Origin of the sequence: Amycolatopsis pigmentata, from assembly GCF_042684065.1 — a bacterium.
Lineage (GTDB): Bacteria > Actinomycetota > Actinomycetes > Mycobacteriales > Pseudonocardiaceae > Amycolatopsis_E > Amycolatopsis_E pigmentata.
The window spans coordinates 1-56,292 of sequence record NZ_JBHUKR010000026.1; the positions used below are offsets into that span (position 1 = coordinate 1).

The 56,292-nt window shown below is 67.6% G+C and carries 52 protein-coding genes and 3 tRNA genes (1 of these 55 only partly in view); 32 read left to right on the top strand and 23 right to left on the bottom strand.

The genetic code is table 11. The features are described 5' to 3' along the window. Positions 1-190: 190 nt before the first annotated feature. The 4 genes from ACFSXZ_RS38360 to ACFSXZ_RS38375 all read right to left on the bottom strand — a co-directional run bounded on the left by ACFSXZ_RS38360 (position 191) and on the right by ACFSXZ_RS38375 (position 5,249). Positions 191-502, bottom strand: a complete 312-nt coding sequence (locus ACFSXZ_RS38360; RefSeq protein WP_378271188.1) for a winged helix-turn-helix domain-containing protein — start codon at positions 500-502, stop codon at positions 191-193. 62 nt (positions 503-564) lie between these two features. Then, entirely contained in the window at positions 565-1,209 is a 645-nt protein-coding gene (locus ACFSXZ_RS38365) for a hypothetical protein (protein WP_378271190.1), read from the bottom strand. Between the two features lie 337 nt (positions 1,210-1,546). Next, positions 1,547-4,507, bottom strand: a complete 2,961-nt coding sequence (locus tag ACFSXZ_RS38370) for a tetratricopeptide repeat protein (protein ID WP_378271191.1) — start codon at positions 4,505-4,507, stop codon at positions 1,547-1,549. Positions 4,508-4,787: 280 nt separating this feature from the next. Then, a complete protein-coding gene (locus ACFSXZ_RS38375) occupies positions 4,788-5,249 on the bottom strand; it encodes a tyrosine-type recombinase/integrase (protein WP_378271193.1) in 462 nt (153 codons plus the stop codon). A gap of 597 nt (positions 5,250-5,846) precedes the next feature. On the opposite strand from ACFSXZ_RS38375, the gene ACFSXZ_RS38380 reads away from it, so the two are divergent. After that, entirely contained in the window at positions 5,847-6,422 is a 576-nt protein-coding gene (locus tag ACFSXZ_RS38380) for a TetR/AcrR family transcriptional regulator (RefSeq protein ID WP_378271194.1), read from the top strand. A gap of 13 nt (positions 6,423-6,435) precedes the next feature. On the opposite strand, the gene ACFSXZ_RS38385 is transcribed toward ACFSXZ_RS38380, so the two are convergent. Next, entirely contained in the window at positions 6,436-7,503 is a 1,068-nt protein-coding gene (locus ACFSXZ_RS38385) for an alpha/beta hydrolase (protein ID WP_378271195.1), read from the bottom strand. A 387-nt stretch (positions 7,504-7,890) separates the two neighbouring features. Next, a complete protein-coding gene (locus ACFSXZ_RS38390) occupies positions 7,891-9,354 on the bottom strand; it encodes an AMP-binding protein (RefSeq protein WP_378271196.1) in 1,464 nt (487 codons plus the stop codon). Between the two features lie 173 nt (positions 9,355-9,527). Here ACFSXZ_RS38390 and ACFSXZ_RS38395 point away from each other — a divergent pair, with 173 nt between their 5' ends. Genes ACFSXZ_RS38395 through ACFSXZ_RS38410 form a run of 4 tightly spaced genes read left to right on the top strand, consistent with a single transcriptional unit; the run spans position 9,528 to position 15,405 of the window. After that, positions 9,528-10,772 carry a lipase family protein gene (locus tag ACFSXZ_RS38395; RefSeq protein ID WP_378271197.1) on the top strand — a complete coding sequence of 415 codons (1,245 nt, stop codon included), beginning with the start codon at positions 9,528-9,530 and terminating at the stop codon, positions 10,770-10,772. 15 nt (positions 10,773-10,787) lie between these two features. Further along, positions 10,788-12,017: an ABC transporter substrate-binding protein gene (locus ACFSXZ_RS38400; RefSeq protein WP_378271198.1), complete on the top strand. Its 1,230-nt coding sequence runs from the start codon at positions 10,788-10,790 to the stop codon at positions 12,015-12,017. Between the two features lie 8 nt (positions 12,018-12,025). After that, positions 12,026-14,698 carry an ABC transporter permease subunit gene (locus ACFSXZ_RS38405; protein WP_378271200.1) on the top strand — a complete coding sequence of 891 codons (2,673 nt, stop codon included), beginning with the start codon at positions 12,026-12,028 and terminating at the stop codon, positions 14,696-14,698. After that, complete coding sequence (locus ACFSXZ_RS38410) at positions 14,695-15,405, top strand: ABC transporter ATP-binding protein (protein WP_378271201.1); 711 nt, start codon at positions 14,695-14,697, stop codon at positions 15,403-15,405. The genes ACFSXZ_RS38405 and ACFSXZ_RS38410 overlap by 4 nt, the downstream gene beginning before the upstream one ends. Here ACFSXZ_RS38410 and ACFSXZ_RS38415 read toward each other — a convergent pair. Both ACFSXZ_RS38415 and ACFSXZ_RS38420 read right to left on the bottom strand, forming a co-directional pair. Continuing rightward, complete coding sequence (locus tag ACFSXZ_RS38415; protein ID WP_378271203.1) at positions 15,393-16,196, bottom strand: enoyl-CoA hydratase/isomerase family protein; 804 nt, start codon at positions 16,194-16,196, stop codon at positions 15,393-15,395. The two genes, ACFSXZ_RS38410 and ACFSXZ_RS38415, sit on opposite strands and share 13 nt — an antisense overlap. Beyond that, positions 16,193-17,194: a TIGR03617 family F420-dependent LLM class oxidoreductase gene (locus ACFSXZ_RS38420; RefSeq protein WP_378271205.1), complete on the bottom strand. Its 1,002-nt coding sequence runs from the start codon at positions 17,192-17,194 to the stop codon at positions 16,193-16,195. The genes ACFSXZ_RS38415 and ACFSXZ_RS38420 overlap by 4 nt, the downstream gene beginning before the upstream one ends. A gap of 120 nt (positions 17,195-17,314) precedes the next feature. Between ACFSXZ_RS38420 and ACFSXZ_RS38425 the strand changes: the two genes are divergently transcribed. Beyond that, positions 17,315-17,929: a TetR/AcrR family transcriptional regulator gene (locus ACFSXZ_RS38425; RefSeq protein ID WP_378271207.1), complete on the top strand. Its 615-nt coding sequence runs from the start codon at positions 17,315-17,317 to the stop codon at positions 17,927-17,929. 17 nt (positions 17,930-17,946) lie between these two features. Here ACFSXZ_RS38425 and ACFSXZ_RS38430 read toward each other — a convergent pair whose 3' ends face one another. The 7 genes from ACFSXZ_RS38430 to ACFSXZ_RS38460 form a co-directional block, all read right to left on the bottom strand. Next, positions 17,947-18,771 (bottom strand): SDR family NAD(P)-dependent oxidoreductase, encoded by an 825-nt coding sequence (locus ACFSXZ_RS38430; protein ID WP_378271208.1) that lies wholly within the window; start codon positions 18,769-18,771, stop codon positions 17,947-17,949. Next, positions 18,768-19,007 (bottom strand): hypothetical protein, encoded by a 240-nt coding sequence (locus tag ACFSXZ_RS38435; RefSeq protein WP_378271210.1) that lies wholly within the window; start codon positions 19,005-19,007, stop codon positions 18,768-18,770. Before ACFSXZ_RS38435 ends, ACFSXZ_RS38430 begins: the two co-directional genes overlap by 4 nt. After that, on the bottom strand, positions 19,001-19,318 hold the full coding sequence (locus tag ACFSXZ_RS38440) for a hypothetical protein (RefSeq protein WP_378271211.1): 318 nt from the start codon (positions 19,316-19,318) through the stop codon (positions 19,001-19,003). Before ACFSXZ_RS38440 ends, ACFSXZ_RS38435 begins: the two co-directional genes overlap by 7 nt. A gap of 16 nt (positions 19,319-19,334) precedes the next feature. Continuing rightward, on the bottom strand, positions 19,335-20,519 hold the full coding sequence (locus ACFSXZ_RS38445) for a thiolase C-terminal domain-containing protein (protein ID WP_378271213.1): 1,185 nt from the start codon (positions 20,517-20,519) through the stop codon (positions 19,335-19,337). A gap of 78 nt (positions 20,520-20,597) precedes the next feature. After that, complete coding sequence (locus ACFSXZ_RS38450) at positions 20,598-21,368, bottom strand: enoyl-CoA hydratase/isomerase family protein (protein ID WP_378271215.1); 771 nt, start codon at positions 21,366-21,368, stop codon at positions 20,598-20,600. A 53-nt stretch (positions 21,369-21,421) separates the two neighbouring features. Next, positions 21,422-22,918: a carboxylesterase/lipase family protein gene (locus ACFSXZ_RS38455; RefSeq protein WP_378271216.1), complete on the bottom strand. Its 1,497-nt coding sequence runs from the start codon at positions 22,916-22,918 to the stop codon at positions 21,422-21,424. After that, on the bottom strand, positions 22,915-23,832 hold the full coding sequence (locus tag ACFSXZ_RS38460; RefSeq protein WP_378271217.1) for an oxidoreductase: 918 nt from the start codon (positions 23,830-23,832) through the stop codon (positions 22,915-22,917). The genes ACFSXZ_RS38455 and ACFSXZ_RS38460 overlap by 4 nt, the downstream gene beginning before the upstream one ends. A gap of 75 nt (positions 23,833-23,907) precedes the next feature. Between ACFSXZ_RS38460 and ACFSXZ_RS38465 the strand changes: the two genes are divergently transcribed. Then, positions 23,908-24,504: a TetR/AcrR family transcriptional regulator gene (locus ACFSXZ_RS38465; protein ID WP_378271365.1), complete on the top strand. Its 597-nt coding sequence runs from the start codon at positions 23,908-23,910 to the stop codon at positions 24,502-24,504. Between the two features lie 400 nt (positions 24,505-24,904). Here the strand turns inward: ACFSXZ_RS38465 and ACFSXZ_RS38470 are convergent, their stop codons facing one another. Beyond that, positions 24,905-25,474: a TIGR03086 family metal-binding protein gene (locus ACFSXZ_RS38470; RefSeq protein ID WP_378271218.1), complete on the bottom strand. Its 570-nt coding sequence runs from the start codon at positions 25,472-25,474 to the stop codon at positions 24,905-24,907. A 64-nt stretch (positions 25,475-25,538) separates the two neighbouring features. Between ACFSXZ_RS38470 and ACFSXZ_RS38475 the strand changes: the two genes are divergently transcribed. The 5 genes from ACFSXZ_RS38475 (at position 25,539) to ligD (ending at position 30,325) form a co-directional block, all read left to right on the top strand. Next, a complete protein-coding gene (locus tag ACFSXZ_RS38475; protein WP_378271219.1) occupies positions 25,539-26,282 on the top strand; it encodes a DUF6597 domain-containing transcriptional factor in 744 nt (247 codons plus the stop codon). A 321-nt stretch (positions 26,283-26,603) separates the two neighbouring features. Then, positions 26,604-27,494: a TIGR03619 family F420-dependent LLM class oxidoreductase gene (locus tag ACFSXZ_RS38480; protein ID WP_378271220.1), complete on the top strand. Its 891-nt coding sequence runs from the start codon at positions 26,604-26,606 to the stop codon at positions 27,492-27,494. A 42-nt stretch (positions 27,495-27,536) separates the two neighbouring features. Continuing rightward, positions 27,537-28,046 carry a MarR family winged helix-turn-helix transcriptional regulator gene (locus tag ACFSXZ_RS38485; RefSeq protein WP_378271222.1) on the top strand — a complete coding sequence of 170 codons (510 nt, stop codon included), beginning with the start codon at positions 27,537-27,539 and terminating at the stop codon, positions 28,044-28,046. A 157-nt stretch (positions 28,047-28,203) separates the two neighbouring features. Beyond that, complete coding sequence (locus tag ACFSXZ_RS38490; RefSeq protein ID WP_378271224.1) at positions 28,204-29,277, top strand: ATP-dependent DNA ligase; 1,074 nt, start codon at positions 28,204-28,206, stop codon at positions 29,275-29,277. 46 nt (positions 29,278-29,323) lie between these two features. After that, positions 29,324-30,325: a non-homologous end-joining DNA ligase gene (gene ligD, locus ACFSXZ_RS38495; RefSeq protein ID WP_378271226.1), complete on the top strand. Its 1,002-nt coding sequence runs from the start codon at positions 29,324-29,326 to the stop codon at positions 30,323-30,325. Between the two features lie 94 nt (positions 30,326-30,419). On the opposite strand, the gene lon is transcribed toward ligD, so the two are convergent. After that, on the bottom strand, positions 30,420-32,882 hold the full coding sequence (gene lon, locus ACFSXZ_RS38500; RefSeq protein ID WP_378271227.1) for an endopeptidase La: 2,463 nt from the start codon (positions 32,880-32,882) through the stop codon (positions 30,420-30,422). A 73-nt stretch (positions 32,883-32,955) separates the two neighbouring features. Beyond that, the gene (locus ACFSXZ_RS38505) at positions 32,956-33,906 is read right to left on the bottom strand and encodes a GNAT family N-acetyltransferase (RefSeq protein ID WP_378271229.1); all 951 of its coding nucleotides are present in this window, start codon (positions 33,904-33,906) and stop codon (positions 32,956-32,958) included. 278 nt (positions 33,907-34,184) lie between these two features. On the opposite strand from ACFSXZ_RS38505, the gene ACFSXZ_RS38510 reads away from it, so the two are divergent. The 4 genes from ACFSXZ_RS38510 to rpmG all read left to right on the top strand — a co-directional run bounded on the left by ACFSXZ_RS38510 (position 34,185) and on the right by rpmG (position 37,581). Next, positions 34,185-36,836 carry a putative bifunctional diguanylate cyclase/phosphodiesterase gene (locus tag ACFSXZ_RS38510; protein ID WP_378271230.1) on the top strand — a complete coding sequence of 884 codons (2,652 nt, stop codon included), beginning with the start codon at positions 34,185-34,187 and terminating at the stop codon, positions 36,834-36,836. 104 nt (positions 36,837-36,940) lie between these two features. After that, positions 36,941-37,013 (top strand) — tRNA-Thr (locus ACFSXZ_RS38515). 128 nt (positions 37,014-37,141) lie between these two features. After that, a tRNA-Met gene (locus ACFSXZ_RS38520) sits at positions 37,142-37,214 on the top strand. 202 nt (positions 37,215-37,416) lie between these two features. Beyond that, complete coding sequence (rpmG, locus tag ACFSXZ_RS38525; protein ID WP_092535388.1) at positions 37,417-37,581, top strand: 50S ribosomal protein L33; 165 nt, start codon at positions 37,417-37,419, stop codon at positions 37,579-37,581. Positions 37,582-37,684: 103 nt separating this feature from the next. On the opposite strand, the gene ACFSXZ_RS38530 is transcribed toward rpmG, so the two are convergent. The 4 genes from ACFSXZ_RS38530 to ACFSXZ_RS38545 all read right to left on the bottom strand — a co-directional run bounded on the left by ACFSXZ_RS38530 (position 37,685) and on the right by ACFSXZ_RS38545 (position 40,981). After that, on the bottom strand, positions 37,685-38,086 hold the full coding sequence (locus tag ACFSXZ_RS38530) for a MaoC family dehydratase (protein ID WP_378271231.1): 402 nt from the start codon (positions 38,084-38,086) through the stop codon (positions 37,685-37,687). Continuing rightward, positions 38,083-38,532 carry a MaoC family dehydratase N-terminal domain-containing protein gene (locus ACFSXZ_RS38535; RefSeq protein ID WP_378271233.1) on the bottom strand — a complete coding sequence of 150 codons (450 nt, stop codon included), beginning with the start codon at positions 38,530-38,532 and terminating at the stop codon, positions 38,083-38,085. Before ACFSXZ_RS38535 ends, ACFSXZ_RS38530 begins: the two co-directional genes overlap by 4 nt. Positions 38,533-38,663: 131 nt before the next feature. Further along, positions 38,664-39,566, bottom strand: a complete 903-nt coding sequence (locus ACFSXZ_RS38540; RefSeq protein WP_378271235.1) for an SGNH/GDSL hydrolase family protein — start codon at positions 39,564-39,566, stop codon at positions 38,664-38,666. Positions 39,567-39,754: 188 nt separating this feature from the next. Continuing rightward, the gene (locus ACFSXZ_RS38545) at positions 39,755-40,981 is read right to left on the bottom strand and encodes a pyridoxal phosphate-dependent aminotransferase (RefSeq protein WP_378271237.1); all 1,227 of its coding nucleotides are present in this window, start codon (positions 40,979-40,981) and stop codon (positions 39,755-39,757) included. A 225-nt stretch (positions 40,982-41,206) separates the two neighbouring features. On the opposite strand from ACFSXZ_RS38545, the gene ACFSXZ_RS38550 reads away from it, so the two are divergent. The 5 genes from ACFSXZ_RS38550 to rplA all read left to right on the top strand — a co-directional run bounded on the left by ACFSXZ_RS38550 (position 41,207) and on the right by rplA (position 43,971). Then, positions 41,207-41,279: transfer RNA gene (locus ACFSXZ_RS38550), tRNA-Trp, on the top strand. A 136-nt stretch (positions 41,280-41,415) separates the two neighbouring features. Further along, positions 41,416-41,847, top strand: coding sequence for a preprotein translocase subunit SecE (gene secE / locus ACFSXZ_RS38555; protein ID WP_378271239.1), 432 nt, complete (start codon positions 41,416-41,418; stop codon positions 41,845-41,847). Continuing rightward, positions 41,832-42,626 (top strand): transcription termination/antitermination protein NusG, encoded by a 795-nt coding sequence (gene nusG, locus ACFSXZ_RS38560; protein ID WP_378271366.1) that lies wholly within the window; start codon positions 41,832-41,834, stop codon positions 42,624-42,626. The genes secE and nusG overlap by 16 nt, the downstream gene beginning before the upstream one ends. A 74-nt stretch (positions 42,627-42,700) precedes the next feature. Next, the gene (rplK, locus tag ACFSXZ_RS38565) at positions 42,701-43,132 is read left to right on the top strand and encodes a 50S ribosomal protein L11 (protein ID WP_139095431.1); all 432 of its coding nucleotides are present in this window, start codon (positions 42,701-42,703) and stop codon (positions 43,130-43,132) included. A 119-nt stretch (positions 43,133-43,251) separates the two neighbouring features. Further along, complete coding sequence (gene rplA, locus ACFSXZ_RS38570; RefSeq protein WP_378271240.1) at positions 43,252-43,971, top strand: 50S ribosomal protein L1; 720 nt, start codon at positions 43,252-43,254, stop codon at positions 43,969-43,971. Positions 43,972-44,031: 60 nt separating this feature from the next. On the opposite strand, the gene ACFSXZ_RS38575 is transcribed toward rplA, so the two are convergent. Next, positions 44,032-44,871 (bottom strand): hypothetical protein, encoded by an 840-nt coding sequence (locus ACFSXZ_RS38575; protein ID WP_378271241.1) that lies wholly within the window; start codon positions 44,869-44,871, stop codon positions 44,032-44,034. 320 nt (positions 44,872-45,191) lie between these two features. On the opposite strand from ACFSXZ_RS38575, the gene rplJ reads away from it, so the two are divergent. The 11 genes from rplJ to ACFSXZ_RS38630 form a co-directional block, all read left to right on the top strand. Continuing rightward, a complete protein-coding gene (gene rplJ, locus ACFSXZ_RS38580; protein ID WP_378271243.1) occupies positions 45,192-45,740 on the top strand; it encodes a 50S ribosomal protein L10 in 549 nt (182 codons plus the stop codon). A 39-nt stretch (positions 45,741-45,779) separates the two neighbouring features. After that, positions 45,780-46,166 (top strand): 50S ribosomal protein L7/L12, encoded by a 387-nt coding sequence (gene rplL, locus ACFSXZ_RS38585; RefSeq protein WP_378271245.1) that lies wholly within the window; start codon positions 45,780-45,782, stop codon positions 46,164-46,166. A gap of 205 nt (positions 46,167-46,371) precedes the next feature. Then, positions 46,372-47,550 (top strand): ATP-binding cassette domain-containing protein, encoded by a 1,179-nt coding sequence (locus tag ACFSXZ_RS38590; RefSeq protein ID WP_378271246.1) that lies wholly within the window; start codon positions 46,372-46,374, stop codon positions 47,548-47,550. An 82-nt stretch (positions 47,551-47,632) separates the two neighbouring features. Next, complete coding sequence (locus tag ACFSXZ_RS38595) at positions 47,633-48,385, top strand: MlaE family ABC transporter permease (RefSeq protein ID WP_378271368.1); 753 nt, start codon at positions 47,633-47,635, stop codon at positions 48,383-48,385. A 79-nt stretch (positions 48,386-48,464) separates the two neighbouring features. Beyond that, positions 48,465-49,295 (top strand): MlaE family ABC transporter permease, encoded by an 831-nt coding sequence (locus ACFSXZ_RS38600; RefSeq protein WP_378271369.1) that lies wholly within the window; start codon positions 48,465-48,467, stop codon positions 49,293-49,295. A 43-nt stretch (positions 49,296-49,338) separates the two neighbouring features. Further along, a complete protein-coding gene (locus ACFSXZ_RS38605) occupies positions 49,339-50,691 on the top strand; it encodes an MCE family protein (RefSeq protein ID WP_378271247.1) in 1,353 nt (450 codons plus the stop codon). Further along, positions 50,688-51,719, top strand: coding sequence for an MCE family protein (locus ACFSXZ_RS38610; protein ID WP_378271248.1), 1,032 nt, complete (start codon positions 50,688-50,690; stop codon positions 51,717-51,719). The genes ACFSXZ_RS38605 and ACFSXZ_RS38610 overlap by 4 nt, the downstream gene beginning before the upstream one ends. Beyond that, entirely contained in the window at positions 51,716-52,702 is a 987-nt protein-coding gene (locus ACFSXZ_RS38615; RefSeq protein WP_378271249.1) for an MCE family protein, read from the top strand. Before ACFSXZ_RS38610 ends, ACFSXZ_RS38615 begins: the two co-directional genes overlap by 4 nt. After that, positions 52,699-53,883 carry an MCE family protein gene (locus tag ACFSXZ_RS38620; RefSeq protein ID WP_378271250.1) on the top strand — a complete coding sequence of 395 codons (1,185 nt, stop codon included), beginning with the start codon at positions 52,699-52,701 and terminating at the stop codon, positions 53,881-53,883. Before ACFSXZ_RS38615 ends, ACFSXZ_RS38620 begins: the two co-directional genes overlap by 4 nt. 29 nt (positions 53,884-53,912) lie before the next feature. Further along, positions 53,913-55,052, top strand: a complete 1,140-nt coding sequence (locus ACFSXZ_RS38625) for an MCE family protein (RefSeq protein WP_378271370.1) — start codon at positions 53,913-53,915, stop codon at positions 55,050-55,052. Continuing rightward, a protein-coding gene (locus ACFSXZ_RS38630) for an MlaD family protein (RefSeq protein ID WP_378271251.1) crosses the window boundary here: on the top strand, positions 55,052-56,292 show its 5' portion. Its footprint extends 19 nt past the window's final position; the window shows 1,241 of its 1,260 coding nt (coding positions 1-1,241); its start codon is at positions 55,052-55,054; the stop codon falls past the right edge of the window. The genes ACFSXZ_RS38625 and ACFSXZ_RS38630 overlap by 1 nt, the downstream gene beginning before the upstream one ends.

Here is a 56,292-nt window from a genome sequence, read left to right on the forward strand (position 1 = left end):
CAACGACGCCGCCGCGACCATGTGCGACGACGACACCGGCTTCCGCTGCGCAACAACCACCGAAACGCTAGGCGGCCAGGAGTAACGTGGCCCGGCCGACGCCACGGCGCGGAAGCGTCGGCCGAGCTAGGGTGAGTTCCGCTATCTACGCAAGGGTTTCCTTGGCTGCAACGTGAAGCAGGGAGAGCCCTCAGCCGTGCAGCTCTCCGCGGTCGGGCGTGATGTGGTGGACGGTCGCGTTGACACCGGAGTGGTCTCGCCGGTTCGCGTCGACGACAAACGTTCCCTTGGACCGCAACGTGACGACCAGGCCGCGATGACGTAGTGCCTCTGTGGCGCGGCGCGCTGTCCCCAACGACACCTCGTAGTCCTCGGCAAGCTTTCGTTCCGCAGGTAACGGATCGCCGGGCCGCAGTTCCCCGGACATGATCCGAGCCTCGATGTGGTCAGCCATCGTTTCGTAGATGTAAGCAGGGGTGCTGGTTTCGATTTTGAAGCTCATGACAGGTGTCCGCTACTTTCCTCACCTGGTTTTTTGATATTTCCGCATGTCACTAGTAATGCTCAGGTCAAATACCCCCCGGTGGTGTCGACAACCGCGCCGTTCGCTCGGTATCGGTAGGGCAAGCCCTGCCGCGCGCGGATACCGCGCTGAGCTGTATCCCACAGCGCGGCTTGCATCTCCTCCGCGTCGCCCAAATCCCACATAAATTGAGTGGCTGTCGGGTGAACGGACCATTTCACCGTCCCCCCGAGCACACAGGTGGGAGGTAACGCCACCAGTTCACCTCGTTCAATTACCCGCACGCCGTGCGCCGCCAACTCCGGCCGCAACACCGCACCGAGACGCACAAGGAACACTGCGCCGCCAGGACCTTTCGCGACCGGGCATCCGTTCGGGGAAAGCCGAACGCGGCGACTCATTTCCCGCGCCAACGCACCAGGCACGCTGATCACGTCGAAGTCCTCGCCTGCCCGCGCGAGAACGCCGTACGGCGCGACCCTCCACCAACTCCACACCACGCGCGCGTCCCGCAATGTCCGCCCGGACGGCAACGCCGGCACCAACCCACGTACCACCCGGTCACAATGCCCCGCCGTATACCGCACGCCATCACACGCAGGCCCGGGCACAACCCCCCACCCATGGATCACGTACTCCAACGCGGCCGACTGCAGCCGCGCCTGCCTGCTGATCACGGTCACCATGTGCGTCGCTCCCTAGCGCTACGAAGTCGGTGCCACGACCTTGGCGCCTAAACCCGCCGCTAGGAACCGTCACCTATGCATATCAGCGGCCGCCATATGTACCCCGCGCATATCACCAGTTCACAAGATGTGCGGTCGGCCGATCACAGGTCGGAAGATGTCTCGCGTGGCCACATGGCGTCCGGGTCGGATCGACCTAGATGGTCCTGCCCCCTGGACGCTCTCCGCGTCGGCCGGTCTGATAGCAGCGAGCGCACCACCGCGCGGGTTCAGGGCTATCGCATGTCAGCGGCAGGTTGCCCGCCAACACGGCGGAGGCCGGAGAGCGCAACCTCGACTAGGAAAGGCTTTTCTCCCAGTGTTCGAGCGCGTTGCGGATGGTCCGGGTGTCGGGATGGTCGGCTCCGACGATCCGCAGGTGGTCAGTGAGTAGCTGTCTCAGCTCAGTGATGGCGGTGACAACATCTCCGGCTGTGCCCCGACAGTATGCGAGGTTGCTGCGGACAATGAGAGTGCCGGGATGGTCCGGCCCGAGGATTCTCAACTGGTCGGTGAGTAGCTGTTCCAACTCAGCAGTAGCGGCGTCTCCAGTCAGGCCCCGGCAGTATGCGAGGTTGCTCCGGGCGGCGAGGGTTTCAGGGTGATCGGCGCCGAGAACCCGCAGTTGGTCGGTGAGTAGCTGTCTCAGCTCAGTGACGGCGGCGACATCTCCGGCTGCGCCTCGGCAATTTGCGAGGCGGTGCCGGGCGGCGAGGGTTTCGGGGTGATCCGGGCCGAGGATACGCTCTCGGTCGGTGCGTAGCTGTTCCAGCTCAACAATCGCGCGAGTAAGATCTCCGGCCCGAGCTCGACAGTGTGCGAGGTTGTTACGGGTGATTAGGGTATCGGGGTGATCGGCGCCGAGGATACGCAGGTGATCGGTGAGTAACTGTTCCAACTCGGCAACGGCTTCGACATATCCGGCGTCAAGTCGTCGGGAGGCGAGGTTGTTGCGGGTACGCAGGGCGTTGGGGTGATCCGGGCCGATGATACGCAATTGATCAGTGCATAGCTGTTGCAGCTCAACAATCGCGCGGGCGAGATCTCCCGCCTCACCGCGGCAATCTGCGAGGTTGTTACGGGTGGTTAGCGTGTCGGGGTGATCGGCGCCGAGGATACGCAGGTGATCGGTGCATAGCTGTTCCAGCTCAACAATCGCGCCGGCGAGATCTCCCGCCCCAGCGCGACAGTGTGCGAGATTGCTCCGGGCGGTGAGGGTTTCGGGGTGATCCGGGCCGAGGATACGCTCTCGGTCGGTGCATAGCTGTTGCAGCTCAACAATCGCGCGGGCGAGATCTCCCGCCTCAGCGCGACAGAATGCGAGGGTGTTACGGGCGGTTAGCGTGTCGGGGTGATCCGCGCCGAGAATCCGCAGGTGGTCTGTAAGTAGCTCTTCCAACTCCGCGACAGCGGCAACGTCTCCAGTCTGGGCTCGCCAGGAGGCAAGGCTTCTGCGCGTCAACAGGGTGTCGGGGTCATCGGCGCCGAAAATCCGCAGCTGATCGGTGAGTAGCTGTTCCGACTCGGCAATCGCGGCGGTGAGGTATCCCGCCTCAGCTCGGCAGCATGCGATGTTGCTGCGGATGGTGAGGGTTGCTGGGTCATCGGGGCCGAGAATCCGCAGGTGGTCGGTGAGTAGCTGTTCCAATTCAGCAATCGCGGAGGCGAGGTCTCCTGCCTCAACTTGCCACGACGCAAAGTTATTTCGGGCGGCAAGGGTAACGAGTTCATCGGGGCCGAGGTGATCTGCGGCCGTGATGAGTAGTTCGCGGAAGTGGGCTACTGCGGCGGCGACCTGACCACTTTCGCCGAGACTTTGGCCGGCGCGAAACAGCACCACGTGTGCGTCGGGCTCCCATAGATGCAGGCCGGTGTTGATGTGCAGGCTGTCCGCGTTGGCGCGCAGTACCTGAGCGAATTCACTGTCGCGCTCGATTTCTGGCCACGTGTGTAGCAAAGCGTCGGCCGCAGCGTGAGCGACTTCCCCAAGCGAAGTGTCGGTGAGCCGTTCGCGGACGGCGCGTTGGACCAGGGCGTGTATCCGGACAGCTTGGAGTGGCTGGTTGAGGTGCACTGTGGCCAGGTTCAACCGATGCAAGCAGCGGAGGGCTCTACGAACGTCGTCGGTCGTGACGATGCTCTTGAGGCGGAGGGTTAGGTGTACCAGGGCGAAGGGGGCGGTGAAGACCTCAGCGGGAATGCCGTTGGGGTTCAGGACGGCGGCAAGGTTCAGGACGTGAGGGGCGAGACCGACTGGGCGCATCTTGGCGGCGGCGTCGATCGATAGGGACCAAGTTGCCGCGATCGTGTCACTGTGGTCGTCTGGCAGCGCCTCCGGTTCGGGCACCAGGTCGAGAAGTGTCCGCCGTCGATCGGCCAGCAGGTCTCGGTATTCGTTGCAGGTCAACTCTTCGTCGATCAGGTAAGCGGCAGCTTGGGCTAGAGCCAGCGGCAGGTGACCAAGGTCGTCGGCGAGCGCCGCCGCACCCTTGGCCAGATGTGCGTCATCACTGAGCTTGGCTTTCAGATAGGACAGCGATTCGGCTGGGGTGAATACACCGACAGGGACGACTACCCGACGCGGGTCTCCCCGCCGCACAGCATCGCGTCGGCGGGTAGTTACAACTACCCGCCCCGTTGCAGCAGGTGGAGGCCACAACCCCCGCATGTCACCGGGGCTTTGCAGGTCGTCGAGCACGATTAGCCACCGCTTCGATGTGGCGGCCAGTTCCGCGAGGAATCGGCGTCCGCCCTGCTCAGCATCCTGGCCGTTGTGCCAGCGGAGTTCGGTTGCCGCTGTAGCATACGTGGACACGATAGCGTCGCGCGAGCCAGCCGGTACCCAGATCAGTAGATCGATCTCGCCTGCTGCCCATGCGCCTTCGGCGTAGTCGGCAGCTAGCTGCGTTTTGCCTACACCGCCCAGACCCAACAGGACAACTGCCGACGCCGTTTCGCACTCGGCCACTGCCTGCGTCAGCACTGCCGATACTGCGCGGTCTTGGAAGCGCCCCGCACGCCACGGCACCACGCCCACCCGGTGCGGCCACACCATTTCCGGTCCGCCGCCATGGTTGTGGATGACAATGTCACCGTGGACGTCCCGAGCTTGCACACCGCCTGACGCCCGTCCAACCACAGAATTGACCGAGCCAGATCCCAGACCCTGTGAACACACTCCATCCCCTGTCGGGCTCGTCTCCTGCCGTTGCCCCATCCACACATCATCCACCATCAGCAGCGGCGTCAGACTCGACACGTCGAATCCGGGCCTGTCATGGCGTCCACTCGCAGCCGCCCGCGTTGCAGACCGCTGAATGACTCTGCGCCGCACAGCGCTGAGGGTCGCCCATGCGGTTTGGCAAATATGCGGTCAAACCTTGGAGGTAAACGGGGAAACCGCAGGTCAAGAGCGGTTTGTGCGGCACTCTGTAAATCAGACGGCACTGCCTTCAGAGGTTCGAATCCTCTACCCGCCACACCAGCTCCACTGGAGCTCTGACCTGGGGAAACAGGAGCGTGAGCACCGCTCTACGAGGTTAGAGACGATCACCCCCTCCGCTGGAAACCAGCTCTTTGGGCGCAGAGTTGTTGCCCGAAGAGCTGGCCCCTCTCGGGCCGGGGCTTCGGGGGATCAGTGTCACGAGTGATCCGGCGGCCTCGGCGAGAAGCTCGTTCAGCACGGATGTGTAGATGTCCGAGGTCGTGCTCCGCGTGCTGTGACCGAACATTCGCTGGACCACTTTGATGTCCGTGCCGATGGCGAGCGGCATCGTGGCCGCGGTGTGGCGGCAGTCGTGCAGCCGGATCGGCGGGAGGCTTGCGGCGGCGATGTGCTGGGCGAAGCGTTCGCCGATCCAGGACGGCCGCAGTGGTGAGCCGTCGGGGCGGGTGAACACTTTGCCGGAGTCGAACCACGCCTCGACCAGTTCCGCCTCGCGGCGCTGCTGTCGTTCGTGGTGTCGAAGCAGTAGGGCCGTGTCCTCGTGATCGAGTTTCACGGGTCGCCTTGAATCCGCCTTGGGCGCCTTTTCTTCGTACCCGTTGGTCTCGGTCCGTTGGACGATGATGTTGATCGGCCACGTGGTCGAAGAACATGCCGACGTGCTTGGGCTGCCACACCAGTACCTTCCCGGGGCGCAGCCCGGTCGCGTGCCAGTGGTCGACGCGTTCGTCGGTCCACACCATTGGCCGTTCCACGGTGACGGCGATGTCGAAGTGCGCGGCAGGATTGAAGGTCGGCCCGCTGCTGGGCGATCGCGTCGTTCAGCGCGGCCCGCAGCGTGCGCAGGATCGCCTTCTGCGGCACAGGACTGACGGGCCGACGGTAGGGCGGCATGGCGGCGTGCTCGGCCTGAGCCGACGCAACTCCGTCATGACCGGGCCTTGGCTCCTGTTGGCCCACAACTACCGGCGACGCTCGGCGTTGGCTGCCCGGTCGGCGTTGTTGGCCTCCGATGACCTCGTTGTCGTCCTCGATCGCGTTGAACATCTCGATCAGGTCGCCGTGCGGTGCGGCGTTACGGGTCGAGAGCGCCTGTGGTGCCGTGTCCCTTTACAGTGGGGTTTCCAGCGTGACCGATCTGTCCAGGTGGGGGATGCCGCGTAACCGACGCCCGCAGGACCGGGAAGAGAAGCGCGGTGAGATCGTCGCCGCGGCCACACGGTTGTTCGTGGAAGAAGGCTACGACCCCACGACGGTGGCGCGGATCGGGCGTGAGGCGGGGGTGACCTCCAATACCGTCTACTGGTACTTCAAGGACAAGGACGAGGTACTGGTCGCTGTTCTGGACGCGCTGTTCGCGCAGTTCCTGGCCGGCGTGGCGGAACGCTCGGCCGAACCGCCGGTCGAGCAGTTGTTGTGGGCAGTCACCGAGTTGCGGCGGGTCGATCGGCTGGTCACGACGGTACACGCCAGGGTCGCGGCATCGGAGTCACTGCGGGTGTGGCACGACGGCTTCCACGCGCAGGTGGAGACGATCCTGCGGTGGCATCTGGCCGCGTTGGGCGTGCCGGAGACCGAGCAGGACGCGATGACCCGGATCGGGGTGTTCGTCGTCGAAGGGATGCTGACACACGCAGCCGATGCCGCGGGCGATCGCGCCGTCGTCGAGACGTTGGTGCGCAGTGCCCGCGGCATCGCCGCCGTGCCGAGTTCCCCCGAGTCCAGGTGATGCGGCGGGTCGGCTACCGGCCCGCCGCGGCCGTGAACCGGGCTGCGAGGAACTGAATCTGGTCTGCGACGGCACGCTCGAACAGGTCACCGACGTAGATGTCGAAGTGGTCACCGTCGTAATGGTTGACCTGGACGTGGTCGTGCCCGACCGCAAGGCGGGCCGTGGTGCGCGCAGGGGCAGCGCGGTCGTCGTCGCACACGCACAACAGGGTCGCCGCGGCGACCCTGCGCATGTCCCTGCCCGGCCGGTACAGCGGTAACCGCAACGCAAGCCGGGCCGCGATCGCGTTGGCGCTGTCGCCGCCACCGTCCGAGCCGACCATGACACCCCAGATCGTGTCGCGGCCAACAGCGGTGTCGCCAGGGCGGAACGGCTGCCCACCCGTCTCGACGGTCGGAGACAGCCCCTTGCCCACGGCTGGGACCCGGGCAAGGGCCCCGGCGGTGCGGGGCGAGAGCCGAGACCCCGCCGGTATCAGCTTGGACGCCGCGGCGATCGCGGTCGGCGACACCAGGAAGGCGGGCATCCACCAGACCCCGACCACCGGAGCCAGCACTGGCTTCGCCCCGAACACCGACCCGACGACATCGAGCACAGCGCTGATGATGAGCCCGATCATGCTCAATGGGCTGGACCGGAACCGGGACATCAACGACGCCGGACCGTCGGTGAACGGACACTGGGCCACCACCGCGGCCACGCCGTGGTCCTCGCTTGCGACCCGCAGCACGTGCCCGCCGCCGAACGAGGTCCCCCACACCGCGATCCGGTCCGGGTCGACCTCCGGCAGGGACCGGCCGTAGGTCAGTGCCGCCCGCCAGTCGTCGAGCTGGTCGCCGATGTCGAGCAACTGCCGAGGAGATCCCTCGCTGGCACCCAGGTACCGGTAGTCGAACACCAGCACCATCCACCCTTGCGCGGCGAACCGCTCCGCGAACGCGTCCAACCGCCACTCCCGCACCGCACCCAACCCGTGCGCCATGACCACCAACGGCCGAGGCCCGCCTTCCGCTGCCGGTATGTACAGCCACGCCGCGCACCGCACGCCCCCTGACTCGAACCACACGTCCCGCCGCACCGGCGCAGTGTGGCTGTCTTTCTCCGCCGAAGTTTCCATCGCCTGCCTTATTCAGCTCGCCTGTCGCTCTTGACTTGCGATCAAGAGCCAGTTGACGCGAAGGCTAGGGTTATCTTGATTGAGAGTCAAGAAAGAGGTGGCGCTGGTTATCCCGGAAAACTGTGCGAACCCGCGATCGGCCAGCGCGGTATGGAAAGCGGTTTCTCCCTGCGGCGAAAGGACATCGGCGATCTGTGGTGACAGACCACTCCAGAGGGGCGCCCCAGGATGAACCCGGCCTCCGGCCTCAGTTCGTTCCCCATCTCCGTCAAAGGTGTCGTCGTCCGGATGGATACCAGCGTTCCATCGCGACCTGGTTCACCATGCTGGCCGAACGCCTGAGCCGGATCACGGGATCATCGTGACCCGTTCGGCGCGCAAGGCTGCTCGGCGAACTTTGCCCGCGTCGTCACGGAGAGGCTGGTCGGTGAACTCGTAAGACCTGGGGAGCTTGTACGGCGAGATGCGGTCCCGGAGGAAGCGGTCAAATTCTTCCGTGGGGACCGCACGCGTCGTCTGGACGATGGCGTGTGGGGCGGCGCCGAGGTCGGCGTGGGGCAGACCGATCACACAGGAGGTGAGCACGGCCGGGTGCTCGTCGAGGGCGGCTTCGAGTTCCGCCGGATACACGTTCGAGCCGCCGACGACGATCATGTCGCTGTCCCGGTCGGTGAGGTAGAGGTAGCCGTCCTCGTCGAAGTAGCCGACGTCGCCGAGGCATTGCCAGCCACCATCCCGTTCGTTCGGGTTGCTACCGATGTAGTGGTAGCCCGCCGGGACACCCGGGCCACGGCGGAGCCAGACCCGGCCGGTCCGCCCTGGGGGAAGCCGCGTCTCGTCCTCGTCCCAGATCTCGATCTCACCGATCGCGGGCCTGCCGACCGAGCCGGGGTGCCGCAACCACTCGTTCCCGTCGATCCGCGTCGCGGCAAGCGACTCGGTGGCCGAGAACACTTCGAGGAGCCGGTCGGGGCCGAGCCAATCGATCCACGCGCGCTTGAGCCAGGACGGGCACGGCGCCGCCATGTGGACGACGCGCCGGAGGGCTGACAGGTCGTATCGCGCACGGATCGCGGGGTCGAGCCGCCAGATCCGCTGCATCATCGTGGGCACGACATAAAGCCAGCCGGCGCGGTGCCCGGCGACATCCGCCAGCAGCCGTTCCGCGTCGAACCGCGACTGCAGCACGACATGTGAACCAGCGAGAAGCCCGAGCGTCGCGAACAGGAACGGCGCATTGTGGTGCAGCGGCCCTGGCACCACAACGGTGTCCTGCCGCGGGAGGTCGACGCTGTCGGCCACGGGCACGATCTGCTCGACGACTGCGGGCGTGTCGACCACGATGACCTTCGGCCGGCCGGTACTGCCTCCCGTCACCGTCGCCTTCCAGACCGGTGCGATGGCCGGGGCCAGCGGGCGATCGTCGAACGCGGGCGCCTCCGAGGGCAGGTCGCGATATGCCGGCGAGACCGCCGCCCCGACCACACCGGCAGGCCGCACCAAGTCGACTATCCCGGAGATTTCGCGCGAAGTCATGCTCGGCGACAGCGGCTGCGGGACGGCGCCGAGCTTCCAGATGGCGAAGGCGGCCGCGAAGTAGTCGGGCGAGTTACCGAGGACGATGCTGACGAAGTCACCACCACGCACGCCGTGTGCGGCGTACGCACGGGCGAGCTGATTGCTGCGACGCTCCAGTTCCCCCCGGCTGAGCATGTCGCTCCCGCAGGTGATGGCGGGCCGCTCCGGGTCCTCGGCCGCAAACCGGGCCAACGCCTCGCCGAACGTCGTCGCAGCCATGCCAGTGTCGCCCATGACACCGCCCCTTTCTTGCTTGCGGTCAGGGCTGACCGTACGCAACTCTCGGCATAAAGTCGAGACTAACTGGTTTTGCATGGCCGCATCCCGAAGTACTTGACTCAAAGTATCAGTCAGATCAGACTGTTTTAGCCCGAGCGAGCCTGACAACGAGGACAGGGAGCGTGCTCATGCGTCGGTTATTTCGCCGAGTGGCGGTGGTAGTGGGCGCCGCAGCGGTCACGATGGCGTTCCTGACCGCGTCCGCCGGCGCGGCGAGGTCACCCGGACCGGTTCCGGTGCCGTCGGACGATCATTTCTACTCTGTCCCGCCTCGCCTGGAGAGCGTGCCGCCGGGCGCGGTACTGCGCTCGCGCCGGGTCGAACTACCCCCGCAAAGCGGCGCGCTCTCGGGTGAGGCCTGGCAGGTGTTGTACCGGACCACGGACAACCACTGGCGCCCGACCGCGACCGTGGAAACAATCCTGGTTCCGCGTGGACTCCCGAAGCCGGGCGGCGCCCGCCCGCTGTTGTCGTACCAGGTGCCCGAGGACGGGCTTGCGCTGACCTGCGCGCCTTCCTACCAACTACGCGCGGGCACGGTCGGCACCATCCAGGCCGACGAGTCCTCCATGGCCGCCGCGCTCTCCCGTGGCTGGACGGTCGTCGTCCCGGATTACGAGGGGCCAGAGTCCGAGTTCTTCGGCGCTGCCGGCACGGCACACGGCGTGCTGGACGGGATCCGTGCGGCGCTGCGGTTCGGGCCGGCCGGCGTCTCGTCGCGATCACCGGTCGGAATGTGGGGCTACTCGGGCGGCGGGCACGCGACCGCGGTCGCCGCGCAGGCGCAACGCCGGTACGCACCCGAACTCCGGCTGAGCGCGATCACCATGGGCGGGCTGCTCGCGGACGGCAACGAGACACTGCAAGCGGTCAGCGGCACGGTGTTCTCCGGTGACATCCCCTTCGCGCTCGCCGCGCTGGAACACTCTTATCCCGAGGCACACGTCGAGCGATATCTCAACGCATACGCACAAGGCCTCGTGGACTCCGTGTCGCACGGCTGCACGACCGACGCCGTCAAAAAAGGACCGTTCTTCGCCACGCTGGCGCAGTTCGAAGCCTACCCCGGTTCCTTGACCGGAGGCCCGTTCCAGCGATTCGTGCACGACGTCAGTCCCGTCGGGCTCGGTGGCATTCCCACCGCACCGGTCCATGACTACCACGGCAGCGAAGACCAGCTGACCCCTGTCGGCGGTGATCGCGCAGTCATGCGCCAGTACTGCGCCGGCGGCGCCACCGTGCAGCACGTCGAGTACCCAGGCGACCACAGCGCCGCGGCGACAGCGGGACTGCCCGGTGCGCTCGCGTTCCTGGACAACCGGTTCGCCGGCGCTCCCGCCCCCGACAACTGCGCGACCATTCCCGCGCCCTGAACCAAGGATCACGACATGATGACCTTCGCACAAATTCGCAGGGCAGGAACCGCCCTGCTCGCCACCGCCACTGCCGTCACACTTTCCGCCTGCGGTGCGTCAACCGGCACCTCGAACGACGACATCGTCATCGGCAGCCTGGGCCCTTACACGGGCACCTATTCGAGCACTTACGGCGCCGTGCCCCAGGTGTTGTCCGCCTGGGAGCAGACGATCAACGCGGCCGGCGGGATCAACGGCAAGCACGTCAAGGTGATCACCAAGGACATCGGCACCACCACGGGGGCCGCCAACGCCGCGGTTCGCGAACTCATCGACCGGGACCACGTGGTGGCCGTGGTCGCCAACCAGGACGCCGGTGACACCGCGTGGCAGCCTTACGCGGCGAGCAAGGGGGTGCCGATCCTGAGCGCCACCACCGAAACGGGCTCCTACATCGACGGCAACAACTTCAACGCGCAGGGCTCCGCGTTCGCGGTCGTCTACGGGCTTGGGGAACAGGCGAAAGCCGCCGGCGGCAAGCTCGGCATGGCCTACTGTGCCGAACAACCCAGCTGTGCCCAGCAGGCGCAACTGCTGCAGATCTTCGTCAAGGCGCAGAGCGTGCAGATTCCGGTCGCGGCCAAGGTTCCCGCGACTACCGCCGATTTCACCGCGTTCTGCCAGCAGTTCGCCACCGCGGGGGTCAGCGCGATCTTCAACTCGCTGTCCAACGAACTGGCTCAGCGGATGAACGACACCTGCGCGCAGCAAGGTGTGCAGGCCAAGCAGATCATCAGCGGGGCGCTGACCAACCTGCAGTGGAAGACCGATCCGGTCTACCGCGACAGCGTCGTGCTCGATGTGGTCGCCCCGTTCTTCGACACCTCGGTGCCCGGCGTCCACGCTTACCGGCAGGCACTGGAAAAGTACGGGTCCGCGATGACCGGGACCGAACAGGACAACTCCATGGCGTTGCGCGCCTGGGCCTCGGCGCAGCTGTTCGCCGCCGCCGCGAAGACCGCACCTGGCGCGGTGACCTCCGACGCGATCAAGCAGGGCCTCTACCGCCTCAAGGGGCAGACGCTGGACGGCATCGTGCCTCCGATCGTGTTCACCCCGGAGAAGCCGGCCAGCGCGCAGTGCTACTTCCGGTGGAGCCCGTTCGGCCAGTTCCAGTCGCTCGACGGCGCCAAGCCCACCTGCATCCCGGCCGCGACGATCGACCCGCTGATCGCCCCGGTTCTGCAGCAGATGACCAAGTAGGAACTCGCATGCTGCCGTTCGTTCTCGCCGGGCTGACCACCGGGTCCGTGTTCGCGCTCGCCGCGACCGGCCTCGTGTTGACCTACAAGACCTCCGGCATCTTCAACGTCGCGCACGGCGCGCTGGCCAGCGTCGGGGCATTCCTCTTCTACTTCCTCAATGTCCAGCAGCACATTCCGTGGCCGGTAGCGGCGGCGATCTGCGTGTTCGTCGCCGGCCCGGGCGTCGGTCTCGTGCTGGAAGGACTGACCCGCCGCCTGCAAGCACGGCCGCTGACCGTGACCGTGCTCGGCACGGTCGGGCTCCTGCTCGTGGTCCAGGGTGGGATCGACCTGGTCTACACCCCGGGCGTCCAACGCTCGGTACCGCAGTACCTGCCCACCGCGGCCGTCGACATCTTCGGCACGCCGGTCGCGGTGTACCGGCTCATCATCATCGGTCTCGCGCTGGCGGTCGCGATCGCGCTGACCCTGCTGCTGCGGTATACGCAGACCGGTTTGGCCATGTCCGCGGTCGTCGACGACCCCGTGCTGTTGGAGCTGACCGGCACCGATCCGGTGCGCGTGCGCCGGATCGCCTGGATGATCGGCTCGTGCACGGCGACGCTGTCCGGGGTCTTGCTGGTTCCGTTGCTACAGCTGGATTCCACCGCCCTGACCCTGCTCATCGTGACCGCGTTCGGCGCCGCCGCGCTCGGCGCCTTCACCAACCTGCCGCTCGTCTACGCCGGCGGCCTCGTGCTGGGAGTGGCGCAGGCGTTGCTGCAGAAGTACTTCGTCGACACCACCAGCCTGCTCGGTGGGCTGTCCGCGGCGCTGCCCTTCCTCCTGCTGTTCCTGCTCCTGGTCGCCGCACCCCGGCTGCGAAGCCCGATCAGTGGCGCGGCGGTACGGCGCACCGCGACCACCGCGTGGCGCCCGCCACCAATGGTGCGCGGCGCCGGAGCGGTCGCTTTGCTCACCGTACTGGCCGCGGTCCCACTGTTCGCTGGTTTCCAGCTGAACGCGTGGACCCGGTTCCTCGCCTACGGCATCGTGTTCCTGTCTCTCGGCCTGCTGGTGCGGCTCTCCGGTCAAGTTTCGCTTGCGCATGTGAGCTTCATGGTGATCGGCGTCGTCGTGTTCGGGCACGTCACGGCGGAAGGCCACTGGCCGTGGCTGATCGCGGTGCTCGTCGCCGGGCTCGCGGCCGCACCGGTCGGCGCGCTGCTCGCGATCCCCGCCATCCGGTTTCCCGGCCTGTATCTGGCGCTCGCCACGCTCGGGTTCGGATTGTTACTGCAGGCGATGTTCTACAACCAGTCGTACCTGTTCGGCGCCCTGGGCCTGGGGCTGACCATTCCACGTCCGGAAACCGCTGGCCTCACCGGCGACACCGGTTACTACTACGTCGTCCTCGCATTCGCGGTCGCTGTCGCACTTCTTGTTCTGGCGCTCGAAAACGGCCGCCTCGGACGGTTGTTGCGAGCCATGGCGGACAGCCCGACCGGGCTGTCCGCGAACGGTGCCTCGATCAATGTCAGCAAAGTGCTGGTGTTCTGCCTGTCCGCGTCATTGGCCGCGATCGGTGGCGTACTCGACGGCGCGACCACCGGCTACGTCGGCCCGGACGGGTACCAGCCGATCACCTCGCTGCAACTGTTCGCGCTGGCGGCCATCGCGATCGGCCGGTTGCCGTGGTACGCCGCGGTCGCGGCGGCGGGGCAGGTCCTCGTGCCGGCCTACGTTTCGAACGAGGTGGTGGTCACCAGCGCGTTGACGGTCGCGTTCGGGGTGGCCACGGTCGTCGCCGCCATCCAGTCCCGTCCCGCCACCATTCCCGGCGCGGTCCGCCGGATCCTCGACCGGATTCCGGCGCCACGCCGACGGCGCACGACAACGGTCGCCGCGGTGCGTCACCAGACCGATGCCATACGGCTGAACGTGGACAACGCCGTCGTCCGGTACGGCGGTCTGGTCGCGGTCGACGGTGTCACGGTGGAGGCGAGAGCCGGCACCGTAACGGGGTTGATCGGCCCTAACGGCGCGGGCAAGACCACGGTTTTCAACGCCTGCTCCGGCCTGGTGCGCCCGGCCTCAGGCACGGTGACGCTCAACGGCGAACCGATCGGCAGGCTGGGGCCCGCCGCGCGGGCACGACGTGGCCTCGGCCGGACCTTCCAGCGCATGGAACTGTTCGAGACGCTCACCGTCCGGGAGAACGTCGCGATGGGACGCGAAGCGCGTTATGCGGGATGGAATCCATGCACCCACCTGATTTCACCTCGCGGCCAACGGCGTGAGATCGACACGCGTGCGGAGTGGGCAATCAGCCTGTGCGGCATCGAGGAACTGGCCGTCGCTCCTGTTTGGACACTGTCGACCGGGCAGCGCCGGCTGGTCGAACTCGCCCGCTGCCTGGCGGGCGACTTCGGGCTGCTGCTGCTCGACGAACCGTCCTCCGGGTTGGATCACGAGGAAACAGCGCGGTTCGGCGACATCCTCGCCACCATCGCGGAGGATGGTGCCGGGATTCTGCTCGTCGAGCACGACCTGACGCTGATCACCAGGCTGTGTAGCCAGGTCTACGTCCTCGACTTCGGCAAACCCATCATCGACGGGACGCCGCAAGAGGTTCTCGGCTCCGCCGTCGTGCGTCAGGCCTACCTGGGTCAGAAAGAAATCACGGAGACACGACGATGACCGCACCAGTGATCGAAATGTCCGGGGTCACCGCCGGATACGAGAGCCTCACCGCGCTGCGGGAGGTGTCCGTCACCGTGCACGCCGGCGAGGTGCTCGCGGTCCTCGGCGCCAACGGAGCGGGGAAATCCACGTTGCTGCGAGCGGCGGCAGGCGTGATCCGCCCTTGGGCGGGGCGGGTAGTGCTCGACGGTACCGATGTCACCCGGGCGCCCGCGCACCAGCGCGTGGCTCGCGGGTTGTGCCTGATCCCGGAGGGCCGGGGCATTTTTCGCAACCTGACCGTCGCGCAGAACCTGCGTTTGCAGGCGGGGTCGGCGGAACGCGCGGAAGCCGGTCTGGACCGGGTCGCGCACCTGTTCCCGGTGCTGCGTGACCGGATCCGCCAGACGGCGGGTACGCTCTCCGGCGGCCAGCAGCAAATGCTCGCGATGGCCCGGGCCTACCTCACGCGGCCCCGCGTCGTCCTCATCGACGAGGTGTCGATGGGACTCGCACCGGTGGTGCTCGACGACATCTTCGCCGCACTGCGCACCCTTGTCGCGGACGGGACGGCTCTGATCATCGTGGAACAGTACGTCTCCCGTGCCCTCGATCTCGCCGACACCGCGATGCTGCTCGTCAAGGGCCGGACCGCCTATCGCGGTCCGGCCACCGACCTCGACGAGGCGGCTATCGCCCGGGACTATCTGGGCTACGCATCCTGACCGAACCGCGGCGTGCGGCGCTCACGGAACGCCGCCACCGCTTCGGCCATGTCGTCGGTGCGGGAGGCGAGCACCTGGTTGCGGTTCTCCAGTTCGATCGCCGCCTCCATCGACGGGGCATCGACGTTCAGTTGCAGCACCTGCTTGGTCAGCCGCAGCCCGAACGGGCTGTTCGCGGCGAACTCGGCCGCCAGCGCGGCCGCATCCGCGGGCAGATCCTCGCTCACCCGGTTCACCAAACCGATCCGGCAGGCCTCGGCCGCGTCGATCAACCGTCCGGACAGCATCAGTTCCGATGCGTGTCCGAGCCCGACCACCCGCGGCAACAGCCAGGAGACCCCGACATCGCAACCGGACAGTCCTAATCGGACAAAAGCGACGTTGAACTTCGCCTGTGGGCTCGCGATCCGAACGTCGGCCGCCAGCGCGATCGCCAACCCGCCGCCCGCGGCGGGACCGTTCACCGCGGCGATCACGGGCTTGGGCAAGTGCCGCAGCTTGGCGATCACCCCGGCACCGAACTCCTGGTCACGCATGAACTCTTCGGTCCTCATCCGGGGGAGCTGATCGATGAAGTCCAGATCCGCGCCCGCGCAGAATCCACGGCCGCTCCCGGTGATCACCAGGACCCGCGTTTCGGCGTCCTCATCGACGAGGTCCACCAGCCGCGCCAGATCGGACCACATGTCGTAGCTCAGCGCGTTGAGCCGCTGCGGCCGATGCAGCGTCGCGAGCACCGTGCCGCCCGTGATCATCTCGGTGCGGATGGTGGCCAGTCCGTACCTGCTCATCGGGTCACCGCCGCTGCGGCGGCTTGAACGCTTCGCGACGCGGTCAGTGCCGTGTCGAGCCGAGGCTTGCGCGGGAAGACCAAGGTGACCCGGTCGAGCAGACCGGCGAAGCGCTGGGAGACGGTCTCCCCCACCCTGTCCGGTTCCGCGACGACGGCGAAGGTCGTGAGGATCTCGTCGGTGATCAGTTTCGCCATGTCTGTCCAAGCACCCCGTTTCGACAACACATTGAGTTCGCTCTGCAATTCGCCGCAGCCGTGCTGGTCCAGGATCGGCCGGTAGGCAGGTGTCGAGGCGTAGAAGGCGACCTGCCGCCGAGTCGCCTCGATCGCGGCGGAGAGCTCGTCTTCGCCCACGCCGGTGGCCACCAGCACCTCGCCGGCGATCGTGAACTCCCCTCCGGGCAGCAAAGGGCGCATCGTGTCCGCCAGGTATCGCGGAGTGGTCAGCGGATGGCAGATGACGCCATCGGCCACCTCGCCCGCGACGCGGGTCATCTCCGTGCCCACCGCGGCGAGGACGATCCGGGGCGCGGCGTACGGCAACGGACCCGGATCGAACATCGGCGTCATCAGCGTGTGGGTGTAGAAATCGCCGCGAAAGTCGAGTTTCGTTCCGTCCTGCCAACTACGCCAGATCGCCCGGATCGCCGTGACGAATTCGCGCATCCGTGCGGCCGGGTGTGACCACGGCATGCCGTAGCGCTTCGTGATGTGCGGTCGAATCTGCGTACCAAGCCCTAACAGCAACCGGCCGCCGGAAAGACGCTGCAGGTCGCACGCGCTGACGGCTACGGTCATCGGCGTGCGCGCGAAGGCGATCGCGATGGCGGAGCCGAGTTGGATTTCAGAGGTGCCGACGGCGGCGACGGCAAGGTTCAGGAACGCGTCGTGGCTCGTCTCCGGGACGAGAAACCCGTCGAGGCCGGCCTTCTCGGCGGCCTTGGCGGTTGTGGTGATCGCCGGGACGTCGCCGGCGAACATGAGGTCGACTTTCACCCGGAATCTCCTGTCTGGGAAACACGAATTTACCGTCAGGGTAGGCTGTAATGTGGGAGAATCGACCGTGCCGATACACCATGCCCGCGGTCGATTTCGCTGAAACAGTAGGAGTGTTTGGTGGCCGGCAATACAGTCAGGACGAGCAGGACGCAAGCCGAGCGATCGGCCGCGATGCGCCGACGGCTGCTCGACGCGACGACCCTGTGCCTGTCCGAAGTGGGCTATCAGGCGACGACGACCGCCGAGGTACAGCGCCGGGCGGGGGTGTCGCGCGGAGCGCTGCTGCATCATTTCGCCTCGCGCACCGAACTGATGCTCGCGGCGGTCGATCATCTCACCCGGCAACGGCTGGACGAGGTGATCAAGCTGACGCGTGCGAAAGCCCCGCCGGGTGCCGGCCGCATCGAATGGGCGATTCGCGTGCTCTGGTCCAGTTTCGACGGGCCCCTGTTCACCGCCGCGCTCGAACTCTGGATGGCCGCACGGCACGACCCGGACCTGCTCGGCCCGTTGATCCCGCAGGAACGGATACTCGGGCATTCGATCCGGGCCTCGACGGCGGAGCTGTTCGGTCCGCCGTTCAACTCCTCGCCCGAGTTCGAGAAGGTCACCGACCTGCTGGGAGACGCGATGCGTGGCGCGGCCGCTCGTCGCGTGCTGCGCCCGGACTCCTCCGACGAACGGCTCATCAAGACCTGGGTGGAAATCGCCGAGGAGCGTCTGACGAGGTGATCGCCGCGGCCACCCGGTCAGCCGGTGAAGCCGCCGGCACATTGGAGCGTCTGCCCGGAGATGTAGTCGGACTCGGGAATGCACAACAGGTACACCGCTCCGGCCGCGTCCTCGGGCGTGCCCGCCCGCCGCAGCGGGATGAGCTCTTCGAGTCGCTCGAGCAACTGTGGGTTGATGCCGACCTTGATCTCCTGACCCCGCACGTCGATCGTGGCGCCTTCGTCGGCGGCCGTGGTCAACCGGGTGCCGATGAGTCCGAACGCGACGGCGTTCACCGTGGTGTTCAGCCGCCCCCACTCCTTCGCGAGCGTACGGGTCAGCCCCTCGAGGCCGGCCTTGGCGGCCGAGTAGTTCGCCTGCCCCACGGTGCCGTAGATACCGGACAGCGAACTGACGTTGACCACCTTGCGGCACACCGTGCGGCCGGCCGCACGATCGGCCGCCACGGCCGCCTTGATCACCGGCTGGGCAGCGCGCAGGATCCGGAACGGAGCGGTGAGGTGCACCGCCAGGATCGCGTCCCACTGCTCGTCGGACATCTTCTGGATCACGTTGTCCCAGGTGAAGCCGGCATTGTTGACGATGATGTCGATGCCTCCGAAGGTGTCGACCGCGGCGCCGACGAACGTGTCGGCGAAACCGGGGTCGGCGACGCTGCCCGGTACGGCCACCGCCTGTCCGCCCGCGGCGACGATGTCGGCCACCGTCTGCTCCGCGGGTTCGGCGTCGAGGTCGTTGACCACGACAGCGGCACCCGCGGCCGCCAGTTTCAGCGCCACCTGACGGCCGATACCGCGGCCGCTGCCGGTGACCAGCGCTGTCTTGCCCTCGAGTGTCGTCACAGTTCAGTCTCCTTCGGACGGACGGTGGCTTGCCCGGTGAGTGTCACGGTGCCGTCGGCGAGTTCGACCCGAAGGTCGATCAGGAGGTCGCCCTCTCGCGCATCGACGATCTGTCCGAAACAGGTCGGCCGGGCATGAACGGGTGTGATCGCGTTGAAGCGCACGGAAAACTCGCGCAGCTGCCCTGGGCGGAAATGGCCGGTGAGGAGCCTGCCGAGGTAAGCCATGCTCAGCATGCCCTGCGCGAAGACATCTCAAGACCCGCGGCGCGCGCCGCGTCCACGTCGATGTGCAGTGCGTTGTGATCGCCGGAGCCTCCAGCGAAAAGCGCCAGCGTAGTCCGTGAGATCGGTGGCAGGGCAAGCGGTTCCAATCGGTCCCCCACTTGCCAGCCAGATTGGCTGCGGTCCGTCTCCGCCTGCTTTTGGTCGGATTGGTAACACGGCTCGGTTTCACCGATCGACTTCGCGAACAGCTGCAACCTGCCGCGTTCGACGGTCATGGTCAAGGGCGGTGTGGTTCCGATCGCGGAACGTGGAATGCTCACGTTGTTTCCCGGATTCTCAGTTCACGGATTCGTAGACCGTCACCACGCATGCCGAACCAAGGCCGACGTTGTGCTGCAGCGCGACCTTCGCGCCCTCCACCTGCCGGTCGCCGGCCTGTCCGCGCAGTTGCCAGGTCAGCTCCGCGCACTGGGCGAGACCGGTCGCGCCGAGCGGATGTCCTTTCGACAACAACCCACCGGAGGGGTTCGTCACCACTCGGCCGCCGTGGGTGTTCTGTCCGTCCACAATGAACTTCTCCGCCGTCCCCTCCGGAGTCAGGCCGAGCGCTTCGTAGGCGATCAGCTCGTTCGCGGTGAAGCAGTCGTGCAACTCGACCACCGGCACGTCCTCAGGCCCGATCCCTGCCTGCGCATAGGCCCCTTCCGCGGCCCGGACGGCGATGTCGTACCCGACGAGCTGTCGCGCGTCACCGGTAAAGGTCGTCTCGGTGTCGGTGGCCAGCATCTGCCCGGCGATTCGCACCTTCGCCGCCGTTCCGTGCCGCTTGGCGTACTCCTCGCTCACCAGCACGACCGCGGCGGCACCGCTGGTCGGCGGGCAGCACTGCAACCGGGTCAAGGGACCGTAGATCTGCGGTGAGGCCAGCACCTCGTCGAGAGTGATCTCCTCACGGAAGACCGCGTACGGGTTGGCGGCGGCGTGCCGCCGGGCCTTGACCGAGATGAGTGCGAAGGCTTCAGCGGAAGTGCCGAATCGCTCCTGGTGCGCCCGCCCGGCGGCGCCGAAAACCTGTGCCGCGCCCGGTGTCCCGGCCGGTGCCACCCCGTACAACTCGTCGTGCCTGGCCATGAACGAGGCCACCGGGCTGAGTCGGTCGGTCCAGTGATCGACCAGCGCCCCCGGCCGCATCTCCTCGAACCCGAACGCCAGCGCGACATCGACCTCACGCGAGACGATCGCCTGGCGCGCCAGCCACAGCGCCGAGGAGCCGCTCGAGCAGTTGTTGCTGACGTTCACCAGCGGCACGCCCGGCATTCCCAACCGGTACAGGGCCGCCTGCCCGCAGGTCGAGTCGCCGTACACATACGACGCGAAAACCTGCCGCACGTCGGCCAGATCAAGACCGGCATCGGCAAGAGCCGCCTCGATCGCCGCGGGCGCGAGCTCCTCATAGTGCTTCCCGGCGCTGGGTTTCGCGAAAGGGACCATGCCGACACCTGCTACGCGAACCTGAGTCATCGACGCCTCCATTTACAGTCAGACCTGACTGATATTAGGCATGCCGGGCCACCTTCGGCAAGCGCGTACGCGCTTGGGTCAACCCCTGCGGAACCGCTCGGTCGCGGCGTGGAAGTCACCTCGGGTGGACAGAGTTCCCTGCACCGCGCCCAGCAAGGTGAGCTCCTCCGCCAGCCCCGCGTCACGGGCACGCCGCAACGCCGCCTTCGTCCGCTGCAGCGCGGGCCGTGACCGGCCGGCCAACGAGTCCGTGACTTCGGCGAGGTAGGACTCCAGTCCGGCGGTGGGGACCACCGCGTTGACCAGGCCCCACCGCTCCGCTTCGACCACACCGATTTTCTTGCCGAGCAAGGCGAGTTCGGCCGCGCGCCCGGCGCCGACCAGGCGGGTCAGCATGTGCGCGCCGCCCATGCCCGGCACCAGGCCGACCGCGATCCAGGAGCTGGCGAACTCGGCCTCGGGAGTGGCGACCCGCAGGTCACAGCTCAACGCCAGATCGAAACCACCGCCCAGCGCGGGCCCGTTGACCGCGGCGATCACCGGTACCGGCGCGCTCGCGATCGCCGACACCAGCCGCTGGAAACGGCTGTAGATGGCATCGGAAACCGCGAGCGGTCCGTCGGCCGCGACCGCGTCCAGGTCCTGGATGTCGCCGCCGGAGCAGAAGGCCGGCGGTGCCCCGGTCAGCACCACAGCTCCAATATCGCCGGGCAGATCCGCCAGTACGCGGACGAGGTGATCGACCAGATCGAGAGTCAGCGCGTTGCGCCGGTGCGGCCGGTCCAGCGTCAGCCACAGCGCGGACTCCCGGTATCGCACGCGCAGCCCGGAAATGTTCTCGTCGTCCATGACCGCATCCTAGGCCATTTACAGTCAAGACTGACTACAAAACCCGGGCCGGGTCACATCCCGTGCAATTCCCGTTCCTCCCACGCACGGCGCTCGGACCCGGCCGCGTCTGCTACGACTTCGGAGGAGTCATCGAACACCATCGTCGCCCGGTTCAGGGGTTCGTAGGTGGGCCAGCCGGGATCGCCCGTCGTGGCGAACCGCACCCAGGCGGTGTGCATGGCGGTCGCCAAACTGTGCGGTTCTCGTGTGCCGAGCAGTTGCCGACCGGCCTGTCCGGCCGTCGCCACGAGTTCGACCTCGTCGCGCACGAAGCACAACTCGATGCCGTGCGACGCGCCGAGCAGCGCAGGCCGGGTCTCGGACTGCCAACGGAACTCATATACCCAGGTGGGTGGGGTGCGGACGGCCGCGAAACGGAGTGTGGGGATACGGAATCCCCAGTCGGTCCAGGCTGCCTCGGCCAACGCGGAAGGATCGCTGATGCGGCGCGGTCCGTCCCGGTAGGCCTCGCGCAAAGCCTGATCGATGCCGATGGCCGACCGGAGTCCTTGGCGGACCAGGGCTGCCAGCCAGGCACTGTTTCCGATCATGGTGACGATGTCGGCCGTTTCGTTCCGCACGGTGCCGGTCAGCAGCGGTATGTCCGGCTCCGCCGACCTGGTCTTGGAGAGTTGCCAGGCCGAGACCGGCAGGGTCTCGATTCCGTGGACCGTCCGGAAAGGACTGAGAAGCAGGGCGCGTCGATCGCCGACGACCAGCCTTCGGCCGAACCGCGTCATCGCCGCTTCTGTCGCGGCCACCGTCTTCGAGATCGGGACATCGCGCAGCCCTTCGACCGTCGGCGCGACGCGCAGGTGGCGTGCGACCTGCCGGGTGATCCGCATCGCTTCTTCCGGTGCGACCGTCGCGGCAGGGTGTCCGCTCTGCGCGATGGCACGGGTGAACAACCCGCGCGAGGCCGGCATCGCCAGGTGGTTGAACACACTGACCGCGCCGCCGGACTGACCGAAGATCGTCACCTGCCCGGGGTCGCCACCGAAGGCGGCGATGTTTCGACGCACCCATTCCAGGGCGGCGGTCTGGTCGCGCAGCCCGAGGTTGTCCTTGTCATCGCCCAGGTAAAGGAAACCGTCGATGCCCAGCCGGTAGTTGACGCCCACGTGCACGATCCCGTGCCGGGCAAAGGTGTGCCCCCGGTACCCCGGGGCCGAGCCCGCGCCGAAGACGTACCCGCCGCCGTGGATGTGCACCATCACCGGCAGATTCGCCGCTCCCGGCTCCGGCGTGCAGACCTCCAGGGTGAGGCAGTCCTGACCCGTCGTGGCCGGGGCGTAGACACTGCCCAACAGGCCTTGCCCTTCCGGCTGGGGAGCAGCCGCGCCCGGGCGGGTCCCGTCGCGGACCCCGTCCCACGGCTCGGGTGCCACGGGCGGGCAGAACCGATGGCGGCCGAACGGTGGCGCGGCGAACGGGATGTTCCGGAAGAAGTGCAGCCCGGCGCTCTCGTTTCCTTCGACGACACCGTATTCGGTCCGGACCCGGGTCATGTGTCCGCTCCGGTCGCCCGCGCCGCGAGCGCTTGTCGGGGGAAGGTGATGCCCGTGAGTTTTTCGGAGACCTCCCACAGTCGACGCGCCGTCTCGGCGTCTTGCGCCTTCGCCGAACGGCCGACCAATGTCGGAGCGCCGCGTCCTTCCATGAAGCCGCTCGGACCCACATAGCTGTTGCCGGGAATATCCGCCACGGCCGCGTACAGCGTGGGAAGCGCACCATCGTCGATGCTCTGCGCCACAAGACCGGCCAGCATTTTCCCGGCGAGATGACGAAGGCGTCGCCGACCGTCGGACCTCAGCAGGTTCGTGGCCGCCATACCGGGGTGCGCCGCGGTCGCGATCACCGGCGAGCCTGCCTCGGCTAGTCGCCGCTGGAGTTCCGAGGTGAACAGCAGATTGGCCAGTTTGGACTGCGCGTAAGCCGGCATCGCCTGGTAGGGCTTGCGTTCCCAGTTGAGATCGTCGAAGTCGATCGAACCCACCTTGTGACCGTTCGACGACACGGTGACGACGCGTCCCGTGATCTGCGGCAGGAGCAGGTTCGTCAGGGCGAAGTGTCCCAAGTGGTTCGTGCCGAACTGCAACTCGAAACCGTCCGCGGTGCGGGAAAACGGCGGGATCATGAGGCCCGCATTGTTGATCAGCAGGTCGATCGGTTCGGCGAAGTGTTCGGCGAAGGCGCGGACCGACGCGAGATCGGCGAGGTCGAGCCGCCGGACCTCGACGTGGCCGGCCATTTCGGCGGCTGCCTCGCGGCCCTTGTCCGGGTCGCGCACGGCGAGGACGACGCGTGCGTCCCGGGCGGCGAGGGCGCGGGCAGCGGCGCGGCCGATCCCGCTGTTCGCGCCGGTGATGACGACGGTGCGACCCGTCAGGGAGGGAAGGTCGGAAACCGAGAATGTTGTCACGAGCTACAAAGTAGACAGCGACAACAAAGTTGTCAAAGACAACATGCCTGGGATAGGGTGGTCCGCGTGCCAGACATGAGCGAAGAGCGGCCCTACCACCACGGCAACCTCCGCACCGCGCTGCTCGACGCGGCCGAGCGCAGCCTGCGGGAACAGGGTTCGGACCAGTTGGCGCTGCGCGATCTGGCCCGGGAGATCGGCGTCAGCCACGCCGCGCCCCGCCGGCACTTCCCGGACCGCCAAGCACTGCTCGACGCGCTCGCCGAAACCGGGTTCGCCCGGCTGCACACCACGCTGCGCACCGCGTTGGCCGACGCGGGCCACGACTTCCCCTCACGCCTCCGGGCCACCGCGACGGCCTACACCCGCTTCGCCACCGACAACGCCGCGCTCCTCGAGCTGATGTACACCAGCAAACACCGGCCGGATGCGACACAGATCGTCAAGGCCGCCGCAGCACCGTTCGGCCTGATGAACGAGTTGATCGTGCAGGGGCAGGCGCAGGGCGCCCTCCAGGAAGGAGACCCCGAACGGATCGGGATCGTCCTGTTCGCGACCCTCCAGGGCATCGCGACCATCATCAACGGCAACATCGTCAAACCGGAACTACTCGACGGACTCGTCGAAACCGCGGCCGAACAGTTCCTGCGAGGAGCCCGCCCGCGAGGCTGAGCGGTTTTACCGTCAGGCCTTGGAAGTGAAGCTGGAGTTCGGCGACCGGCATGGCACGGCGCGCGGTCAACCAAGGGGGATGCACCAGAGTTCGCCCGGGGTTGACGGCCGTGATCCAGGCTTCGCCCCCCGGTGGTCTGGACCGCCGCTGGCGGAGACGGGAAGAACTAGGCCCCCGGCGACCACCGGTTCGTCCGCCCTCCTGCCCGTGAACTCGCCCGTCGCGCGGACCTTCTCGGGTGCGCATGCCGGGTCTGCTGCGGTCTCCTTGCCGGCCATCGCGTCGATGTCGGTCTGGAGGTGTAGTGCGTGATCGTGTATTTCTTGGCTTGTCTCCTTGTTCGGTGACTGTACGCTTCGATCGCTGTCGTCGGATGGGGCTGAGGTCACTGGTCGGAGACTACGTCCAGGCGGGATCACGGCCGGTCAGGCCGAGTATGCGGTCCAAGGTCGGTGCGTCGGCCGGCACGGCGACCTCCGGTCCGTACATGCCCATCTCGCGTCCCTGCTCCACGCCGGCGGACACCGTGTCGTGCAGGTGCGCCAGCAGGTCGGCGGGCAGTTCCAGGCGCTGCCCGGTTGCGGCCGCCAGGTCCCAGCCGTGCACGGCGAGTTCGCCGACGATCATGTCGCCCATGATGGGCGCGGGCAGCGTGTGCGGCGTGCCCATGGTCGTCTCACCCTCCCAAGCGCTCGGCGACGCCCACGACGACGTGATGTCGTCCAGCAGGGCGAGCAGGCGGCCGCGCCAGTCTCCGGCCGTCAGGTCCACATCGGACTCGGCGGTCGCCGGCTGTGGAACGGATTCCTTGCGGCCGGCGCCGGCGAGCGATGGGCCCCAGAACAGGAGGTGGTTGATCAGTGCCCGCACGTCGTATTCCGTGCACGGAGTCTTGTTGGTGAGTTGGTCGTCGGTGATGGTGCGGGCGACGGTGGCCATGGCCTCGGCCGCGTTGGCTAGGTGTGACATGGCGGCGACGCTAGGCGGCGCGGGCCGGAGGGGTATTGAACAAAGGCGACATACACTCTGCTGCGTGGGGCGGGACGTTCGTGAGCTGCGGAGCGCGTGGACCAGATATCAGCGCCACGCGTTCCACGACCCGTCGCCGACGCTCGCGCCATGGGTGGAGCGGTACTGGGAGGCTCGCTGGGACTACGCCGAGCCCTACCGGCAGAAGATCGTGCCGTACCCGAATGTGCACCTGTCGTTCGGTGGCGGCCGCGCGGACGTCAACGGCGTGTGCAGCGGCTACCAGATCAAGGTCCTCGAGGGTCGCGATCACGTCTTCGGTGTCGCGTTCCGGCCGGGTTGCTTTCGCCCGTTCCTTGGTGCCTCCGTCTCGACCATCACCGACCGCGTCGTCCCGGCGACCGAGGTGTTCGGCCCGGACCTGCCCACGACGCTCGACGTGCCGGCCGTGGAGGCGTTCCTGCTGAGACATCTGCCGGACGACGACCCACGGGTGCGCCAGGCGGTGGCCGCGGTCGAGCTGATCGCCAACGACAAGGCCATGACCAGGGTCGAACGCCTCGCCGGCGAGCTGGGGCTGAGCATACGGAGGCTGCAACGGCTGTTCGCGGAGTACGTCGGCATCGGGCCCAAGTGGGTGATCCGCCGCTACCGCCTGCACGAGGTCACCGCACGCATGGCCGCCGGCGGGGTCATCGACTGGGCCGCGCTGGCGGCGGACCTCGGCTACGCCGACCAGGGCCACTTCATCCGCGATTTCAAGAGCATGTTCGGCGAGCCACCGACCTGGTATGCGCAGCGCTATTAGTCCGCCTCCCCGGATTTGAGTGCGGGTCGCGTCCCGGCGCGGGTGCGGGCGGCAAGGCGGATCGCGGCTGACTGCGGACTTCCGCGGACCGCAGTCGGTAAACGCCCTGCGGCGGGCGTCCTCATCCTTGGGTTTTCGTTTGTGTTGCAGCGGGTCGAGGCCACATACCGCGATCATCGGCCTGCTTTCGTCGGCGCGCTCTTACGCCCTCCTCATTCGCTTCAAGGTTGATTTCATACTTGAAACGAGTGTACGCTGCGGTATCGAACGTCCCCGTCGCACTACAGGAGAGTGTCTGTGAAGCTCGGCATCATGTTGCCTGTGTCCGGAGTCCACGCGTCGCCGGCGAACATCAAGACCATCGCGCAAGCCGCCGAGCGACTCGGCTACGACTCGTTGTGGACCTACGAACGGCTGTTGCGCCCGATGGCACCGCTGCTCCCCGGCCCGGACGGCAACCTGGAACGCATCCCCGACATCTACCAGACCACGTTCGAGCCACTCGAGACGTTGAGTTACGTCGCCTCGTTCACCAGTCGCATCACGCTTGGCACCAACATCGTCATCCCGCTGTTCCACGCGCCGGTCGTGCTGGCCCGCAGGTACGCCACGCTCGACCAGTTCAGCGGCGGACGCGCCGTCGCCGGGTTCGGGCAGGGCTGGATGCCTCAGGAGTACGCGACCGCCGGTGTGCCGATGAAGCGGCGTGGCGCGGGCTTTGACGACGTGATCGCGGCGATACGGGCCTGTTGGGGGGCCGACCCCGTGGAGTACGCGGGCCGCTTTTACTCGATCGAAGCCTCCGAGGTCAACCCGAAGCCCGTCCGCGGTGACATCCCGATCGTCGTCGGCGCGAACTCCGACGCCGGCATCGACCGGGCCGCCCGGATCGCCGACGGCATCACGCCGCTGAGCTTTGGCCTGGACATGGTGACCGCCCAGGCCGAGCGTTTCCGGACGGCCGCCGAACGCCACGGGCGAAACCCGGCCGCGCTCACCGTGACGGCACAGACCAACCACGCCATGCAGCCCAAGCCGATCAGCGGCGACCGTCCGTTCCTCGCCGGCGCCCCGAAGCAACTCGCCGACGACATCGAGCAGTTGCGGGACCGTGGATTCGACGGGGTCCTGTTCGCGGGCCTGCCGACCGACGAGATCTCGGCGCAGATCGAGATGCTCGACGAACTCCGTTCCCTGGTGCCCGCCGGATGAGCGTGAGCGGCCCGGCCTGCCTGGCTGGGTAGGATCGTCCGCGTGGAAGGCCAGTGCGAACCCCGGTGGCTGTCGCCGGACGAGCGCGACGCCTGGATCTCCCTGTCCTGGTTGATGATCAAGCTGCCGGGCGAGATCGACGCTCAACTGCAGCGCGACAGCGGCATCTCGTTCTTCGAGTACCTGGTGCTCGCGGAGCTGTCCATGTCTCCCGACCGGTGCCTGCGGATGAGTGCCCTGGCCGAACACGTGAACGGTTCGGTGTCCCGGTTGTCCAACGTGGCCAAACGCTTGGAGCAGCGCGGTTGGATGAGACGGGCGCCCAGCGCGGAGAACGGCCGCTACATCGAGGCGACTCTCACCGAGGAGGGCATGGCGGTGGTCGAGAAGGCCGCACCCGGCCACGTGGCGGCGGTCCGGCGGTACGTGTTCGACGCGCTCAAACCCGACCAGGTGGCCGGGTTGCGGGACATCGGCCGCCAGATCGCCAACCAGGTCGAAGGCGAGCGGACCGGGACGCCGTCCACAGGACGGACTCTGCGAGGGCTTTGACCTCGCAGAGCCGTCGCGCATCCGTGGGCGCCCTGTCGATCTGAGGGGCCGGACGCCCCGATCGCCCCACGGTCCCGCTCGCGTCGTGGCCCGGTCGCACCCTGTGACATGCGCTTTTCCGGCGACGTGGCGGCGGAGGCGACCTAGGATCACCAGTGTGGACCTGCCTGTGATGCCGCCGGTCAAACCGATGCTCGCCAAAGCCGTGCACGAGGTGCCTCGCGCGCCCGGCCTGCGGTACGAGCCGAAGTGGGACGGGTTCCGGTGCGTGGTGTTCCGCGACGGAGACGAGGTCGAACTCGGTTCCCGGAACGACCGGCCCCTGACCCGCTACTTCCCCGAGCTCATCGACCTGCTCAAGGACGCGTTGCCGCCCCGTTGCGTGGTGGACGGGGAGATCGTCATCGTGACCGAGCAGGGTTTGGACTTCGACAGCCTCCAGCTCCGGTTGCATCCCGCGGCCTCGCGGGTACGCAAACTCGCCGAGGAGACGCCCGCCAGCCTGGTCGTCTTCGACCTGCTGGCCCTCGACGACCGGGATCTGACCGGTGAATCTTTCACCGAGCGGCGGCACCTGCTCGAAGGAGTGGTCGACACGCGGCTCGCCCGGGTGCACCTGACCCCGATGACCGAAGACCCCGAAGTCGCGCAGGACTGGTTCAACCGCTTCGAGGGCGCCGGGTTCGACGGGGTGATGGCCAAACCCGGCGACGCGCCTTATGAGCAGGACCGGCGGGTGATGTGGAAGGTCAAGCACGAGCGCACCGCGGACTGCGTGGTCGCCGGCTTCCGCTGGCACAAGGACGGCAAGGGCGTCGGTTCGCTGCTACTGGGTCTCTACGACGATGCCGGGACCCTGCATCACGTCGGCGTCGCCAGCAGTTTCACCGCGGCCCGCCGCAAGGAACTGGTCGGCGAACTGGAGCCGCTGCGCGAGAACGCGCTCGACGGGCACCCCTGGCGTGACTGGGCGGAAGCCGAGGCTCCGGCAGGTCGCATGCCGGGCATGCAAAGCCGCTGGAACGCGCAGAAGGACCTGAGCTGGGAGCCGTTGCGCGTCGAGCAGGTCGCGGAGGTCCGGTACGAGCACGTGCAGTCGGGCCGCTTCCGCCATGGCACCCGGCTGGTCCGGTTCAGGCCCGACCGCCAACCGGCTTCGTGTACCTACGGGCAGCTCGAAGAGATCGCGCCGGCCGAACTGGCGACGCTGTTCGCCGAGGTGCACGAATGAATCCGATCGCGGGTGCGGGCGGACCCGCGGAAAACGAGGAACCAGCATGAGTGACGCCGTCACCCTCGACATCGACGGTCGCGCGGTCACGGTGTCGCACCCCGAGAAGGTGTACTTCACCGGCCGTGGCGAGACCAAGCTCGATCTCGTCCGTTACTACCAGGCCGTCGCCGAACCACTGTTGCGCACTCTTCAGGGGCGCCCGCTGCTCCTGGAGCGCTATCCCGACGGCGCGAGCGGCAAGTCGTGGTTCCAGAAGCGTGTCCCCAAGTCCACCCCGTCGTGGGTCACCACCACCGTCGTGGCCACACCCAACGGAACCACCAGCGACGCCCTGGTCGCCGCCGACCTCGCGCACATCCTCTGGGCGGTGAATCTCGGCTGCATCGGGTTTCATGTCTGGCCGGTCCGCGCGTCGGCGCCCGAGGTAACCGACGAACTGCGCATCGACCTGGATCCCTCGCCTGGGGTGACCTTTTCGCAGGTCCGCCAGGCCGCGCTGCACACCAGGGATCTGCTCGGCGAGCTCGGCATCGCGTCCCTGGTGAAGACCACCGGTTCCCGTGGCCTGCACATCTACGCGGGACTGCTGCCGAACTGGGATGGCTACCAGGTCCGAGCCGCCGCGGTCGCGCTCGCGCGTGAACTCGAACGGCGTTACCCGGAGCTGATCACCGCCCAGTGGTGGAAGGAAGAGCGAGGCGCCCGCGTCTTCGTCGATTTCAACCAGAACGCGCCTCACAAGACCGTTTTCGGCGCGTGGTGTGTGCGGCCCCGGGTCGGGGCGCAGGTTTCGACGCCGATCGCCTGGGACGAAGTGGAGTCGGTCGAGCCGAACGAGCTGACCATCGCGACGGTGCCGGCGCGGGTGGCCGAGCGCGGTGACCCGTGGGCGGATGCGCGGCCGCAGTCGATCGAACCGCTGCTCGAGTGGTCGCGGCGCGATCTCGCGAACGGGCTGATGGACGCGCCATGGCCACCCGTCTATCCCAAGCAGCCCAACGAACCGCCACGGGTCGCGCCCAGCCGCGCGAAGAAGGTGACCTGAATCAGTCCACAGTGGACCGGACTGGGTGCCGGACCTGATCCGGAACGGCGGTTCCCCGCGCGGGCCGAACCCGCGCGGGGGACCGGAATTCCCGTTACGCCGCCTGCACGACGCGGGCCGGGGTGAGGGCGAGGTCGATGACCTCGTGGACCTCCGCCACCGGGTGCACGTCGAGCTCCGCCAGGATCTCGGCCGGGACGTCGTCGAGGTCGGGCTCGTTGCGCGCCGGGATGATCACCGTCCGGAGGCCTGCCCGGTGCGCCGCCAGCAGTTTCTGCTTCACCCCGCCGATCGGCAGCACGCGCCCGGTCAGCGACACCTCACCGGTCATGGCCACGTCCGTGCGCACCACCCGGCCGGACAACAGCGATGCCAGCGCGGTGGTCATCGTGATCCCGGCGGACGGACCGTCCTTCGGCACCGCGCCGGCCGGCACGTGCAGGTGGATGGCGCGATCCTTCAGGTCACCCACCGGCAGTTCCAGTTCGGCGCCGTGCGACCGCAGGTACGACAGCGCGATCTGGGCCGATTCCTTCATCACGTCACCGAGTTGGCCGGTCAGCGTCAGCCCGGACCCGCCGGACTCCGGGTCCGCCAGCGACGCCTCGATGTAGAGGACGTCACCACCGGCACCGGTCACCGCCAGGCCGGTGGCCACGCCGGGGATCGCGGTCCGCCGCGTGGACGCGGGAAGCGACGACTCCGGCAGATGCCGTGGCCGACCGAGGTAGGTCTCCAGGTCGCCCGCGTCCACCGTCACCGGCAGCGTGGCCTCGCCCAGGGCGACCCTGGTCGCGATCTTCCGCAGCACCTTCGCGATGGTCCGGTTCGCGTTACGCACGCCCGCCTCGCGGGTGTACTCGGCCGCGATCCGGCTCAGCGCCGCGTCGGTGAACGCCACGTCCGACGGCTCCATGCCGGCCCGTTCCAGCTCACGCGGCAGCAGGTGATCGCGGCCGATGACCACCTTCTCCTGCTCGGTGTAGCCGTCGAGGGTGACCAGTTCCATCCGGTCCAGCAACGGTTCCGGGATGGTTTCCAGCGCGTTGGCGGTGGCCAGGAACACCACGTCGGAAAGGTCGAGCTCGACTTCGAGGTAGTGGTCGCGGAAGGTGTGGTTCTGTTCGGGGTCCAGCACCTCCAGCAGCGCCGCGGTCGGGTCGCCGCGGTAGTCGGCGCCGACCTTGTCCACCTCGTCGAGCAGCACCACCGGGTTCATCGAACCGGCTTCGGCGATCGCCCGCACGACGCGGCCGGGCAACGCGCCGACGTAGGTACGCCGGTGACCGCGGATCTCCGCCTCGTCCCGGACGCCACCGAGCGCGACGCGGACGAACTTCCGTCCCATCGCCTTGGCCACCGATTCGCCCAGCGAGGTCTTGCCGACACCGGGCGGCCCGACCAGGGCCAGTACGGCCCCCGACCTCCGGCCCCGCTGGTCGACCGAACTCGGCACGGTGTCGGAGTTCCGGTCGCTCTGGCCGACGGGGGTCGGCGCCGTGGTGTCCGGCTCCCGGATGTCACCGGCGTTCCGTTCCGCGCGCCGGGCGCGCACGGCCAGGTACTCGATGATCCGTTCCTTGACGTCGTCCAGGCCGGCGTGGTCGGCGTCCAGCACCGCGCGGGCGCCGGCGATGTCGTGCACGTCGGTGGTCCTGGTCTGCCAGGGCAGGCCGAGCACGGTGTCCAGCCAGGTCTTGATCCAGCCGCTTTCCGGTGACTGTTCGGACGCCCGCTCCAGTTTGTCCACTTCGGACATCGCGGCCCGGTACACGTGCTCGGGCAGCCCCGCCGCCTCCACGCGTGAGCGGTAGTCGTCTCCGGTGGTGCCGCCGTCGAGTTCGCCGAGCTCCTTGCGGATCGCCTCCAGTTGCCGCCGGAGCAGGAACTCCTTCTGCTGCTTTTCCATTCCTTCGGCGACGTCACGGTTGATGGTGTCGGTGACCTCCTCCTCGGCGCGGTGTTCGCGATTCCACGCGAGCGCCCGTTCGAGGCGGGTGGACACGTCGGTCAGCCGCAGGAGCTCCAGCTTCTGGTCGACGGTCAGGTAGGGCGCGTTGCCGGCGAGGTCGGCGATCGAGGACGGGTCTTCGACCTGCTCGATCGCTTCGATCATCTGACCCCCGCCGAGCTGTCGCAGCCGGGCGACCACCTCGGACTTGTACTCCGCCGCGAGGGTGGCCGACCGTTCGTCGGTGATCTCGGAGACCCGTTCGGCGCGAACCCATTTCGCGGTGCCCGGGCCCTCACCGGCGTCGCCGACACGCGCACGGTGTCCGCCGCGCAGCAGCACGGCCGTCCTGCCGCCGGGCATCCGCCCGATTCGCTCGATCGTGGCGACCGTACCCAGTTCGGCGTACTCGCCGGACACTCTCGGCACGATCAGCACTTCGGCGGTGCTCACCGACCTGATGCCGGGCAGCGCGGGCGTCTTGGCCTGCGCGGACTCGACGGCGGCGCGGATCTCGGGGTCGCCCGCGTCGAGCGGAACGACCATGCCGGGCAGCACGACGTCGTCGTCCAGCGGCAGCAGGGGGAGCAGCCGGTATTCGGTCATTGTTCGCTCCTTCAGGTTGAGCCTGACTAACTCAACTCTCCCGGGAGCGGCTTTGTTTCCCCTGGTCGTTCGCCTAGAGCGAAGCCGCGGGCACGGCGGGTCGCCGCTGCCAGTAGGTCCACAGGGGGCGGTAGCCCTGGGCACACCAGAACGGGGTGGAGCGCGGATTGGCCAGGGCGTGGTGCAGGAGCACGACGTCGGTTCCGGCCTCGTCGAACAGTTGGTGGGCGTGCGCGGCCAAGGCCGACCCGACGCCCGAGGACCGTGCCGCCTCCGCCACGTGCAGCGTCGAGAGGTATCCGACCCGCTCGGCGCGGACGTAGCGGCGGGCCCAGTCGGACTCCGGCGGCAGCTGGATCTGCAGAAGACCGAGCGGCCCGCCGTAAAGCTCCGCGATCCACAGCGTCGGGTTGGTGCGGGTGAGCTCCTTGCCGACGTCCGCGGCGAGGAGTTCGGCGGCGGTCTCCCGCGGGCTCACCCCACCGAAGTCCGCGTCGTAACGGAGGAGTTCGGTGTGGAGCCGGACCGCGGTGTCGATGTCGTCCTGTCCGGCGGGACGGATGCGGACGCCTGGCTCGGCGGCGGGTCCTGGCGCGGCGAGCCGGTCGGCCGGGCGCACCGCGAGCACGCGGACCGGAGCGAAACCGTGCCGCAGGAGTTCGGCCGATCCGGCCGGGTCACGACTGGGCCGGACCACTACCGCGGCGGTGTCCCAGTCCCCGGGAGCGGCGACTTCGGCGAGATGAGAGTTCCAAAGGGCGAGCAAATCACCGAGAACTTCACCCGGTTGTGGTCCGGCCAACCGGAGGGTCAACCGATGCTCGATCAGCGCTCGCCACAGAGAGTCACTGAAATCGGCGGCGATCTCGGAACGGGTGGCCAGTCCGATCGCGCCGGAATCGTCTTTCCGAACCTCCAGCACCGTGTCCTCACCGGTGTTGTCAAGAGGTTCTGACAAGGGCAGCAAGGAGTCGGCCGCACTCAGTCTGGCCGCATGCTCCGTTGCGATGGCGTCGGTGTTCATGTCGGTATTCAAACCCCTTGACCATTGGTAAAGCGCGCCGGGGGTGGTTACCGCAAGCAATCAAGAAAAAGGCGAACAGCGTTTCAGTTTCACCGATCGGTCGCTCGTGAACCGCGTAGTTCGCGCGCTGTTAACTATCCGGTGATCTCACGCTGGTCGGAATGAGCCCAAAGTACGCCCTCCGGGGTACAGTGATGCCCTCATTCGCGCGGAGATCGCGAAGCGCGGGTGATCGGGCGAGGTGCACTACTGGGGCGAACGGGTGGGAAGGAGGTTGCATGCCGGACCACGATGGTGATGCCGTCGTTTCCGTCCCGGCCGCAGCCGACGACACCGGCGCCGGGCCACGGCGGGCGGACCGGCTGGGGGCCGACGAACGGCGCTTCCGGACCTACACACTGACCGTGCTCGCTTCCGGAATCGCGGCGGCGGTGGCGGTTTCCCTGCTTTGGCTGCCTTTCCGCGCCGGCGCCGGACTCTGGTGGATAGGTCCGGTCCTCGCGGTGTCGTTCCTGCTCGCCGAGCAGCTGGGCATCAACGTCGATGTCCGCAGCGGTATCTCCTGGACCATTTCCTTCACCGAGATCCCGCTGGTCATCGGATTCTTCGTGGCGCCGTTCGAGGTGGTGCTCGCCGCGCACCTGCTCGCCGGGATCAGCACGCTGGTGGTACGGCGGGTCTCCGGACGCGTGCTCTACAACGCCGGGGCCTTCCTGCTGGAGATCACCAGCGCGTTCGCCGTGGCTGGTCTGGTCCAGCGGATCATGGGCAGCACCACGATGACCTGGCCCGCCGCGCTCGCCGGCACGCTGACCGCGCCACTGGCGAGCACCCTGCTCGCGCTGGCCGCGGTCCGGGTGCTGCGCCGGCGGATGCGGGTCGGCACCGCGTTGCGGCTGACCGGACGGATCCTGGTGGTCGGGTTCGTCAACGCCTCGGTCGGGCTGAGCGGATACCTGGTGATCGCCGGAGCCACCCACGCCTGGCCGCTCGTGCTCGCGGTCTTCCTCGGACTTTCCGCCCTCTACTGGGCATATTCGGATCTGCTGCGCGAACAGCGCGACATGGAAGCGCTTTCCGACGTGAGCCTGATGGTGGCGCGTTCGGGTCAGCAGGCCGCGGCACGGCCGGCTTCCCGCACGGACGATCTCGCCGGTGGGGTGAACGTCAGCGAGTGGGCGACCATCGCGGAACGGATCAAGGACCAGCTTTCCGCGGCCAGGGTCGTCCTCCGGCTCCGGCTGGACCAGACCGCGCCACTGCGCACCGTCGTCGCGGGGGACCCGCTCTCGTCCACGACCACGGCGAGCGACGACCCGTTGGTCCGGCTGCCCAGCTCGCACGTCCGGCATTTCCGCATCACCGAGGCCAGTTCCGAAGTGGCGGGCGCGCTGCTCGAACGAGGTGCCCAGGAGGCGCTCGTCGTTCCGCTGCGCAGCGCCAACCAACTGCTCGGTGTCGTCGAGGCGCACGACCGGTTGTCGCGATGGCGTGGTTTCGGCAAGTACGACGTGCAGTTGCTCGGCACCATGGCCAGTCACCTGGCGACCGCGCTGGACAACCGCCGCCTGCTCGCCACCCTCCGGCATGACGCTTATCACGATCCGCTGACCGGCTTGCTCAACCGGCCCGGTTTCCGTCAAGTGGTCCGGGAACCGGTGCGGGACCGCACGGACATCGCCGTGCTGAGGGTCGATCTCGACGTCTTCTCCACGGTCAGTGACGCGCTCGGCTACGTGTGGGCCGACCGCATGGTGATCGCCGCGGGCAGGCGCATCCGCGACGCGCTCGGCCCCGACGTCCCCCTGGCCCGGCTCGAGGGCGCGTCGTTCGCCGCGTTGATCGTCGGGTCGCAGGGGCCGTGGGTCCACGAGACGGCGGAACGGCTACGGGCCGAGCTTTCCGAGCCGTACCCGGTCGACCGGCTCACCGTCGAGGCCAACGCGATGGTCGGCTACGCGGTGCCGTGCGCGTCGGAGTCGCCGTCCGACGAGGGCAGCGCGGAAACCGTCGACGTGGACACGTTGCTCCAGCGCGCCGATGTGGCCGTGCGGGCCACGCGAGGGGGCGAGGAGGTCCGCGGCTACGTCCCGAGCATGGGGCAGATCTTCCTGCGGCGGTTCCAGATGGTGACCCAGTTCCGCCAGGCCATCGAAGAGGGCCAGGTCAGCGTGCACTACCAGCCCAAGATCTCGCTGCCGAGCAGGCAGGTACTCGGGGTCGAGGCGCTGGTGCGCTGGCAGCACCCGGAGTTCGGCCGGCTCGACCCGGACGAGTTCGTGCCCGCGGTGGAGGCGGCCGGGCTGGTCGGCGTGCTCACCGGGTTCGTGCTGGAGCAGGCGCTGATCCGCGTGCGCAAGTGGATGGACGAGGGCCTGCGGATGTCGGTCGCGGTGAACCTGTCCGTGCGCAGCCTGGCCGACCGGGACTTCCCGGGCAGGGTGGAGGCGGCGCTGAAGCGGTTCGAGGTGCCACCCGAACTGCTCACGTTCGAGCTCACCGAGTCCGGGGTGATGGCGGACCCGCAGAAGGCCCTGCCGATCCTGCGGGAGCTGCACGCGCTGGGCATCGTCCTCGCGGTCGACGACTTCGGCACCGGCTACTCGTCGCTGGCCTACCTGCGGCAGCTTCCGGTCGACGAAGTCAAGATCGACAAGAGTTTCGTGCTGGGCATGGGCACCGACCTCGGCGACCTCGCGGTGGTCCGGTCGATCGTCGAGCTGGGGCATTCGCTCGGGCTGACCGTGGTCGCCGAGGGTGTCGAGGAGGACATCGCGCGTGACCAGCTGGAGGCGATGGGCTGTGACGTCGCGCAGGGCTACCTGATCTCCCGGCCTTTGGCCGAGGACCGGCTCGAGGCCTGGTTGCAGGCGCGGACGGCCCGTTCACCGGGGCGGCACACCGAGATGGTGCTGACGTTGCTGACCTGACCTGCGGTACGCCGGGAGCGTGGGCGGCAACCGACCCCCCGGTGGGAAGGTGCCTGGGAGGATTGTGTAATCTTTTCCAGGCTTCGAGGTTACGGCCTCGGTCCGCCCCTTTAGCTCAGTCGGCAGAGCGTCTCCATGGTAAGGAGAAGGTCTACGGTTCGATTCCGTAAAGGGGCTCGCGAGAGGGTGTAGTCTGTCCACGCGAAGGTGTGGATGTGATTCCTTCGCAATACCCTCTGGGGAAGCCTCCCCAGACCCCCGCCAGGGGCAGGACCCCTGGACCCTCGGGCGGTGGGCGGGTGTTGGGCGGTGTAGCTCAGTTGGCAGAGCAAGCGGCTCATAATCGCTGTGTCGCCGGTTCAAGTCCGGCCACCGCTACGCGACTGGGCGAACTGTGTCCGCGGAAAGCGCGGACCGGGTCGCTCCGCCGTTACACCGGGGGCCCGGCCCCCGGACCCCGGCCAGGGGGCGAGCCCCCTGGACCCCCAGTCCGGCGCGGGTTTTTCGGTCCGGTGCGGGTTGGGTGTGGGGTTGGTGAACGCTGACCCGGTACGGGTTGGTTGAGAGAGAGGCTTTGGCTGTGGCTGCCACCGACGTGCGACCGAAGATCACGCTGGCGTGCGAGGAGTGCAAGCACCGCAACTACATCACCAAGAAGAACCGGCGTAACAACCCGGATCGCCTGGAGATGAAGAAGTTCTGCCCGAACTGCGGTACGCACCGGGTCCACAAGGAAACCCGCTAGCTCGCACCGTCGCTTACGGCCGCTTCCCGTTTCGGGGAGCGGCTTTTCCGCGTGGCCACGACCCGGAGGGGAGCCGACTTCGAGCCGGCTCCCCTCCGGGGAATCAGCGGACCACGGCGCCGGCCTTGCCCAGCACCGTCTTCCCGTCGAACTTCGCGATGATGTCGACCCGGGCGGTGCCGTCGTCGCGCACCTCGCCCACCTTGCCGGTGAACTCGACGAGAGCGCCCTCGTCCCCGTCCGGCACCACGACCGGCCGGGTGAACCGGACGCTGTAGGACACCAGGCGGCCGGGATCGCCGAGCCAGTCGGTGACCAGCCGGGCTCCCAGCGCCATGGTCAGCATGCCGTGCGCGATCACGTCCGGCAGCCCGACATCCTTGGCGAACCGTTCGTTCCAGTGGATCGGGTTGAAGTCCAGCGACGCGCCCGCGTAGCGGACCAAGCGGTCCCTGGTCACCCGCACCTGGAGCGCGGGCAGCTCTTCACCGGCCTTGTAGCTCATGCGGCCTCCCCTCGGACCACGAGTTGAGCGCGGGTGGTGCAGACGAGGGCGCCGTCGGTGTCCGTGATCTCGGCTGTCACGGTCAGGAAGTCGTTGCCCGCCCGGGCCATGATGTCCTCGATCCGGGTGGTGAGGCGCAGCTCGTCGCCGGCGTGCACGGGCCTGACGTGTTGGAAGGACTGGTCGCCGTGGACCATGCGCGAGTAGTCCATCCCCAGCTCGGGATCCTCGGCGATCTTGTTGATCGCCGCGAGGTTGATCACGGTCAGGAACGTCGGGGGAGCGATGACGTCCGGATAGCCGGCCGCGCGGGCCGCCTCCGGGTCGTGGTAGAGCGCGTTGCCGTCCCCGATCGCGTCGGCGAACTCCCTGATCTTCTCGCGACCGACCGAGTACGTGCTTGTCGGCGGGTAGGTCCGCCCGATGAACGACTGATCCAATGGCACCCCAGCAGGCTACCGTTCGCTGCCTGCGGAAACCCCTCGGCGCTGGTGTTCCCCGGAACACCCTTACCCGGTCCGGTCCACCTTATCGGGGCACGCCGTAGTCGATCACCGGCGTGGCGCACACCCGATCGTCAGCGGATCACTCCGAGCACGGCGTCGGCCATCGCGCGCTCGCCCTTCGCGTTGGGATGCAGGGATTCCGCGGGCGAGGTCGGGATGAGATCCTCCACCCACTTCGTGCCGGATTTCGTGCACATGTCGTGGCCCTTGCTCGGCCTGGCGGTATCGGCGAAGCCTGCCTGATGGGTCTTCGCCTGTTTCGCCAGCATGTCGTTCATCTTGGCTTCCGACTCGCGCAGGTAGGCGACATCGTCGGCGCCGAGCGGGAGGAACGGCCAGCAACCGTTGCCGTCGGGCAGCGCGGTGGGGTAGCCGACCACCACGATCCGCGCCTTGGGCGCCTTGGCGTGGATCCTGGTCAGCACGTCGGCGATCTTGGGCGCGGTGGCGGCGATCCGTTCGGCGAGCTGGTCGTGACCGCCGGCGTCCAGCCGCTGCTTGCAGGGCGAGGCGTTCCGGTCGGTCGTCGCGCACTCGCGCGCGAGACTGATGAAGCCGACATCGTTGCCGCCGATCCCGAGGGTGACCAGGGTCGTGGCGGCGTTCAGCGCGTCCAGTTGCGGCGGGTTGGTGCCGTCCCGCGTTTGCTGGGAGGCGGTCATGTTCGCGGTCGTCGCGCCACTGCAACTCACGTCCGCGAATTCGGCGGGCTTGATCTGAGCGGCCACCAGGTGCGGATAGTTGTTGTCCGACCGATCGCATCCCGCCGGTTTCCCGGCCTGGCCGCCCGTCTTCGGCGAGGAGGTGTACGAATCGCCGAGCGCCACGTAGCGGCCGGTGCCGTTGCCCGTGTCCGAACCCGGCGAGTCCGGCGGCGAGGCCGACGAGCCGTGCTGGGACTTGACGTATCCGAACCCGATCAGGCTCGCCACGATCACGACCAGGACCAGACCGCCACTGCCTTTGCTTGCCACGATGTCGTTTGTACGCGATTCAAGACCGGCCCATCATTGGCCGATTGGGTGACACGCGTCGTCTGCCGGAAAGATTCCCGGCTCGGGTGATCTGGCCCTTTGCCAACAGGGTGTCCGCGCTGCCCGGAAAAGCCTTTCCGGGCAGCGCGAAACGGTGCGGAGACCTTTGATTCCGGCTGGAACCGGGATTACTTCGCCTCGGCCAGGAGGTTTCCGACCCGCGTGACCCCTTCGACCAGGTCGGCCTCGGCCAGCGCGTAGGAGAACCGGAAGTAGCCCGGTGTTCCGAACGCCTCGCCCGGCACGACCGCCACCTCGGCCTCACGCAGGATGAGGTCGGCCAGTTCCAGGGTGTCCGACGGGCGCTCGCCGCGGATTTCCTTTCCCAGCGCCGCCTTCACCGAGGGGTAGGCATAGAACGCGCCCTGAGGGGTCGGGCAGTCGACGCCGGGGATGTCCGAGAGCAGGGACACGATCCGCTTGCGGCGGACGTCGAACGCCGCGCGCATCTGGTGTACGACGTCCAGCGGTCCGGCGACGGCGGCCAGCGCGGCGCGTTGCGAAACGTTGGCGACGTTGCCGCACAGGTGCGTCTGGTAGCTCGACGCGGCCTTGATCACGTCCTGCGGGCCGATGATCCAGCCGACCCGCCAGCCGGTCATCGAGTACGTCTTCGCCACGCCGTTGAGCACCAGGGTCCGGTCGGCCATTTCGGGCACCACCACGGGCAGTGAGTGGTTCTCCGCGCCGTCGTAGACCAGGTGCTCGTAGATCTCGTCGGTGATCACCCAGATGCCGTGCTCGTACGCCCACCGACCGATGGCCTCGATGTGTTCGCGCGGGTAGACCGCCCCGGTCGGGTTGGACGGGGAGTTGAACAACAGGACCTTGGTGCGCGCGGTGCGCGCGGCCTCCAGTTGCTCGACACCGGCCAGGTAGCCGGTGGACTCGTCCGCGGTGACCTGCACCGGGACCCCGCCGGCGAGCTTGATCGACTCCGGGTACGTGGTCCAGTACGGCGCCAGGAGCAGCACCTCGTCGCCGGGGTCGAGCAGCGTCGCGAACGCGGAATAAACCGCCTGCTTCCCGCCGTTGGTCACCAGCACCTGCGACGGCGTCACTTCGAAGGCGGAGTCACGCAGCGTCTTGGCCGCGATGGCCTCGCGCAGCTCCGGCAGCCCCGCGGCGGCCGTGTAGCCGTGGTTGGCACGGTCCCGCACCGCGGCGGCGGCGGCCTCCACGACATAGTCGGGGGTGGGGAAGTCGGGTTGTCCCGCGCCGAAGCCGATCACCGGGCGTCCCTGGGCCTTGAGTTCCTTGACCTTCGCGTCCACGGCGAGGGTCGCCGACGGGGTGATGGCGGCGATGCGGGCCGAGATACGGGGACGGTCGGTGATGGTCACGGGAGAACTCATACCTGTCATGGTGACACGCGTGGCGGCTGGTCAAGCACCCAGGGCACGGGACCGCGGCAGTAGCGCGGGCGGGCACGGAGAGGGGGAAAACGGGGGCTGGGGAGGCTCGGTTGCGGGGGCGCGCACGGCTTGCCGTAGACTGCCGAAACTGGGACGTCCGGCGCTTCACTCCACCCGCCTGGTGGGGTTGGTGAAGGGCGTCCGACGAGCGGAAGTCACGCTCGAAGGGGTGTAGCTCAAATGGCAGAGCAGCGGTCTCCAAAACCGCAGGTTGCAGGTTCAAGTCCTGTCACCCCTGCGTCGACATAGGCGGTGCAGCGGAAGAGCGGTCGAGGCCGGGCGGCAGCCCGGTACCGGCGATCGAGGGTGGCACGAGGTTCGCCCGCAGCCGGGCGCTTCGATCGGTCTTCCGGGAACACAGTAAACACGGAGGAGTGGTCGTGAGCGACAGCGACGCCAGCGGCGAGAAGGACCAGGAGCCCAAGCGGGCCTCCCGGCCGGTCACCGCCGCGGCTCGGCGTGAGCGCCGCGCCTCCGCGCGCCCGGCGGGCAAGGCCACGGCCAAGGAAGCAGGCAAGGCCCGGCCCGCGGTCCGGGGGGCCTCCTCCACGGAGTCCACCGAGACCGTGAAGAAGGGGCGGGCGACCCCCAAGCGGGATCGCCGGCAGAAGAAGACCTCGCCGCTGGCGAGGCTGATGCGGTTCATCCGCGAGGTGTGGGCGGAGCTGCGCAAGGTCATCTGGCCGACACGCAAGCAGATGGTCACCTACACCACCGTGGTGCTGGTCTTCGTGGCCTTCATGGTCGCGTTGGTCTATTTGCTGGACTTCGCGTTCCGCAAGGGCGTGTTCTGGCTGTTCGGCTGAGCGCCACCGGCGCGGGCCAGCACGAACACCACGAGCAACTGAGAGGACGGAACGTGACCTCCGAGAACGGCGTAGCAGCCGGCCAAGAGTACGACGAGCCGGTCGAGGCACAGGCCGACCTCGAGCAGGACGCGGTCGCCGGTGAGCCCGAACCGGCCGAGGACGACCCGGTCGCCAAGCTCCGCAAGGAACTGCGGTCGCTGCCGGGCGAGTGGTACGTCGTGCATTCGTACGCCGGTTACGAGAACAAGGTCAAGAACAACCTCGAGACCCGGACGCAGACCCTGGACGTCGAGGACTACATCTTCCAGATCGAGGTGCCCACCGAGGAGGTCACCGAGATCAAGAACGGCCAGCGCAAGCAGGTACAGCGCAAGGTGCTTCCCGGCTACATCCTGGTCCGGATGGAGCTCAACGACGCCTCGTGGAGTGCCGTGCGCAACACCCCCGGCGTGACCGGGTTCGTCGGCGCCACCTCCAAGCCCTCACCGTTGACCGTCGACGAGGTGCTCAAGTTCCTCGCGCCCAAGGTGGCCAAGGCCGCGCCCGCCAAGGCGAAGGGCGAGGCCGCCTCGGCGGAGGCCGCGCTGGGCGGCACCCCGGTCGAGGTGGACTTCGAGGTCGGCGAGTCGGTGACCGTCATGGACGGCCCGTTCGCCACGCTGCCCGCGACGATCAGCGAGGTCAACGCGGACGCGCAGAAGCTGAAGGTGCTGGTGTCGATCTTCGGCCGGGAGACGCCGGTCGAGCTGTCGTTCAACCAGGTCTCCAAGATCTGACGGTCGCCCCGGTGGCCGTTGGCCCCCGCCGCTGGCAGGTGCGCGGGGGATCGTTGTAGCGAAGAGGAACAGGAATGCCACCCAAGAAGAAGAAGCTTGCGGCGATCATCAAGCTGCAGATTCAGGCGGGTGCCGCGAACCCGGCCCCGCCGGTCGGCCCAGCGCTGGGCCAGCACGGCGTCAACATCATGGAGTTCTGCAAGGCCTACAACGCCGCGACCGAGTCGCAGCGCGGCAACGTGGTGCCGGTCGAGATCTCCGTGTACGAAGACCGGTCGTTCGACTTCAAACTCAAGACCCCGCCGGCCGCGAAGCTCCTGCTGAAGGCCGCCGGTGTGGAGAAGGGCTCCGGCGAGCCGCACAAGACCAAGGTCGCCAAGGTGACCTGGGACCAGGTGCGCGAGATCGCCGAAACCAAGAAGAGCGACCTCAACGCCCACGACATCGACCAGGCCGCCAAGATCATCGCCGGCACCGCCCGCTCGATGGGCATCACGGTCGAATAAGGCGAGCAAGGCGGATTTACTACGGACTATCCGTAGTAAAGAGCCCTTCCTCCCGTTCAGAACCACCGTGGGAGGGCCAGGCGCTGGCCCGTCACCACACTGATCCGAAGGACAGAAGCATGGCAAAGCGCAGCAAGGCCTACCGCGAGGCCGCCGAGCTGATCGACCGGGAGCGGCTGTACGCGCCGCTCGAGGCCGCGAAGCTGGCGAAGGAGACTTCCAAGACGAAGATGGACGCTACGGTCGAGGTGGCCATGCGTCTCGGGGTCGACCCCCGTAAGGCCGACCAGATGGTCCGCGGCACCGTGAACCTGCCGCACGGTACCGGCAAGACCGCCCGCGTGATCGTGTTCGCCGTGGGCGACAAGGCCGCCGAGGCCGAGGCGGCCGGCGCGGACGTGGTCGGCAGCGACGATCTGATCGAGCGCATCCAGGGTGGCTGGCTCGACTTCGACGCCGCGATCGCGACTCCGGACCAGATGGCCAAGGTCGGCCGGATCGCCCGCATCCTCGGCCCGCGTGGCCTGATGCCGAACCCGAAGACCGGCACGGTGACCCCGGCGGTCGCCAAGGCCGTCGCCGACATCAAGGGCGGGAAGATCAACTTCCGCGTGGACAAGCAGGCGAACCTGCACCTGGTGATCGGCAAGACGTCGTTCGACGCCGACAAACTGGTGGAGAACTACGCCGCCGCGCTCGACGAGATCCTGCGTGCGAAGCCGTCCGCCGCCAAGGGCCGTTACGTGAAGAAGGTGACCTTCTCCACCACGATGGGCCCGGGCGTGCCGGTCGACCCGGCTCGCACCCGCAACCTCCTCGCCGAGGACGCGACCGCCTGAGATCCGCTGTACCACCGTTGAAGGGCCCGGCATCGCTCGTGATGCCGGGCCCTTCAACGGTCAGGAAGTCGTCGGTGGAGTGCTGGGAACGGGGCATGTCGTCGGCCCCCGTTCGTGGCCGGTGATCAGCCATTGGCCCTTGTCGACCTTCGAGACGACGAAAACGCCCAGAGCGGGACCGCCGCTGATCGGGAAAGAACACGAATCGATCGTGACCGTGTCGCCGGTCTGGCCGGACACGTAACTCGGAATGGACTCCGCGTAACCGTTCACGTCGCTTACCTGCGTGTGCAGCGAAAGGACGCTTTGCCTGCAGTCCGGGTAACCCGTGTCCGCAGCGAACTTCTGCTGGACATCTTCGCGGAAACGGCCACACGCTCGCGCGACCATGTCCTCCGGGTTCGGGTCCCGCTGAGCAATGGCGTCGTAAACCGTGCGGACCGCCTCGTACGGCTGGGTGGAAAGGATCTTGTTCGCGTGATAGGTCCCGCCTCCGGTTTCCGAGGCGGGCCGGTTGTCGTCCTGGCTGGGGAAGAAGTAGTTGTAAACCAGCTTCCCGGCGATCGCGAGCACGATCAGGAGCAGCAACGCCGACAACAGCTTGCCCGCGAGACGCTTCGCCCAGCGCGGGGCGGTGATCTTCCGCCGCGGCGAGGGCAAGCCTGGCGGCGGGGCGAGCGGCGGCCCCGTGGGCGGAGGCACCGGCGGAGCACCCTGGCTCGGCACGAGACCGCCGTTTTGCCGCTGTGCTTCGGTGAACCGCAGATAGTCCTGGAACTGCTGGAACTGCTGGAACTGGCGCAACTGCTCCGGATCCAGCGGCTCCACCGGTTGTGCCCGCTCGATTTCGCCGGGGGCGTCGGATTCGTCCGGCTGTTTCTCTGGTTCCTGCTCCGCCACCCGCTCATGATGCCCGCCCGGTCGCCCACGGGACACGTCCCCCGCCGGGTTTCCGGACGGTGCCGTTTGCCACCCACCCTCACCTGCGGAGGAAGGCTCGCGTATTCTGGACGACGGTTCTACCGAAGACCGCTGGTTTTCCTTCAGCCCGCAAGGTTCGAAGGAGCGAAGGTTCCGCGATTCGCGGACGGCCCGCGCAGGAGGATCGAGGCTCGGCGTGCCTTCGCGCGCGCCTGTCGCCCCGTCGCCTGCTGCGCCGGGGCGTTCGTCGTTTCGGGGCTCCTCCGGCTGGCGGTCACCAGCCAAGAGAGGAGGCGACCATGGCGAAGCCCGACAAGGTGGCGGCCGTCGCCGAGATCGCGGACCGGTTCCGCACCAGCTCGGCCACTGTCATCACCGAGTACACCGGCCTCTCCGTGTCCCAGCTGTCCCAGCTGCGCCGCGCTCTCGGCACCAGTGCCAAGTACCGGGTCGCGAAGAACACCCTCGTCAAGCGTGCCGCCCAGGACGCCGGTATCGAGGGTCTCGACGAGCTCTTCATCGGTCCGACCGCGATCGCTTTCGTCGAAGGCGAACCGGTCGATGCCGCGAAGGCGATTCGTGACTTCGCGAAGGACAACAACGCGCTCGTGATCAAGGGCGGCTACATGGATGGCCGCGCCCTCAGCGTCGAAGAGATCGGTCAGATCGCCGATCTCGACAGTCGTGAGGTCCTGCTCGCCAAGACGGCGGGCGCGTTGAAGGCGAAGCTGTCCCAGGCCGCCGCGCTCTTCCAGGCGCCGGCCACGCAGTTCGCCCGGCTGGCCGCCGCGCTGCAGGAGAAGCGCGGCGAAGGAGCCGAACCCGCCGAAGCACCCGCCGAGAGCTGAAAACCATCCCGTAACACCCCGTAAGAGAGGAACGCCATCATGGCGAAGCTGAGCACCGACGAACTGCTCGACGCTTTCAAGGACATGACCCTGCTGGAGCTCTCGGACTTCCTGAAGAAGTTCGAGGACACCTTCGACGTCACCGCCGCCGCCCCGGTCGCGGTCGCGGCCGCCCCGGGCGCCGCTGCCGCCGCCCCCGCCGAGGAGGAGAAGGACGAGTTCGACGTCGTCCTCGAGGCCGCCGGTGACAAGAAGATCCAGGTCATCAAGGTCGTCCGCGAGGTCGTCTCGGGCCTGGGCCTGAAGGAGGCCAAGGAGCTCGTGGAGAGCGCCCCGAAGGCCCTGCTGGAGAAGATCGACAAGGAGGCCGCCGAGGCCGCCAAGGAGAAGCTGGAAGCCGCTGGCGCCAAGGTCAGCGTCAAGTAGTCTCCCAGCACCCAAGCACAGTGGGCGGGTGGGCCGTATGGCCCACCCGCCCACTGTTTTTTTGCACCCGGATACAGGCTTGCGGAACTCGTAAGTAACCTCTTGCGCGCTGGACTCGTTGCACCAATGTGATGCGGCCGTATGGACTTGGGGCGGCGCGTCCATGATGCGTAGTCCAACGCGGCGTAACTCTCCGGGAGGTGCGATGGGTGCCGAGGTGGTCATCGAGGGATTGACCAAGTCGTTCGGCCGGCAGACCATCTGGCGGGACGTCACCTTGACCCTGCCTCCGGGCGAGGTTTCGGTGATGCTCGGTCCTTCGGGAACCGGCAAGTCCGTGTTCCTGAAGTCGATGATCGGTCTGCTGAAGCCGGAACGCGGCAAGTGCGTGGTCAACGGTGTGGACATCGTCCGTTGCAGCGAGCACAAGATGTACGAGACCCGCAAGCTTTTCGGCGTGCTGTTCCAGGACGGCGCGCTGTTCGGGTCGATGAACCTCTACGACAACGTCGCGTTTCCCTTGCGTGAGCACACCAAGAAGTCCGAGACCGAAATCCGTCGCATCGCGCTGGAAAAGCTCGAGATGACCGGTCTGGCCGGAGCGGAGAAGAAGCTGCCCGGAGAGATCTCGGGCGGCATGCGCAAGCGGGCCGGCCTGGCTCGCGCGCTCGTGCTCGACCCGGAGATCATCCTGTGCGACGAGCCGGACTCCGGTCTGGACCCCGTGCGCACCGCCTACATCTCGCAGCTCCTGGTCGACCTGAACGCGCAGATCGACGCGACGATCCTGATCGTCACGCACAACATCAACCTGGCGCGCACGGTCCCGGACAACATCGGCATGCTCTACCGCAAGGAACTGGTCATGTTCGGACCACGCGAGGTGTTGCTGACCTCGGACGAGCCGGTGGTGCGCCAGTTCCTCAACGGCAGCCGGATGGGACCGATCGGCATGTCGGAAGAAAAGGACCAGGCGCAGATGGCGCGGGAGCAGGCGCACGCGGCCGCCGGTCATCACGACGGCTCCACCGAAGAGGTTCGCGGGATCGTGCCGCAACTCAAGCCCACGCCGGGTCTGCCGGACCGCGCCGGCGCGCGCCGGCGGATGGACAGAGTGATGCGGGGCCTGCACACGCTGCCGCGAGCGGCGCAGGACGGCATCATCCAGTCGCTGTCACCGGAAGAGCAGCGCTACTACAACATCGGCTCGCGCCACCAGGGTCCGCCGCAAGGCGCAACGAACCCGCAGCCTCAGCGTTCGGCACCGCTGCCCCAGCGTCAGCCCCAGCACCAAGGTCAGCTGCCTGCCGACCAGGTGGCCCAGTTGCCGGGCAAGCCAGGCGGCCGTTACGGCTACGGCGGACCAAGGCAGGGCGGACAGTGACCGGACGAACCGTCAAGGAGAGCGAACCCGCGGAGGACCGCACATGAGCTCGTCGGCCACCAAGGCCGTTCCCGGCATCGGGATGTTGCGTGAAACCGGGAAGTTGTTCGCCCTCGGGCTGGACATCATCCGCGGGTTCTTCCAGCGGCCGTTCCAGATGCGGGAATTCATCCAGCAGTCCTGGTTCATCGCCAGCGTGACGATCCTGCCCACCGCGCTCGTGGCGGTCCCGTTCGGCGCGGTGATCTCGCTGCAGTTCGGCTCACTCGCCCGCCAGCTCGGCGCGCAGTCCTACACCGGTGCGGGCAGCGTGCTGGCGACCGTGCAGCAGGCGAGCCCCCTGGTGACGGCGCTGCTGGTCGCCGGTGCCGGCGGGAGCGCGATCTGCGCGGACATCGGCGCGCGCACCATCCGCGAGGAGATCGACGCGATGGAGGTGCTCGGGGTTTCCGCGGTGCAGCGCCTGATCGTGCCCCGCGTACTCGCCTCGATGCTGGTCGCGTTGCTGCTCAACGGTATGGTCAGCGTGATCGGTGTGCTCGGCGGTTACTTCTTCAACGTGATCCTGCAGGGTGGCACCCCAGGGGCCTACCTGGCGAGTTTCTCCGCCCTGGCACAGCTTCCCGACCTGTGGGTCGGTGAGATCAAGGCCCTGATCTTCGGGTTCATCGCGGCGGTGGTGGCGGCCTATCGCGGGCTCAACCCGGCCGGCGGCCCGAAGGGCGTCGGCGACGCGGTGAACCAGTCGGTCGTCATCACGTTCCTGCTCCTGTTCGTGGTCAACTTCGTGATCACCCTGATCTACCTCCAGATCGTGCCCGGAAAGTTGAGCTGATGTCCCGCGAAACCGTCGAGGCCGAGCCGTCGTGCTCGGAAACGGCCCGCCCGCAGGTGGAGGCGGAACGGCGATGACAATGCGCCAGAGTGCGAAGCGAATCGCGCACCGCCCGGTCGAGGTTCTCGACACCTTCGGCGACCAGATGTCGTTCTACGCGCGCGCCCTCGCCTGGACGCCGCGCACGATTCGCCGCTACACCAAGGAAGTCCTGCGGCTGCTCGCCGAAGTGAGTTTCGGTTCGGGTTCGCTGGCGGTGATCGGCGGAACCGTCGGCGTGATGATCGGGCTGACGCTGTTCACCGGTGTGCTCGTCGGCCTGCAGGGCTATTCGGCGTTGAACTCGATCGGAACCTCGGCGTTCACGGGTTTTCTGACCGCTTTCTTCAACACGCGTGAGATCGCGCCTCTGGTCGCCGGGCTGGCGCTGTCCGCCACGGTCGGCGCGGGTTTCACCGCGCAGCTCGGCGCGATGCGGATCAGCGAGGAGATCGACGCCCTCGAAGTCATGGGCGTGCCGAGCCTGCCCTATCTTGTGACGACGCGGATCATCGCCGGATTCGTCGCGGTGATCCCGCTTTACGTGATCGGGCTTCTGTCGTCCTATCTCGCCTCGAGGCTGGTCGTCATCTACCTCTACGGCCAGTCCGCGGGTACCTACGACCACTACTTCGATCTTTTCCTGCCACCGCAGGATGTCTTCTATTCGTTCGTCAAGGTGCTCATCTTCAGTGTGGTGATCATCCTGACGCACTGCTACTTCGGTTACCGCGCCTCGGGCGGGCCGGCAGGGGTGGGTGTCGCGGTGGGCCGTGCGGTGCGCCTGAGCATCGTCACCGTCGCGATCATCAACTTCTTTATCGGTTTCGCCATCTGGGGCACGTCGACGACGGTGAGGATCGCGGGATGAACAGGCTTTCCTACGACCACCTCGCGCTGGCGGGAGAACCAGCATGAGCCGTGGAGCGCTGTCCGTGGTGCGGCGCAGAGTGCTCGGTCTGTTGCTGGTCGCCGTGCTCGCGGCCGGGGTCACCTTGAGCATCGCGTTGTACGACAAGGCATTCACGCCCACGGTCGAGGTGAAGCTCGAAGCGGGTGACATCGGCAACCAGTTGATGCCGCAGTCCGACGTCAAGGTGCGCGGGCTGATCGTCGGCTCGGTGAAGTCGGTGGTGGCGACCGGAAAGGGAGCCGAGTTGACCCTCGCGCTGGACCCGGAGTCGGCGAAGATGATCCCCGCCGGCGTTTCGGCCCGCTTCCTGCCGAAGACGCTGTTCGGCGAGCGCTTCGTTTCCCTGGAAATACCGCCGGGGACTCCGACGGCGACCGCGCTGCGGGCGGGTGACGTGATCCCTCAGGATCGCACCTCCGACGCGATCCAGCTGGGAAAGGCGATCGACGATCTGCTGCCGGTTCTGCAGGCCGTGCAACCGGAAAAGCTGTCCGCCACCCTCACCGCGATCTCCACCGCGTTGCACGGCCGTGGCGACCAGTTCGGCAGGACGCTGTCCCAGCTCGGCACCTATGTCGGGGACCTCAACCCGCACCTGCCGGAGTTGCGGAAGAACCTGCAGGAGCTGGCCAAGTTCTCGGACAATCTGAACGCTTCTGCCCCCGACTTGGTCCAGACCATGGACAACCTGGCCACCACGGCGAAGACGGTGGTGACCGAACAACGGAACCTCCAGTCGCTCTACGGCGAGGTGACCGGCGCCTCGCAGACGCTGGAATCGTTCCTGCGCGCCAATTCCTCGAACCTGATCAGGCTGTCTTCGAACTCCCGCCCGACGGCCGAGCTGCTCGCCCAGTACGCGCCGGAATACCCGTGCTTGTTCGGTTCCATGGCCGATCTGGTCCCGTTCGTGGACCAGTCCCTGGGCAAGGGGACGAGCAAGCCGGGGCTGCGCGCGACGATCGAGGTCACGGTCAACCGGGGCCCGTACAAGGCGGGCCGGGACGAGCCGCGATTCGACGACAAGCGCGGTCCGCGGTGCTACAACGTCAAGGACTACCCGATGCCGTTCCCGCAGTACCCGCCCGATGGGCCGATCAAGGACGGCAGTACCCCGCCGCCCGGGTCGCGTGCCGCCAGTGACGGCTTGCAGCCCGCGAACACCTCGGCCGACGCCGGTGGTTACAACGGCGGCGGCGCGAGCGGGGGCAGCATCGCCAACACGCCCGCCGAGCAGGGTTTCCTGGCCCAGCTGATCGGACCCCAGGTGGGCATGTCCGCCTCCGATGTCCCCGGGTGGAGTGGCCTGCTGGTCGCGCCGCTGTACCGGGGCGCGGAGGTGACCGTCCGGTGAGGGGCATCGCCGCGCCACTGATCAAGCTGGTCGTGTTCATCATGGTGACCGTGGTGGTCACCACGATCCTCGGAATCAGCATCGCGAACATCGACACCGGCGACACCAAGGGCTACAGCGCCCGGTTCACCGACGCGACGCTGGTGATGGCCGGTGACGACGTCCGGATCGCCGGGGTGAAGGTCGGCCAGGTGACCGACGTCAAGGTGGTCGACCGGCGCCAGGCGCAGGTGGACTTCGACGTCGACAGCGGTCACCGCCTGCCGTCGAACGTGATGGCGACCATCAAGTACCGCAACCTCGTCGGCCAGCGGTACGTCTCGCTGTCCCAGGGCACCGGCGGGGACACGAAGCCGCTGGCACCCGGCGCCACGATCCCGCTCGAGCAGACGCGGCCGGCGCTCGACCTCGACGAGTTGTTCAACGGGTTCAAGCCCCTGTTCGCCGCGCTGAACCCGGACGACGTGAACAAGCTGTCCTTCGAAGTGATCCGGGTGATGCAGGGCGAGGGCGGCACGATCGACAGCCTGCTCGCCCACACGGCCACCCTGACCAGCACGATCGCGCAGAAGGACCAGGTGATCGGGCAGCTGATCACGAACCTGAACAGCGTGCTGGACGCGGTCAACGCGCACACTCCGCAGCTGTCGGATCTGATCGTCCGGTTGCAGCAACTGGTGTCGGGCCTCGCGGCTGACCGCAAGCCGATCGGTGACGCGATCTCCGCGCTCGGGGGCCTGGCGACCACCACTTCCGGGCTGGTCTCGCAGGTGCGGGATCCACTGAAGAACGACATTTCCGCGCTCGGCACGCTGGCCGGCAACCTCAACGACAGCCAGGCCCTCGTGGAGCACTTCATCCAGTTCCTGCCGCAGAAGGTGACCGTGCTGACTTCCACCGCGGACTACGGTTCCTGGTTCAACTTCTTCATGTGCTCGGCCAACGGCAGCGTGACGATCCCCGGCCTGGTCACCAAGCCGGTGAATGTGCCGCTCATGCCGCAGACCCGGGACCGGTGCGGATCATGAAGAGTTTCCAGTCCCGCAACCCCGTCCCGATCGCGATCACCGGGCTGGTGATCATGGCGCTCGGGCTGGTCGTGGCGCTCAACGCCGACAGTCTGCCGATCATCGGCGCGGGCACCACCTACTCCGCCGATTTCAGCGAAGCCGCCGGGCTCAAGGACGGTGACGAGGTACGGGTCGCCGGGGTGAAGGTCGGCAAGGTGACCGATGTCGGTCTCGACGGCCCGCAGGTGAAGGTCTCGTTCCGGGTCAAGGACGTCTGGCTGGGCGACAAGAGCCAGGCCACGATCAAGATCAAGACCTTGCTCGGGCAGAAGTACCTTTCGCTGGACCCGCTCGGCGAGAAGTCGCTCGACCCGTCGGCCACGATCCCCAAGGAGCGCACGATCGCTCCCTACGACGTGCTCGACGCCTTCCGTGACCTGTCGTCGACGGTGAACCAGATCGACACGCAGCAGTTGTCGAAGTCCTTCGAAACGCTGTCGCAGACGCTTTCCGGAACGCCTCAGGAAGTGAAGGGCGCGCTGAACGGTCTGTCACGGCTGTCGGACACCATCGCCAAGCGGGACAGCCAACTGTCCCAGTTGCTGTCCAACACCCGGCAGATCAGCCAGACCCTCGCCGACCGCGACGCCGAGCTGACCAAGCTGCTGACCGACGGCAACAAGCTGCTGGACGAGATCGGCAATCGTGAGAAGGCGATCTCCACGTTGCTCACGGGTTCGCAGGAGCTCTCGAAGCAGTTGCAGGGCCTGATCAGCGACAACGACAAACAACTGACGCCGGTGCTCGGTTCACTGGATCAGCTCACCTCGATGTTGCAGCGCAACCAGGACGCGCTGGCCGAGGGCATCAAACGGTTCGCGCCCTACATCCGCGTGTTCACCAACACGGTGGGCAATGGGCGCTGGTTCGACAGCTACATCTGTGGCCTGATCCTGCCTTCCGTAGGCCCGCTCAACGAACAGGGGTGTAACGCGAAATGAGTGACACCCGCTTCGGGCAGAGCCTCGCACGGGGCGTCGTGATCGCCTGCGTGCTCGGACTGGTCGTCGCCGGCGCGCTGTGGTGGACCCTCTCGGATGCCGGCAAGAGGCACCTCACCGCGTACTTCCCGAGTGCCATAGGCCTGTACCCGGGCAACAGCGTCCGTGTACTCGGCGTGGACATGGGCACGATCACCGCGGTGCAGCCGATGGGCAACCAGGTGCGGGTCGACATGGACTACGACCGTTCCGTCGCGATCCCGGCGAACGCGCAGGCGGCGATCGTCGCGCCCTCACTGGTCAGTGACCGCTACGTGCAGCTCGCACCCGCCTACACCGGCGGTGCGCGGATCGCGGACAACGCGGTGATCCCGCTCAACCGCACGGCGGTGCCGCTGGAGGTGGACGAGCTCTACTCGAGCCTGGACAAGGTCACCCAGTCGCTCGGCCCGAACGGCGTGAACAAGAACGGGTCGCTGTCCGACCTGCTCACCACGCTCGCCCAGAACCTCGACGGCAACGGGCAGGCCCTGCACGACACGATCACCAAGCTCGGCCAGGCGGCGGGCACCCTGTCGGGCAACCGGGACGACCTGTTCGCCACCGTGGCCAACCTCGCCGACTTCTCCACCGCGCTGGCCGACAACGACAAGCAGGTCCGTCAGTTCGAAGGCCAGCTCGCCGACGTGAGCGGATATCTGGCGGGGGAGAAGGACAATCTGGCCGCGACCGTGCGCCAGCTGGGCACGACACTGGCCATGGTGCAGGACTTCATCGACCACCACCACAACCAGCTGAGGTCCAATGTGGACAAGTTGGCCGGGGTGACGAAGGTACTGGTCGACCAGCGCAGCGCGCTCGCGGAGATCCTCGATGTCGCGCCGGACGGGTTGAACAACGTGGTCAACGCCTACAACGGCGCGTCGGGCACGCTGGACGTGCGGGCGGACCTCAACGACCTGACCCAGCCGCCGCTCGTGATGATCTGCAACCTGCTCAAGCAGACCCCGGACGGGCTGAACAAGGTGGGCGATCTGTGCAAGTCCGTCGAGCCGATCCTGAGCGGCGCGGTGAAGCTGCCTTCCGCCCCCCAGATCGTCAACGCTCTCCAGCACGGTCAGGCGCCACCGCTGCCCTTGCCGCTGAGCGACCTCTTCGGGACGGGGGCGAAGTCGAAGTGAAGCGATCCATCGCACTCGCCGCCTCGGGGATGGCCGTCGCGCTGACCCTCACGGGTTGCGCGTTCGGGGGCATCTACGACATCCCGCTGCCCGGCGGCGCGGATCTGGGCAGCCACCCGTACACGATCAAGGCGCAGTTCCGGGACGTGCTCGATCTCGTGCCGCAGGCCGGGGTCAAGGTGAACGAGGTCCCGGTCGGCCGGGTGGAATCCGTCGCGCTCACCCCGGACGGCTGGAACGCCGAGGTCACCATGCGCCTCAACGGCGACGTGCACCTGCCGGCCAACGCACTGGCGAACATCCGCCAGTCCAGCCTGCTGGGCGAGAAATTCATCGAACTCACCTCGCCCGGCACCGATCTGGCGAAGGGTTCGCTCGCCGACAACGCGGAGATCCCGCTGGCCCGGACCAACCGCAGCGTCGAGGTGGAAGAAGTGCTCGGCGCGCTGTCGATGCTGCTCAACGGCGGTGGCGTGGACCAGATCGACACCATCGCCAAGGAACTCAACACGGCGACCACGGGCCGCGAAGCGGACATCCGGAACCTGTTGTCCGGCGCGGACAAACTGGTGTCCACTTTGGACGCGCAGTCCGCCGACATCACCCGCGCCCTCGACGGGCTGAACCGGCTTTCCTCGACCCTCAACGGGCAGAAGGACCAGCTGGTGCACGCCGTGGGCAACCTGGGGCCCGGGCTCGGTGTGCTCGAACAGCAGCGGGGGCAGCTGGTCACCATGCTGCAGGCGCTGCGCAACCTCTCCGGGGTCACCGTGGACACGATCAACAAGAGCCAGAACGACCTCGTCGCCGATCTTCGTGCGCTGATGCCCACCCTGCAGAAGCTCGGGCAGGCGGGATCGAGCCTGCCGAAGTCGCTGGAGATCCTGTTGACCTACCCGTTCACCGACGCGGCGGTGGCGGGAGCCAAGGGCGACTACTTCAACCTTTACGCCTCGATCGACCTGAACCTCAAGACCGTGCTGGACAACCTCGGCCGTAGCAGGCAGAACCCGCTGTCCGGAATCCTGCCGGACGGCCTGCCGCCGTTGCCGTTGCTGCCCCAGAAGTCCTCCAAGCCGTCCGCGGCCGGTGGTGCCGGTGGTGGCACGCCGCAGGAGCAGCCGGGTCTCGGGGGCATCCTGGGTGGCCTGCTGGGAGGCGGTTCCTGATGCTGGTACGCAAGACGAAGATCCAGCTCATCGCGTTCGCGCTGGTGGCGGTGGTCGCGATCGTGTACGCCCTGATCCGGTTCGCCGGGCTGGGCCAGGCCTTCGGCCGGAGTGGCTACACCGTCAAACTCGAGCTCAACGAGTCCGGTGGCATCTTCTCCGGTGCCGAGGTGACCTACCGCGGCTACAACATCGGCAAGGTCGGCCCGCTCCGGCTCACCGCGAGCGGGCTGGAAGCGGACCTGAACATCGATCCGGACGCGCCGAGCGTGCCGCAGAACCTGGAGGCCGTGGTCGCGAACCGGTCCGCGGTAGGTGAGCAGTTCGTCGACCTCCGGCCGAACACCGACGCCGGCCCGTTCCTCACCGGCGGCACGGTCATCCCGGCCGCCAAGACGAAGACCCCGCTGGCCACCGATCAGGTCATCATGGACCTCGACTCGCTCGCCGGCTCGGTGCCCACCGGTGCGCTGCGCACCGTGGTGGACGAGTCCTACCAGGCTTTCTCCGGCACGGGACCGGATCTCCAGACGCTGCTCGACACCACCCGGGACTTCACCGCGTCGGCGCAGCAGTACCTGCCGCAGACGGTCCAGCTGCTCAACGACGGCGGAACCGTGTTGCACACGCAGAACGCCGAGTCGTCGTCGATGGCGGAGTTCAGCAAGAACCTCAAGGACCTCTCCGCGACGCTGAAGAGTTCCGACGGTGACCTGCGCAAGCTCGTCGAGGTGACCCCGAACGCCGCCTCGTCCCTCAACCAGCTGGTCACCGACACCGGCCCGGGCCTGGGTGAGCTGTTCGCCAACCTGCTCACGACATCGAACCTGTTGTTGACCCGGCAGGCCGGCATCCGGCAGGTGCTGGTCAGCTATCCGGTCCTCGCGGTCGGCGCCCGCAGTGTCGTGCCCGGTGACGGGACGGCGCACCTGGGCCTCGTGCTCAACGTGGAAGACCCGCCCCCGTGCACCAAGGGGTACCCGAACCCGAGCACGTACCGGTCCGGTACCGAGATCACGCAGCGCCAGCCGGACCAGAAGGCCTACTGCGCCGAGTCGACCGGAAGCCCCATCTCCGTGCGGGGTGCGCAGAACGCGCCGTACAACGGCGTGCCGGTCGCGCCGACGCAGGGCCAGCTGAACGCCAACGCCAACCGCGAGCAGGAGGACCTGGCCGAACTGAGCGGCACCCCGGGGGTCGCCGGTTCGCCCGGGGTGTCGCTGAACACCCTGTCCGCCCT

What these genes read in the sequence shown, in the direction of transcription:
- ACFSXZ_RS38360 (WP_378271188.1), bottom strand. Translation starts at nt 502, where the DNA reads ATGAGCTTCAAAATCGAAACCAGCACCCCTGCTTACATCTACGAAACG.
- ACFSXZ_RS38365 (WP_378271190.1), bottom strand. Translation starts at nt 1,209, where the DNA reads ATGGTGACCGTGATCAGCAGGCAGGCGCGGCTGCAGTCGGCCGCGTTG.
- ACFSXZ_RS38380 (WP_378271194.1), top strand. Translation starts at nt 5,847, where the DNA reads ATGCCGCGTAACCGACGCCCGCAGGACCGGGAAGAGAAGCGCGGTGAG.
- ACFSXZ_RS38390 (WP_378271196.1), bottom strand. Translation starts at nt 9,354, where the DNA reads ATGGGCGACACTGGCATGGCTGCGACGACGTTCGGCGAGGCGTTGGCC.
- ACFSXZ_RS38395 (WP_378271197.1), top strand. Translation starts at nt 9,528, where the DNA reads ATGCGTCGGTTATTTCGCCGAGTGGCGGTGGTAGTGGGCGCCGCAGCG.
- ACFSXZ_RS38400 (WP_378271198.1), top strand. Translation starts at nt 10,788, where the DNA reads ATGATGACCTTCGCACAAATTCGCAGGGCAGGAACCGCCCTGCTCGCC.
- ACFSXZ_RS38405 (WP_378271200.1), top strand. Translation starts at nt 12,026, where the DNA reads ATGCTGCCGTTCGTTCTCGCCGGGCTGACCACCGGGTCCGTGTTCGCG.
- ACFSXZ_RS38410 (WP_378271201.1), top strand. Translation starts at nt 14,695, where the DNA reads ATGACCGCACCAGTGATCGAAATGTCCGGGGTCACCGCCGGATACGAG.
- ACFSXZ_RS38415 (WP_378271203.1), bottom strand. Translation starts at nt 16,196, where the DNA reads ATGAGCAGGTACGGACTGGCCACCATCCGCACCGAGATGATCACGGGC.
- ACFSXZ_RS38435 (WP_378271210.1), bottom strand. Translation starts at nt 19,007, where the DNA reads ATGCTGAGCATGGCTTACCTCGGCAGGCTCCTCACCGGCCATTTCCGC.
- ACFSXZ_RS38445 (WP_378271213.1), bottom strand. Translation starts at nt 20,519, where the DNA reads ATGACTCAGGTTCGCGTAGCAGGTGTCGGCATGGTCCCTTTCGCGAAA.
- ACFSXZ_RS38450 (WP_378271215.1), bottom strand. Translation starts at nt 21,368, where the DNA reads ATGGACGACGAGAACATTTCCGGGCTGCGCGTGCGATACCGGGAGTCC.
- ACFSXZ_RS38455 (WP_378271216.1), bottom strand. Translation starts at nt 22,918, where the DNA reads ATGACCCGGGTCCGGACCGAATACGGTGTCGTCGAAGGAAACGAGAGC.
- ACFSXZ_RS38465 (WP_378271365.1), top strand. Translation starts at nt 23,908, where the DNA reads ATGAGCGAAGAGCGGCCCTACCACCACGGCAACCTCCGCACCGCGCTG.
- ACFSXZ_RS38470 (WP_378271218.1), bottom strand. Translation starts at nt 25,474, where the DNA reads ATGTCACACCTAGCCAACGCGGCCGAGGCCATGGCCACCGTCGCCCGC.
- ligD (WP_378271226.1), top strand. Translation starts at nt 29,324, where the DNA reads ATGAGTGACGCCGTCACCCTCGACATCGACGGTCGCGCGGTCACGGTG.
- lon (WP_378271227.1), bottom strand. Translation starts at nt 32,882, where the DNA reads ATGACCGAATACCGGCTGCTCCCCCTGCTGCCGCTGGACGACGACGTC.
- ACFSXZ_RS38505 (WP_378271229.1), bottom strand. Translation starts at nt 33,906, where the DNA reads ATGAACACCGACGCCATCGCAACGGAGCATGCGGCCAGACTGAGTGCG.
- ACFSXZ_RS38510 (WP_378271230.1), top strand. Translation starts at nt 34,185, where the DNA reads ATGCCGGACCACGATGGTGATGCCGTCGTTTCCGTCCCGGCCGCAGCC.
- ACFSXZ_RS38530 (WP_378271231.1), bottom strand. Translation starts at nt 38,086, where the DNA reads ATGAGCTACAAGGCCGGTGAAGAGCTGCCCGCGCTCCAGGTGCGGGTG.
- ACFSXZ_RS38545 (WP_378271237.1), bottom strand. Translation starts at nt 40,981, where the DNA reads ATGAGTTCTCCCGTGACCATCACCGACCGTCCCCGTATCTCGGCCCGC.
- rplK (WP_139095431.1), top strand. Translation starts at nt 42,701, where the DNA reads ATGCCACCCAAGAAGAAGAAGCTTGCGGCGATCATCAAGCTGCAGATT.
- rplA (WP_378271240.1), top strand. Translation starts at nt 43,252, where the DNA reads ATGGCAAAGCGCAGCAAGGCCTACCGCGAGGCCGCCGAGCTGATCGAC.
- rplJ (WP_378271243.1), top strand. Translation starts at nt 45,192, where the DNA reads ATGGCGAAGCCCGACAAGGTGGCGGCCGTCGCCGAGATCGCGGACCGG.
- rplL (WP_378271245.1), top strand. Translation starts at nt 45,780, where the DNA reads ATGGCGAAGCTGAGCACCGACGAACTGCTCGACGCTTTCAAGGACATG.
- ACFSXZ_RS38590 (WP_378271246.1), top strand. Translation starts at nt 46,372, where the DNA reads ATGGGTGCCGAGGTGGTCATCGAGGGATTGACCAAGTCGTTCGGCCGG.
- ACFSXZ_RS38595 (WP_378271368.1), top strand. Translation starts at nt 47,633, where the DNA reads ATGTTGCGTGAAACCGGGAAGTTGTTCGCCCTCGGGCTGGACATCATC.
- ACFSXZ_RS38600 (WP_378271369.1), top strand. Translation starts at nt 48,465, where the DNA reads ATGCGCCAGAGTGCGAAGCGAATCGCGCACCGCCCGGTCGAGGTTCTC.
- ACFSXZ_RS38605 (WP_378271247.1), top strand. Translation starts at nt 49,339, where the DNA reads ATGAGCCGTGGAGCGCTGTCCGTGGTGCGGCGCAGAGTGCTCGGTCTG.
- ACFSXZ_RS38615 (WP_378271249.1), top strand. Translation starts at nt 51,716, where the DNA reads ATGAAGAGTTTCCAGTCCCGCAACCCCGTCCCGATCGCGATCACCGGG.
- ACFSXZ_RS38620 (WP_378271250.1), top strand. Translation starts at nt 52,699, where the DNA reads ATGAGTGACACCCGCTTCGGGCAGAGCCTCGCACGGGGCGTCGTGATC.
- ACFSXZ_RS38625 (WP_378271370.1), top strand. Translation starts at nt 53,913, where the DNA reads ATGGCCGTCGCGCTGACCCTCACGGGTTGCGCGTTCGGGGGCATCTAC.